48 protein-coding genes, 4 tRNA genes and 1 pseudogene are annotated in these 50,839 nt (G+C 41.0%); 8 read left to right on the forward strand and 45 right to left on the reverse strand.

The window, feature by feature from the left end; genetic code table 11:
* Window positions 1-637: 637 nt before the first annotated feature.
* Window positions 638-1,459: a bifunctional DNA-formamidopyrimidine glycosylase/DNA-(apurinic or apyrimidinic site) lyase gene (mutM, locus tag M8E35_RS23210; protein WP_252473061.1), complete on the reverse strand. Its 822-nt coding sequence runs from the start codon at window positions 1,457-1,459 to the stop codon at window positions 638-640.
* 211 nt (window positions 1,460-1,670) lie between these two features.
* Between mutM and M8E35_RS23215 the strand changes: the two genes are divergently transcribed.
* Window positions 1,671-2,015 carry a FlxA-like family protein gene (locus M8E35_RS23215; protein WP_252473063.1) on the forward strand — a complete coding sequence of 115 codons (345 nt, stop codon included), beginning with the start codon at window positions 1,671-1,673 and terminating at the stop codon, window positions 2,013-2,015.
* Between the two features lie 161 nt (window positions 2,016-2,176).
* Here the strand turns inward: M8E35_RS23215 and polA are convergent, their stop codons facing one another.
* Entirely contained in the window at window positions 2,177-4,798 is a 2,622-nt protein-coding gene (gene polA, locus M8E35_RS23220; protein ID WP_252473065.1) for a DNA polymerase I, read from the reverse strand.
* Between the two features lie 377 nt (window positions 4,799-5,175).
* Between polA and M8E35_RS23225 the strand changes: the two genes are divergently transcribed.
* On the forward strand, window positions 5,176-6,102 hold the full coding sequence (locus M8E35_RS23225) for a DMT family transporter (protein ID WP_252473067.1): 927 nt from the start codon (window positions 5,176-5,178) through the stop codon (window positions 6,100-6,102).
* 243 nt (window positions 6,103-6,345) lie between these two features.
* On the opposite strand, the gene M8E35_RS23230 is transcribed toward M8E35_RS23225, so the two are convergent.
* Entirely contained in the window at window positions 6,346-6,855 is a 510-nt protein-coding gene (locus M8E35_RS23230) for a PepSY-associated TM helix domain-containing protein (RefSeq protein WP_252473069.1), read from the reverse strand.
* Between the two features lie 442 nt (window positions 6,856-7,297).
* Here M8E35_RS23230 and galE point away from each other — a divergent pair, with 442 nt between their 5' ends.
* Complete coding sequence (gene galE, locus M8E35_RS23235; RefSeq protein WP_252473082.1) at window positions 7,298-8,290, forward strand: UDP-glucose 4-epimerase GalE; 993 nt, start codon at window positions 7,298-7,300, stop codon at window positions 8,288-8,290.
* A 187-nt stretch (window positions 8,291-8,477) separates the two neighbouring features.
* On the opposite strand, the gene M8E35_RS23240 is transcribed toward galE, so the two are convergent.
* From M8E35_RS23240 to M8E35_RS23355, 24 genes are all read right to left on the reverse strand, one after another.
* Window positions 8,478-9,980 carry a sensor histidine kinase gene (locus M8E35_RS23240; RefSeq protein WP_252473084.1) on the reverse strand — a complete coding sequence of 501 codons (1,503 nt, stop codon included), beginning with the start codon at window positions 9,978-9,980 and terminating at the stop codon, window positions 8,478-8,480.
* Window positions 9,980-10,660 (reverse strand): response regulator transcription factor, encoded by a 681-nt coding sequence (locus tag M8E35_RS23245; RefSeq protein WP_252473087.1) that lies wholly within the window; start codon window positions 10,658-10,660, stop codon window positions 9,980-9,982. The genes M8E35_RS23240 and M8E35_RS23245 overlap by 1 nt, the downstream gene beginning before the upstream one ends.
* Before the next feature lie 303 nt (window positions 10,661-10,963).
* Entirely contained in the window at window positions 10,964-12,511 is a 1,548-nt protein-coding gene (locus M8E35_RS23250) for a DUF4179 domain-containing protein (protein WP_252473089.1), read from the reverse strand.
* Window positions 12,504-13,052, reverse strand: coding sequence for a sigma-70 family RNA polymerase sigma factor (locus M8E35_RS23255; RefSeq protein WP_252473091.1), 549 nt, complete (start codon window positions 13,050-13,052; stop codon window positions 12,504-12,506). The genes M8E35_RS23250 and M8E35_RS23255 overlap by 8 nt, the downstream gene beginning before the upstream one ends.
* A 274-nt stretch (window positions 13,053-13,326) precedes the next feature.
* Window positions 13,327-14,850 carry a DUF4153 domain-containing protein gene (locus tag M8E35_RS23260; RefSeq protein WP_252473093.1) on the reverse strand — a complete coding sequence of 508 codons (1,524 nt, stop codon included), beginning with the start codon at window positions 14,848-14,850 and terminating at the stop codon, window positions 13,327-13,329.
* A 30-nt stretch (window positions 14,851-14,880) separates the two neighbouring features.
* Window positions 14,881-15,096, reverse strand: a complete 216-nt coding sequence (locus M8E35_RS23265; protein WP_252473096.1) for a helix-turn-helix domain-containing protein — start codon at window positions 15,094-15,096, stop codon at window positions 14,881-14,883.
* 13 nt (window positions 15,097-15,109) lie between these two features.
* Window positions 15,110-15,571 (reverse strand): DUF2975 domain-containing protein, encoded by a 462-nt coding sequence (locus M8E35_RS23270; RefSeq protein ID WP_252473098.1) that lies wholly within the window; start codon window positions 15,569-15,571, stop codon window positions 15,110-15,112.
* Between the two features lie 258 nt (window positions 15,572-15,829).
* Window positions 15,830-16,027: a DUF1858 domain-containing protein gene (locus M8E35_RS23275; RefSeq protein ID WP_073031784.1), complete on the reverse strand. Its 198-nt coding sequence runs from the start codon at window positions 16,025-16,027 to the stop codon at window positions 15,830-15,832.
* Window positions 16,028-16,247: 220 nt separating this feature from the next.
* The gene (locus M8E35_RS23280; RefSeq protein WP_252473101.1) at window positions 16,248-16,742 is read right to left on the reverse strand and encodes an HAD family hydrolase; all 495 of its coding nucleotides are present in this window, start codon (window positions 16,740-16,742) and stop codon (window positions 16,248-16,250) included.
* A gap of 316 nt (window positions 16,743-17,058) precedes the next feature.
* Window positions 17,059-17,144 (reverse strand) — tRNA-Leu (locus M8E35_RS23285).
* Window positions 17,145-17,203: 59 nt separating this feature from the next.
* On the reverse strand, window positions 17,204-18,190 hold the full coding sequence (locus tag M8E35_RS23290) for an acetyl-CoA carboxylase carboxyltransferase subunit alpha (protein WP_252473103.1): 987 nt from the start codon (window positions 18,188-18,190) through the stop codon (window positions 17,204-17,206).
* Window positions 18,174-19,094 carry an acetyl-CoA carboxylase, carboxyltransferase subunit beta gene (accD, locus tag M8E35_RS23295; RefSeq protein ID WP_252473106.1) on the reverse strand — a complete coding sequence of 307 codons (921 nt, stop codon included), beginning with the start codon at window positions 19,092-19,094 and terminating at the stop codon, window positions 18,174-18,176. The genes M8E35_RS23290 and accD overlap by 17 nt, the downstream gene beginning before the upstream one ends.
* Window positions 19,095-19,097: 3 nt before the next feature.
* A complete protein-coding gene (locus tag M8E35_RS23300; RefSeq protein WP_007784763.1) occupies window positions 19,098-19,298 on the reverse strand; it encodes a putative signal transducing protein in 201 nt (66 codons plus the stop codon).
* Window positions 19,299-19,369: 71 nt separating this feature from the next.
* On the reverse strand, window positions 19,370-19,876 hold the full coding sequence (gene coaD / locus M8E35_RS23305) for a pantetheine-phosphate adenylyltransferase (RefSeq protein ID WP_252473108.1): 507 nt from the start codon (window positions 19,874-19,876) through the stop codon (window positions 19,370-19,372).
* A 76-nt stretch (window positions 19,877-19,952) separates the two neighbouring features.
* Window positions 19,953-23,492 (reverse strand): DNA polymerase III subunit alpha, encoded by a 3,540-nt coding sequence (locus M8E35_RS23310; RefSeq protein ID WP_252473111.1) that lies wholly within the window; start codon window positions 23,490-23,492, stop codon window positions 19,953-19,955.
* Between the two features lie 59 nt (window positions 23,493-23,551).
* Window positions 23,552-24,874, reverse strand: coding sequence for a DRTGG domain-containing protein (locus M8E35_RS23315; RefSeq protein WP_252473114.1), 1,323 nt, complete (start codon window positions 24,872-24,874; stop codon window positions 23,552-23,554).
* Window positions 24,875-24,956: 82 nt separating this feature from the next.
* Window positions 24,957-25,136: an alpha/beta-type small acid-soluble spore protein gene (locus M8E35_RS23320; RefSeq protein WP_252473117.1), complete on the reverse strand. Its 180-nt coding sequence runs from the start codon at window positions 25,134-25,136 to the stop codon at window positions 24,957-24,959.
* Between the two features lie 2 nt (window positions 25,137-25,138).
* Window positions 25,139-25,279: a cleavage protein gene (locus M8E35_RS23325; RefSeq protein ID WP_229250793.1), complete on the reverse strand. Its 141-nt coding sequence runs from the start codon at window positions 25,277-25,279 to the stop codon at window positions 25,139-25,141.
* Between the two features lie 115 nt (window positions 25,280-25,394).
* Window positions 25,395-26,093: a metal-dependent hydrolase gene (locus tag M8E35_RS23330; protein WP_252473120.1), complete on the reverse strand. Its 699-nt coding sequence runs from the start codon at window positions 26,091-26,093 to the stop codon at window positions 25,395-25,397.
* Window positions 26,094-26,115: 22 nt separating this feature from the next.
* Window positions 26,116-27,072 (reverse strand): glycosyl hydrolase family 18 protein, encoded by a 957-nt coding sequence (locus tag M8E35_RS23335; RefSeq protein ID WP_252473123.1) that lies wholly within the window; start codon window positions 27,070-27,072, stop codon window positions 26,116-26,118.
* 98 nt (window positions 27,073-27,170) lie between these two features.
* Window positions 27,171-28,223, reverse strand: coding sequence for a glycosyltransferase family 4 protein (locus M8E35_RS23340; RefSeq protein WP_252473126.1), 1,053 nt, complete (start codon window positions 28,221-28,223; stop codon window positions 27,171-27,173).
* A 56-nt stretch (window positions 28,224-28,279) separates the two neighbouring features.
* A complete protein-coding gene (locus M8E35_RS23345; RefSeq protein WP_143187671.1) occupies window positions 28,280-28,750 on the reverse strand; it encodes a tRNA (cytidine(34)-2'-O)-methyltransferase in 471 nt (156 codons plus the stop codon).
* A 16-nt stretch (window positions 28,751-28,766) separates the two neighbouring features.
* Complete coding sequence (locus M8E35_RS23350; RefSeq protein ID WP_252473129.1) at window positions 28,767-28,982, reverse strand: FmdB family zinc ribbon protein; 216 nt, start codon at window positions 28,980-28,982, stop codon at window positions 28,767-28,769.
* Window positions 28,983-29,120: 138 nt separating this feature from the next.
* Window positions 29,121-29,390 carry a hypothetical protein gene (locus tag M8E35_RS23355; RefSeq protein WP_252473132.1) on the reverse strand — a complete coding sequence of 90 codons (270 nt, stop codon included), beginning with the start codon at window positions 29,388-29,390 and terminating at the stop codon, window positions 29,121-29,123.
* A gap of 282 nt (window positions 29,391-29,672) precedes the next feature.
* Here M8E35_RS23355 and M8E35_RS23360 point away from each other — a divergent pair, with 282 nt between their 5' ends.
* The 3 genes from M8E35_RS23360 (at window position 29,673) to M8E35_RS23370 (ending at window position 32,159) form a co-directional block, all read left to right on the forward strand.
* Window positions 29,673-30,170 carry an Lrp/AsnC family transcriptional regulator gene (locus tag M8E35_RS23360; protein WP_252473135.1) on the forward strand — a complete coding sequence of 166 codons (498 nt, stop codon included), beginning with the start codon at window positions 29,673-29,675 and terminating at the stop codon, window positions 30,168-30,170.
* Window positions 30,167-31,336, forward strand: a complete 1,170-nt coding sequence (locus tag M8E35_RS23365) for an aminotransferase class I/II-fold pyridoxal phosphate-dependent enzyme (RefSeq protein ID WP_252473137.1) — start codon at window positions 30,167-30,169, stop codon at window positions 31,334-31,336. The genes M8E35_RS23360 and M8E35_RS23365 overlap by 4 nt, the downstream gene beginning before the upstream one ends.
* 346 nt (window positions 31,337-31,682) lie before the next feature.
* Window positions 31,683-32,159, forward strand: coding sequence for a flavodoxin domain-containing protein (locus M8E35_RS23370; RefSeq protein ID WP_252473140.1), 477 nt, complete (start codon window positions 31,683-31,685; stop codon window positions 32,157-32,159).
* 789 nt (window positions 32,160-32,948) lie between these two features.
* On the opposite strand, the gene queG is transcribed toward M8E35_RS23370, so the two are convergent.
* The 5 genes from queG to M8E35_RS23395 all read right to left on the reverse strand — a co-directional run bounded on the left by queG (window position 32,949) and on the right by M8E35_RS23395 (window position 39,125).
* Window positions 32,949-34,001 carry a tRNA epoxyqueuosine(34) reductase QueG gene (gene queG, locus M8E35_RS23375; protein ID WP_252473143.1) on the reverse strand — a complete coding sequence of 351 codons (1,053 nt, stop codon included), beginning with the start codon at window positions 33,999-34,001 and terminating at the stop codon, window positions 32,949-32,951.
* A 412-nt stretch (window positions 34,002-34,413) separates the two neighbouring features.
* Window positions 34,414-35,055 (reverse strand): flavin reductase, encoded by a 642-nt coding sequence (locus tag M8E35_RS23380; protein WP_252473146.1) that lies wholly within the window; start codon window positions 35,053-35,055, stop codon window positions 34,414-34,416.
* Between the two features lie 202 nt (window positions 35,056-35,257).
* Window positions 35,258-36,859 carry a tRNA nucleotidyltransferase/poly(A) polymerase-related protein gene (locus M8E35_RS23385; RefSeq protein WP_252473161.1) on the reverse strand — a complete coding sequence of 534 codons (1,602 nt, stop codon included), beginning with the start codon at window positions 36,857-36,859 and terminating at the stop codon, window positions 35,258-35,260.
* A gap of 153 nt (window positions 36,860-37,012) precedes the next feature.
* Window positions 37,013-37,894 carry a diacylglycerol/lipid kinase family protein gene (locus M8E35_RS23390; RefSeq protein WP_252473163.1) on the reverse strand — a complete coding sequence of 294 codons (882 nt, stop codon included), beginning with the start codon at window positions 37,892-37,894 and terminating at the stop codon, window positions 37,013-37,015.
* Between the two features lie 112 nt (window positions 37,895-38,006).
* The gene (locus tag M8E35_RS23395) at window positions 38,007-39,125 is read right to left on the reverse strand and encodes an aminopeptidase (RefSeq protein WP_252473165.1); all 1,119 of its coding nucleotides are present in this window, start codon (window positions 39,123-39,125) and stop codon (window positions 38,007-38,009) included.
* 153 nt (window positions 39,126-39,278) lie between these two features.
* On the opposite strand from M8E35_RS23395, the gene M8E35_RS23400 reads away from it, so the two are divergent.
* Window positions 39,279-40,190 carry an RluA family pseudouridine synthase gene (locus M8E35_RS23400; RefSeq protein WP_252473168.1) on the forward strand — a complete coding sequence of 304 codons (912 nt, stop codon included), beginning with the start codon at window positions 39,279-39,281 and terminating at the stop codon, window positions 40,188-40,190.
* On the opposite strand, the gene M8E35_RS23405 is transcribed toward M8E35_RS23400, so the two are convergent.
* The 8 genes from M8E35_RS23405 to M8E35_RS23440 all read right to left on the reverse strand — a co-directional run bounded on the left by M8E35_RS23405 (window position 40,187) and on the right by M8E35_RS23440 (window position 48,521).
* Window positions 40,187-40,381, reverse strand: a complete 195-nt coding sequence (locus M8E35_RS23405) for a YwbE family protein (protein WP_252473184.1) — start codon at window positions 40,379-40,381, stop codon at window positions 40,187-40,189. The two genes, M8E35_RS23400 and M8E35_RS23405, sit on opposite strands and share 4 nt — an antisense overlap.
* Window positions 40,382-40,574: 193 nt before the next feature.
* Window positions 40,575-40,964 carry a large-conductance mechanosensitive channel protein MscL gene (gene mscL / locus M8E35_RS23410; protein ID WP_252473186.1) on the reverse strand — a complete coding sequence of 130 codons (390 nt, stop codon included), beginning with the start codon at window positions 40,962-40,964 and terminating at the stop codon, window positions 40,575-40,577.
* Between the two features lie 230 nt (window positions 40,965-41,194).
* The gene (gene map / locus M8E35_RS23415; protein WP_252473189.1) at window positions 41,195-41,956 is read right to left on the reverse strand and encodes a type I methionyl aminopeptidase; all 762 of its coding nucleotides are present in this window, start codon (window positions 41,954-41,956) and stop codon (window positions 41,195-41,197) included.
* Between the two features lie 187 nt (window positions 41,957-42,143).
* Window positions 42,144-44,819, reverse strand: a complete 2,676-nt coding sequence (locus tag M8E35_RS23420) for a calcium-translocating P-type ATPase, PMCA-type (RefSeq protein ID WP_252473198.1) — start codon at window positions 44,817-44,819, stop codon at window positions 42,144-42,146.
* Window positions 44,820-45,296: 477 nt separating this feature from the next.
* Window positions 45,297-45,989, reverse strand: a complete 693-nt coding sequence (locus tag M8E35_RS23425) for an N-formylglutamate amidohydrolase (RefSeq protein ID WP_252473200.1) — start codon at window positions 45,987-45,989, stop codon at window positions 45,297-45,299.
* An 80-nt stretch (window positions 45,990-46,069) separates the two neighbouring features.
* Window positions 46,070-46,468: a PaaI family thioesterase gene (locus tag M8E35_RS23430; protein WP_252473203.1), complete on the reverse strand. Its 399-nt coding sequence runs from the start codon at window positions 46,466-46,468 to the stop codon at window positions 46,070-46,072.
* A 552-nt stretch (window positions 46,469-47,020) separates the two neighbouring features.
* Entirely contained in the window at window positions 47,021-47,614 is a 594-nt protein-coding gene (gene rbr, locus M8E35_RS23435; protein ID WP_252473206.1) for a rubrerythrin, read from the reverse strand.
* A gap of 211 nt (window positions 47,615-47,825) precedes the next feature.
* Window positions 47,826-48,521: a Crp/Fnr family transcriptional regulator gene (locus M8E35_RS23440; RefSeq protein WP_252473212.1), complete on the reverse strand. Its 696-nt coding sequence runs from the start codon at window positions 48,519-48,521 to the stop codon at window positions 47,826-47,828.
* A 101-nt stretch (window positions 48,522-48,622) separates the two neighbouring features.
* Here M8E35_RS23440 and M8E35_RS23445 point away from each other — a divergent pair, with 101 nt between their 5' ends.
* A complete protein-coding gene (locus M8E35_RS23445) occupies window positions 48,623-49,354 on the forward strand; it encodes an ATP-binding protein (protein WP_252473208.1) in 732 nt (243 codons plus the stop codon).
* A gap of 68 nt (window positions 49,355-49,422) precedes the next feature.
* On the opposite strand, the pseudogene dmpI reads toward M8E35_RS23445, so the two are convergent.
* From dmpI to M8E35_RS23470, 5 genes and pseudogenes are all read right to left on the reverse strand, one after another.
* Window positions 49,423-49,616, reverse strand: a pseudogene (gene dmpI, locus M8E35_RS23450) (4-oxalocrotonate tautomerase DmpI).
* 199 nt (window positions 49,617-49,815) lie between these two features.
* On the reverse strand, window positions 49,816-50,271 hold the full coding sequence (locus M8E35_RS23455; RefSeq protein WP_252473210.1) for a (4Fe-4S)-binding protein: 456 nt from the start codon (window positions 50,269-50,271) through the stop codon (window positions 49,816-49,818).
* A 335-nt stretch (window positions 50,272-50,606) separates the two neighbouring features.
* Window positions 50,607-50,680, reverse strand: a tRNA-Gly gene (locus M8E35_RS23460).
* 5 nt (window positions 50,681-50,685) lie between these two features.
* Window positions 50,686-50,762 (reverse strand) — tRNA-Met (locus M8E35_RS23465).
* 1 nt (window position 50,763) lies between these two features.
* A tRNA-Asn gene (locus M8E35_RS23470) sits at window positions 50,764-50,838 on the reverse strand.
* Between the last annotated feature and the right edge of the window lies 1 nt (window position 50,839).

Raw genomic sequence — 50,839 nt, forward strand, 5'->3', positions numbered from 1 at the left:
TTGCTTACCTTTAAGCTATTGATGTTGATCAATGGCTTTTTCTCTTTTAAGGAACCTCATAAATCTCTAGAAGTTATGTAAAGTATCCGAGCATGCATACTACCATATTCTACCTTCTTGTCATACCTCCTTCTTTGTCTGATAAAAAAATGGACCCCCTATTTCTACAATCATTTATTTAAACAAAAAGAAATCTATAAACTAGTTATAGAAAGTCTTGTAAATCAAGGGGTACTTGAAATTAAAGATTCAGAGGCCGCCACAGATGGCGGCCTCTTGAGCGTACACAAAACCAAGACAATATTTATAGTGGAAAAAATATGCATTCGACAATCCTATGCAAATATTAATCTACCTCTTGGTTTTGGTACCGACCTTCCTATTGATTTTGCTGTTTCGATCAACAAGATTTCGTAGTTTTTCGATCTGATACACTACAGGCCAGGGAGAGCTTTCCTGCCCTTCAATGATTTTTGCTAGATCAATGTTTTTGAGATAAATTAATTGTGAGCAATTAAACCGATCAAGGATTTTTCGACCAAAGTTTTAAATTTTCGCGAAACCACTTCCAATAAATATCTATCCAGGGGCATTATCAGGATTCTCTAAGTATCTTATTTGTCTCATCCCAACAAATCTACTTCTGACACCTAGAACAATACACCGTGGTCCTCCCAGCGAGACGGATCCTTTCTAACACTTGTCCACAGAGTTTACAGGGTTCCCCGCCCCGTCCGTAAACTTGTAATTCCCGTTCAAAGGAGCCCTTTTCCCCGTTGGCATCTCTGTAATCTCGAAAGGATGTTCCCTGAGCATCAATACCCGCTTGGAGGACGTTTTGAATGGCTTGATGGAGTTTTGAGATTTCCTCATCGGATAGAGTATCTACCCTGCGTTCGGGAGATATCCCTGCTTGAAAAAGGGATTCATCCACATAAATGTTCCCCAAGCCTGCTAGGACATGCTGATCTAGCAGGGCTGCTTTTACAGAAATCTTTTTCTTCCTCAAACGCTCCTTCAAGACATGTGGTGTGAAATCCAGTTCCAAGGGCTCCGGTCCGAGCTTAGACAGGGAAGAGTTGCTAAAGCACAGTGAGGTGGGTATAGCTTGAATACGCCCAAATTTCCGCACATCTGTAAAATGCACTTCCCCTTGTTCCAAACCAAAGACTACATGAGTATGCTTCTCAGGTTCTCGTTTTTCAGTATAGTAATTTAAGCGCCCGGTCATTCTCATATGTGCGATTAATGTCAAATCTTCATCCAACCTAATTAAAAGGTATTTGCCACGACGGTCGATTGTTTGAATTCTTCGGCCAGTGACTAAATCCTCAAAGGATTGATCTTCCCAACTGCAGACTGCAGAAGACCATATAAGTCTAACTTCTTTGATTTCTAGATTAATAACATGCTCTGCTAATGTTCGTCGAATAGTCTCAACTTCAGGGAGTTCTGGCATATTCTTTCCTCATTCCTTAATCCATTGTCTCTTTTAGAGTAAAAGCAGTGACCAATTGAGGCTACATACCTATCCACCTACTACAATTAAGAAATAATTAACCGGACAATAAATAAATTTTCAGCAAACCTTCAGTTTAGTTTCAGCCTCGTTTCAGTTTAGTATTGTAAAGTATCATTAACTTATTCTGATTTGGGAGGCTTACATATTAATGAATGTATCTTCAGTTTCTTCAACATCTAGTAACTCTTATACCTCCGGAAATGATAGTGATGTAAAACAACTACTAAATCGAATCAAACAACTTGAAAGCCAAATTGAAACTGAAACTCAGAGTAAGGATGATGATAAAACAAAACAGGAAAAAATCCAATTATTACGAGTTCAGATAACTCAAATTCAAAACCAAATACAAGCAAAACAATCCACCCAAACTAGTAATAGTGTACAAGAAGCTAACACTAACACTAACACTAACACTAACACTAACACTAACACTAACACTAACACTAACACTATTATTTTAAGCGATAACAAAATTGATATACAAGCTTAACGTATAAGTTAATACAATGTCCCATTGTCAATCACCATTCAGGCCTAAAACCAACCACTTCATAGATCTTGCAGTCCCCTTAACCCACATAACACTACAGTGCCCTCCCATGGTAGAAAAATCATCTGCCATGGGAGGGCAATTTTTTGTACAATCTCTAATTAATTCGTGTGAAAAGGTTGCATATCATACCAATTCGGTCCGACTTTACATTCCACCGTCATCGGAACCGAAAGTGGATAAGCAGTTTCCATTTTTTCCTTTAGCATGTGGGCAACACTCTCTAGGTCCTCTGGAGCTACTTGGAGCAAAAGCTCGTCATGTACTTGGAGAAGCATAGTCGCCCGAAAGGGTTTCAATCCTTCTGCTACTTTAAGCATGGCTAATTTCATAATATCTGCTGCCGTACCCTGCACCGGTGTGTTCATTGCAATCCGTTCTCCAAACTGACGTTGAACTCGGTTAGCATGAAGCAACTCCGGGATACGCCGCAAGCGATTTAAGAGGGTACGAACTTGGCCGTCTTTTTTAGCCTGTGTAACGACATCCTCCAGATAACGTTTCACTCCACTATAACGTTTGAAATATTGCTCAATATAAAACTTTGATTCTTTGCGCGGAATTCCTAAATCTCTTGAAAGGCCAAACTCCGTTAACCCATAGACCAACCCAAAATTGACGGCTTTAGCACTTCGACGCATGTTCGGTGTCACTTCATCGAGAGAAATTCCAAAGACTTCTGCTGCGGTTCGAGTATGGACATCCTGTCCCAGGGCAAACGATTCACAAAGCAGGGGATCTTGCGAATAGTGAGCTAAAATTCGAAGCTCAATCTGAGAATAATCAGCGGATAGTAACACCCATCCAGGTTCTGTAGGATGAAAGACTTTTCTTAGCAGTCGTCCTTGTTCCAGTCGAATTGGGATATTCTGTAGATTAGGTTCTGTACTCGATAATCGACCGGTTGTCGTCACGGTTTGTTGAAAGGTGGTATGAATCTTGCCATTCTTCGCTTGAGCAAGTAGCCCATTTACATAGGTAGACATCAATTTATTCAACTGCCGATAGTCAAGAATTTTCTCTACGACGGGGTGGGCTAAGCGAAGTTCTTCCAATGTCTCCGCATCTGTGGAATAACCCGTCTTTGTTTTCTTAGCCGTAGGCAGGCCTAATTTCTCAAACAGTATTGCTCCCAACTGTTTTGGAGAATTAATATTAAAGGTTTCCTCAGCTAAAGCATAAATATCTTGCTCTAACTGTCTTAAGGTCAAACTTATTCCTTCCCCAAAAACCGTCAATTGCTCGGAGTCCACGGCGATTCCATGATGTTCGACTTGAGCGAGCACCATGCATAGAGGTTCTTCAATTTCATGGAGCAGGTGTGCCAGTCCCAGGGATTGAATTTCCTCTTCAAACTTCGGAGCAACTTGAGCTAAGGCTGCCGCTTCTTCCCCAACGTTCACGAAAGCGGCTTGATTAGGCACATATTCTTTGACCAAATCCAGGGGGGCAAATTTTGGGCGTGAGGATTTAATTAGATAGGATGCCAAGCTTAGATCCAGCGTTAGACCCTTCAAGGATAAGCCTTCGTTAGTGAGTAGTAAGGCCACAGTTTTACTGTCTGCCAAGATTTTAGTGACCTGATCACTCCCCATCAATTTCAGCCACGCCTCGCAGACCTTTTCGGATGCCGCTTCACGGGTCAGCGTGAACGTCTCTCCTTGGGCAGCTACTCCCCATTCCAACCAGCGCCCTCCTTGTAAGCCCGTTCCCTCATATCTACAGGCTAACGTGAGTGAGATGTTTTTAGATTGCCACTCTTCAATCTGAGCAAGCCATCCCTCTTCTGTCAAGGTACGTTCAGGCCAATTTTCCAACGACTCTTCCTGGCTTTCACTAAGGGGGCCTTCATCGTCCTTATGACGTTCATGCCATAACCGAGTCACATTCCTGAGATCATATTTTTCCAAGACGGGGAGCACTTTGGCCGCTTGGGAACGGCGATAAACGAAATCCTCGCTCGAAAACGCCAGCGGGACCTCCGTCAACATCGTCGCAAGCGTTTTGCTGAGGATCGCCTGATCTGCATACTCCTTCAAATTACCCTGTACTTTTTTTCCAGATACTTTATCAGCGTTTGCCAAAACACCCTCAACCGTTTCAAATTCCCAGAGTAATTTCAGCGCGGTCTTCTCTCCGATTCCTGGAACCCCAGGGATATTGTCCGAAGTGTCACCCATTAAACCCTTAAGATCAATGATTTGGTGGGGCCGCAGTTGGTAACGTTCCCATAAGGTCGTTTCATCATAACGTTCAACTTCACTGATTCCTTTTTTGGTCAGGAAAATGTTCGTCCTAGGGGAAATGAGTTGCAGGGCATCTTTATCCCCTGTATAAATCTGAATCTCCATCCCCTGTGCTTCTGCTTGTTTGGTTATTGCGGCAATCAGATCATCTGCTTCATAGCCTGCCAGCTCGAGCATAGGTACGTCCATTTCAGTTAAGATTTCTTTGAGGTAATCAAATTGTGGGCGCAGTCCTTCCGGGGTTTCTTTGCGTTGCGCTTTATACCCGGCGTACTGTTCAATCCGAACTGTTGCCTTAGTTTTATCGAAAGCCACCACCCAATAATCTGGATGTTGCTCTTGTTCTAATCTAAAGAGCATAGTCAGAAAACCATGCAGGACATTCGTTGGTCGTCCATCGGCCGTTGTAAGCGGCGGCAGAGCATAAAAAGCACGATTTGCCAGACTGTTTCCGTCTAAAATAACCATCCGCGGCATCCTGAAAACCCCCATTCTTTATCAGTTTACTATATCACACCCTCTAATTTCTAACAAACGATAGCAGTACTTTTAGGACAATGTTTATAGTCCGAGATCTATGAGTTAAAAGCTCGTATTGGTTGTTTTTGCCCTTGCCGAAGTTATGAATGTGAGGTGTCTTGTTTAGATTGATTTTCAAATCAAAGTTTTTTGGGATTGACTCTCAGAGCATAGATTGATAGGATTTGTTAGTTGCTATTATATAATCTTAAGAAATAAACCTACTCCTTAACTCCTTAACTTCTTAAAAATAATTCCTATCAAAGTTTTGTCATGGACTTATGTGCAGGTTCATGTTTCATTCGTTGTTAACATAGAAGGAGGGGGACACTTTAATGTCCGATAAACAGGTTCGTATGCTCATGGTGCTAACCAGTCTTCTTTGGTCCGGCGCATTTATTACCGGAAAATTCTCCGTACAGGAGTTTCCACCCTTTGCCTTGACCTTCTTTCGCTTTCTCTTTGCCTTGCCCTTTATTTTTACTATCTTGTACCTCAAAGAGCCGAAAAACCTTTTCCCGCATGGTAAACAATGGCCGGCACTTCTCCTACTTGGATTCATTGGCACATTTTGTTATCATGTCTTGTTCTTTACGTCTTTAAACTATACCACGGCGATCAATTCATCTTTGATCGGCGCCATCAATCCAATGCTCACGACCCTTTTGGCGGCCATGTTTTTTGGCGAGAAATTAACTCCTTTAAGGATAGTTGGGATTTTCCTCTCATTTAGTGGGGTCTTTCTCTTCATTACCAATGGAGATTTGCAGTTGATCTCCCAATTCCAAGTGAATCATGGTGATTTTTTGATGCTGATTGGGGTCCTTTGCTTTTCGGTTTATTCCCTCCTTAGTCGACGTTTCATGAAGCAATATGAACTGACTCCTTTCATGATCACTGCCTATACGTTCTTGATCTGTGTTGTTATTTCCGGACCTTTCGTTTTGTGGGAAAACCCATCCACCTACCTATCCGCAACGACAGCGAGGGGATGGCTCTCCATCTTGTATATGAGCGTATTTGCTTCCGTATTGGGCTACCTTTTCCAAGCCATCGCTATTCAACGTATTGGCGCTCCTCGTACCGCCGTTTTTATTAATCTGGTACCTATCTTTACGATTATCCAGTCTATAACAATCTTAGGTGAATCGATTACATTGATTAAAATAGTATGTGCTGCCATTGTAATTATTGGAGTTTATTTTGCAACGCGGCCAGAATCGAAAATTTATTCTATGAAAGCTCCTACGCAGTTTAATTAGTCTGTTCCGAAAAGGCCGTAACGGTACCTTTCAATAACTTATTACTCTCGCATCTCACTCTAACATACATATTTTAGAGCCTTTTCTCATGAATCAAGTGAGAAAAGGCTCTTGTTGAGGTTAAGTATGATAATTCACCTATGTTTGAAATCCTTGACTAGAATCCTTATTTGTTATGTTAAAGAATCTAAGACCTGCTTGAATATGTCTTGGGGTTGCTGCTATGTAGTAGTTGATTCTTTGTTAATCTGATTTCCTTTGCCCCCTCAAAATTCTAATGGAAAGATACATCCCCGAAATGGTCAGGACGATCATACTAATTGCCGCTAGATCTATCACCCACGTGATGTTGAGATTACCAAGTTTACCTTCATGCAACCCTTTCACGAGGCCCATTAGACCATTATCTGCTTCATTTCTTGAACCTCCGCGTCTCGGAGCAATCGCTTCGGATTGAGTTTTCCCTTCCAGACTAGAACTTGGAGTATTAGAAACCGCAGAATTCTGACTTGATGAACTTTGATTTGTCGTTGATGTGCTCTGATTTGCTGTAGTCGGACCTTGATCTGAAGTTGGTATACTTTCATTACCTGAAGAAGTGGTCCTAGAATTCCCTTCGATAATTGGGGCTCTTGATTCCATTCCCATCAGTGAAGGATGTGCCAGCATTAATCCGGTTACAGCCTCCATGAGAATAATGATTGAAGTGATTAATCCGATCCATAAGTGTAAATTGCGCATTTTACGAAACATTATTGCTTCCCCTCATTTCATTAAACTTTTAAACAAAAATTAATAAGCGACTACCCGGTATTACTATAAATCCCGCTCCTGAATCATACCTAAATGCCACCTGAATGTTGATTGAGTGTTTCCTGAAAATCAGCTGAAATGGCTCATTCAATCCATAACATTTAGATTTGCTTTGGTTCCTAGATTTCTTGCGAAGTGCTATAATGTTCATAATCATTCAGCAATACTTCAGGTACAGATTAATCTTGATCCAATCGTGAGACTCCCATTTCTACAAATGGGCGTGGGACACCATGCTCAGCTTGGGTGGGGGTAGAGTCCCCCACCCAAGTCCCGATGTTTAACTTTAGTTGAACGAGTTCACTCAACTTTGGTATTGTTCTAATCAGTAAAATATTAGTTTGCATTACTAAGAAAGCTAGTTATGAAAAGAGGGGTTTTTATGGAGTCCATTCTGGTATCCGGCGGGGCTGGGTATATCGGCAGCCATACTGTTAAGACATTGTTAGAACAGGGTTACAAACCCGTTGTTCTTGATAATTTAGTGACAGGGCATCGGCAATCGGTTGCAAGCAATGTTCTCTTTTTCCAGGGAGACATCGCAGATTCACTTCTAGTTCGAAGAATAGTAGAACAAGAGCACGTCAGTGCTGTTATTCATTTTGCTGCTCGGAGTTTGGTTGGGGAATCCGCAGAAAAACCTGACCTTTATTTTGAAGAAAATACTGCCAAGACCAACCGCTTTGTAAGCACACTCCTTGAATCCGGAGTGAAACGACTGATATTCTCGTCTACGGCGGCAACGTATGGGATTCCTGAAGAAATTCCAATTCCAGAAAGTGCACCTACTATACCGATTAACCCTTACGGCTTTTCTAAACTCATGATTGAACAGTCTTTTTCTTGGTTAGAGAAAGCCTATGGTCTTGAGTGGATTGCTCTGCGCTATTTTAATGCTGCCGGTGCAGCTTTAGACGGTTCTCTAGGAGAAGACCATATGCCTGAAACTCATCTTATTCCTTTAATCTTAAAGGCGGCTCTGGGGCAACGACCGGGAATAAACATCTTTGGTACAGACTATTCTACTCCCGATGGGACGTGTATCAGAGATTATATTCACGTCCTCGATTTAGCAAAGGCTCATATACTAGCGCTAGAAGCGCTGGGAAAAGGGACTCAAAGCGGCGTTTATAATGTTGGAACCGGTTCAGGGTTTAGTGTTAGAGAGGTCATAGAAACTGCCCGCCAAGTCACAGCCCGAACGATTCCGGTGGTCGAATCCCCTCGCCGTCCGGGAGACCCTGATAGGCTTGTAGCAAAAGTCGATAAAATTAATACCCTTTTAGGCTGGAGCCCACAACACAGTTCCCTGGAACAAATCTTAGAGAGTGCCTGGGCTTGGCACCTGAGCCATCCCAATGGATATGAAAAATAGTTCTATGAAAACTTGCCTGACGCAAAGCTAAAGGCACCGACTATATCTCTAACCAGGACGTTCGAGATATAGTCGGTGCCATGATTTAATCAAGGCTGGTTAAGATTAGAACAGAGTAACCCACAAAAGGTAGCTATGCAATTTGCACGGCTACCTTTTGTGGGTTCTTGACTAAGTATCAAGGACGTTATTCTGGACAAGGCTGTGGAAACCATACATAAAATGCGGTTCCACCCTCCGCAAAACTTTCCACTCGAATCGCGCCTCCATGAAGCTCCACAAGTGATTTAGTAATAGCAAGCCCTAATCCAGCTCCTCCATATTTGCGAGTCCTAGAAGAATCACTTCGATAAAAACGGTCAAATAATTTAGGCAAATGCTCCGAGGGTATGCCTGAACCGTTATCTCTTACACTTAGCTCCACGCCGCCCGAAGCATTCTCCAAAGTAACTTGGATATCTCCTTGTTCAGGATCAGTATGCTGTACGGCATTATGAAAAAGATTCAAGATAACTTGTTTCATTTTATCTTCATCAAAGCGACATCTCAAATTTGAAGTAAGTTTTAGACTGACTTTGCGATCCCCCGCTAATAACCTTAATTGCGGTGCCATGCCCTTAATGATCTCGTCCAGTTCTCCCTCAATAAGTTGGACGTTTGGTGAGCGATCTAACTTAGCAAGCTGAAGCAAATCTTGAATTAACTTTTTCATCCGTTCAGATTCTGTATACATGCTTGTCAGAGATCTGTTCAATTTATCTGGCTGGTTCATAGCCCCACGAAGCAACACCTCTAAAAATCCGTGAATCGAGGTCAAAGGAGTACGAAGCTCATGAGAAGCATCGGCAACAAACTGCCGCATCCGTTCTTTTGCCTCTTTTTCGGCTTCAAAAGACGTTTCGAGTCTTTCAAGCATTCCATTAAACGAGTCTGCCAATCTGTCAATTTCTTCTTGCCCTTGATCACTCGGTAAACGTATAGCAAGATTTCCGGCGTCGATTTGTTCCACAGTCTCCACCATTTTAGACAAAGGAACCAACGTTTTTCTAAGTACAGAAATAAATGCTAACATACCTCCTATTAGAGCAAGCAAGGAGATCAATAAAAACGTTAATAATTGCCGAGTTAAAATATCCCTTAAAGGTTTTGTCTCTAAACTAACTTGAACTACTCCAAGCAATTGATCTCTAATCTTAATTGGCTGAAGTACGATCAATTGCTCGTTTGACGTGGCTTGTTCCATGACTTTATATGTCACTTCACGTTTGGAACCCAGGGCAGCTTGATAATCTTTTTCATCAAGCGTAGGAGGGGCTTGACCATCTATAGAAGCATTCGAAAGGACTGATAAGGTTCCGGACGTATCATAAAAGGCAATTATGGAGTCTTGCAAGAAGAAAATGGGAGTACGACTGCGACCATGGCTGTCACCAAATTGTCTGTCACCCCAAGCATCTCCTGTTGCATTACCAGTCATTTTATCGGGACCCTCATCTTTAATGTCCCACGCTGATCTCTCCCAGGCGTCGGGAGGAATCGCCAGAATCTGACTTTGTATACTCGATGCTGTATTTTTATATAAAAATCCGCGCATGAAGACATATTGGAATAAGCCGATAATCACCAGTAACCCAGCCATAAGCAATAACGAACGAGCTAAGAGCTGAAAGCGAAGTGAGTTTGTTTTCATTACAGGTCAACCCGATATCCCGCTCCGCGCAAGGTACGAATTAAACGGTGTTCTTTATCATTTAATTTTTCCCTGAGCGACCGAATATACACCTCTACAATATTTTCATCCCCGCCAAAGTCATAGCCCCATACCTTATCTAAAATTTTGGCTTTGCTTAAAACCAAGCCATGATTAAGCACTAAAAATTTAAGCAACTCATACTCAGTGGTTGAGAGTTCTAAAACCCTTTGCTCATAAAGGATTTCCTTGCGCCGATCGTCAATTCGGAAAGCTCCTAGTTCGACCTCTCCTATTAGATTGGGAAACTGGTTCCGTATTCTAGCCTGAATACGTGCCAGCAATTCCTCAAAGCTAAAGGGTTTCATCATATAGTCATCAGCACCGATCGTTAGTCCTTTCACTCGGTCATCAACTTCGTCTTTAGCTGTCAACATAATAATAGCCACATTCTCAGTTTTCTTGAGCATTCGGCATACTTCAAATCCGTCCATGCCTGGCATCATGACATCCAGAATAATTAGATGGGGCTGAAATTGCTTAGCCAGTGTTACCGCTGTCATTCCATCCTGAGCTGTTTGTACCTCAAACCCTTCCTCTTGAAGACCCATTTCTAGGAATTGCAAAATATTCGGCTCATCATCGACTAGCAATAGTTTAATTCCCTTTAATTTCTGCATATCATAAAGGCTCCTTTACATTTGTGAAAAACTAACACTATCATTATGCAATATCAGGTTGAATTCAAACTGAAGAAAAGCTGAAAGTTTCCTGAATCATAAACCTTCAATCCGCATATCTAAGACTGCCCAAAGATTCCTATAATTAAGTTACTGAAATAGTTATTTTGTATATTAGTATATACAAAGTAAGTTTGCAAATATATTCTTATTGGCTAGTAGTAATAAACTGAGCATTTCTAGCAAGATTTTGCGTGTTCTCAATCACAATTCATCAGAAATTAAGAAAAAACTTCCGCAATGCTATTTAATTCTAATATCAAACTCACCCGTAATCCGACTTGGATAATCCTGAATTTGGAATGTGATCGGAGATTGGTAAGATTGGTTATCCGGGAGAGTTAGCCATAAGGTTTTATCATACCCTGGTTTGTCAGAGTGGGTTGCTGTACTTTGCCCTTTAATCTCGAATGAATTCCCTCGCGCATCGATGAATTCGAAGGGAAATACACAAAATCCACGTTTTTCATCGTACAAAGGATTAGTTTTCAGGGAGAAGATTAGCTCCTTTTCCTTTTCTGAGGAATTCTTAATTACATTGTCAAGCACAAGGTTTGGCGGGCCAACAAGGATTCTTTCTTGTTCAAGATCCAGAGTAATCCTTAAACTCTCCTTATCCATAGCGCGGAGACTTTTTCCTTGTAAAAAGAGTTTTCTGGATTGGGTAAAATAGGTGCTCTGGAAGAAAAGAATCACGCGGTTCTCATCTGGATAGCTGCCACTCACTCCGTTTATGATACTACCCCACTCTTCCCCTTCTTCATTGACGAGAGTTAGATCATCAAAGGCAAAGATCTTTTTGCTATTCGCTGGATCATAGGATACATTCAGGGCCATGCGCGTCGGGTAAACAGTAACCTTTTCAAATGTAATTCTTTGCCCTTCAATAACTACACTCTGGTTGACTTCATAGACCGTCTTCATCCCAACAAACTTATCTTTGTCCACAGGAATTGTGATTTCCCAAGTTGAAGGAAGTTGAGAGGAAGGATCGAAGGGAACATCTTGGAATATTTCACGAAGCTTCACTTTTAAGGACAGTCGATTTGGAATCACAGTATTGTCATAAAAGTTGACATTAATTCGAGACTGAATCTTGCCATCGCCATCCTCATCAGGCTCACCAGAGCTACTGTGACCGATAGAAATCTCCTTCAGAGGCTCACCCATTTCATCAAAGAGCCTAACTTCGGAAAAATCAAAGGTGCCTTCTCCCCTTTTGTTTTCCACCGTGTAGAATATGACTAGGCTTGCCTCATCCATAATGATTCCATCGACGGTAAACACGATATTCTCATGTTCTTCTGAGACCCCTAGGGGTAGGATAAAATCATTCTCCACTGCGGATTGAAGTCCTTTATCATAGTTTATAAGTTCAACGATATAACCCAGACCTGGTATTTGATGCAATACAGCCGCAACAGCTGGAGAAACCCGAGCAGTCGTAATGAAGGCGACCATCAGAAAACATGCCACGAGAGTAGTCCATTTGCGGAAATGCCATACCTTTTGGGCTTTTATTCCCTTAGTTAAACCTTTTTGAATATGATCATCGAGTTCAGTGGGGATAGGCATGTCAGCAACCCGAGGCGTAGCTTGAATCAGTTGATCATGAACTTGATTGACTCCATCTTCAAGTTCATGAAAAGCATTAAACTCATTCATTAATTTTTCCAAGTCGTCCATTGTATCCGACTCATCCATCTTAACAGATTCATCCATCGTTTCTGAGTTGCTTAAAATCCTCTTTTTCCCCTCATGGCTCTCATCAAGTTCTTTTCGATCAAACATGACTGTCCCCCCTCTCTTGAAGATATTCTTTAAGCAGTTTAAATGACTGGAATAACCAGGTTTTGATCGTCCCTTCAGGTCGTTCTAAAACCACAGCAATTTGTTGAATCGTTAAATCCTCAAAGTACTTCAGTTCAATAACCTGACGATATCTGAGATCGAGACGATCGAGGGCCTCTAGAATATCCAGACGTTGCAAATCTGCCCTTCCCCCCGGTTCAGTTGAGTCATCTAAGGCTGTCAATTTATACTGAATAACCTCACCAGTCAAAGGGAGTTGGACTCTAAGCCGTTTTAACTCGTCGTTACAGGCATTAATTAGGATGCGAATAAGCCAGGTCTGAAAGTATTTAGGTTCCTTAAGTTTATGTATGCTGCGGTAAGCACGATAGGTCATTTCTTGAATAGCCTCGAGTGCATCCTGTTCACTCTTCAAATACCGAAAAGCAATCCGATATAGCTGATGCTTATGAAGATTTATAAGCTCGTAAAAAGCCTCAGCATCTCCTCTTATTGCTGCGACAATGGTTTGCGCTTCCATTGCTCACCTCTCTGTCTGGATTCCTCATTTTCTCGAGTTTAGACTTCACTTATTAGACTTCACTGAGCCCTAAAAAGTTTTAAATCAAAGAAATAATCTTACTATAACCGCTATGCCCTACACCTAGCTGATCCGGTGTAGGGCATAGCGGTTATTTATCAATCCCCAGTCCTTTAACTGTTAGAAACCATGACGCCCCATTCAAGAACCATCTTATTAAAAACAATAGTGTACTAGTGTAATTCTTGAAAGGCATTGGCACAATTTTTTGCATCTAGTTATCATAGTTATCTTGAGTAAGCGCTTTTTTTGCTTTATGCTGGGACAAATTAAATGACTGCCACTCTTGATCTTTAGTTAACTCAATTTGCTGTTCCAATAAATATTGTTTAAGATCAAAAGGAGTACTTTCCTCATCAAGGAGCTTAACTAACACCGGTATGCTGTCATACGACAAGTTCCTCAAATAGTGAGTATCCAGCTTACCCGTTTCAATATACCTTTCAATATTATTTTTCGCTATCAACACATCAATGTTCGCAAAATTAAGGATCAAATACGCCATTAAAGTAATCACAATATAGGGCTTGAGGAGAGAAACATGTTCGTTCCATATTTTGTAAAGGGCTATCACGAACAGTATAAATAGGAAAATCATGAAACTATGAGTTAAAACTCTTAAATATGTATACCCATATGCCGCCTCATAGAGTGACATTCTCAAAAATGCCGATGAAAGTATGACCATGGTACAGAGAACAAGCAAAGAGTGCAAAATACGTACAGTCCTAGCTACTAATTTCCCATCTGTTTTGGTGAATTTAAGACTGCTCAGCAAAAGTGTAAAGTTGATCAAGGTAACCATTAATAACTCGAAAAAACCTCTTCTGGCATACTCTGCATACGTAAAATCCGGTGGCAAAGCATTATTGATTGCTCCAAACATATAGGCAAACTGAATAAGTATAAATACTAAGTAAACACAATTTATAAGACTTAATATCGTTATAGAGATTATGGGATCCCAAATATTTCTGTTGTTTTCTAGTGCCCCTTGTTGTATCTGCGTTTGTATACTGTCATTGGATTTTAAAAAGCTCCATGTATAGCTAAATACAATGATACTAATTAGTAGCACTAGTAATCCCTGTAATGGAAAATCACTCAAGTTTATACTGCCAAAGGAACTTAATACCTCATCGATGAGATGCTTGAAAACTTGGTCCGCTGCAGTAAGGAGAGAAATGACGATCATTAGAAGCGGAATAGAAATCGCTAAACCGATCAGGACCTTCTTTACAACATCATGCTTTTCATTACTCTTTCTAATACGCATAGAACTTAATCCCACTATAAATGGTTTCGCAGTGTTGCCAAAGGCCCGATTAAAAATTCCATAAAGGATATCCCTAAGAAACCTTGTATCAAACCATTTGTATTTGTTCTCCCCATTTATCAATATCGTTTGCGCGATTATTAGAATCGGAATTATTAAGAAGTTAAACACTGCAAATATCTGATTAGAAAAGAGAAAATAGGCTGACGACAATGCCATAATAGGAATACTCAAAAACCAACCAAAATCGTATCTAAAGGTTATCTTCCGACGTAGATTTCCTAAAAAAACTAGGTAAAAAGCAATAACAAAAAGCGGGTATGAAATCCCTAGCGGTTTTTTATAAAACAAAATGTCAAAAATCACGCCTAATAAGACCGAAGAAGCTAGGAGGTATAGATCTTCCTTTTTTACTTTAGTTTTGCTAGACTCCTCGTTTTGGACTATCATTAAATCCTCCATGATTTAACCCCCTTTAAAAAATCCATTAATTTATACAGTATCATCATCTTCATAGGCCAAAATATCTCCTGGTTGGCAATGTAATGCTTTACAGATTGCCTCAAGGGTAGAGAAGCGAATTGCCTTTGCCTTATTATTTTTTAGAATTGATAAATTTGCTTGAGTAAGGTCTATTTTCGACGCCAGTTCAGATGAGCTAATTTTTCGTTTTGCCATCATTACGTCCAAGTTTACGATAATTGACATATCTTAGCCTCCATTATATTGTCAAATCATTCTCTTCTTTCACAACAACGGCCTGTCGAAAAACTTCCGCTAAGATAATCGAAAAAAATCCTGTGATAATAAAAACCATAGTTACAATGATAGTTAGAAATGAATTATAGAAAATTATTTTAATAACATAACAAGCTGCGATTAATAAACATGAGACAGCAATTCGATTGAGACTTTGAACATTATTTATAATAAAGGGATTTCTCTTATTTAAGTTCTTTAAAAGTTTTCTTATTTCATTGACGACCACCAAAGCCAAAATACCTGTTATGAAGAGAAAACCTAATAAGAAATTATAATTTTCACTCGTTCGAGTATACATTAGTCCTAAATACCATTTCAAAGCAAATGGCAAGCTTAAGAAAATACCAATTCCGCCTAAAAAAATCAGGTCCAAGATATGTTTAACTATGCCTGAAAAACCTTTCTGATCTAAAATAACCATGCTTCCAAATCCCCCCATAAAACAATTTTACATCTAAGTATAAACAATTATATTCTATTAATCAATATTTTTTTATTGTTTATCAATATAATTTTATTGATAAACACGAACGTCCTATCCACTTTCACATTATTAGTTTATATTAACTTCGCTGAATGAGTTGAATTGGTTGAGTTGAGGAAAAAATAAAAAAAAGTCTGATTGCAATTGACAGACCGTCAATTACAATCAGACATAAGGGCACGAGTTTCACTATTTTTAGTGATTATTAACCGTTTTATTCAGATCCTCAATTAGGCTTGCAACATCGATTCCATGAGCCAAAGCTCCTTGTTCAACATTTTCAAATCGGGCCGCCATGCAACCAAAACAATGCATTCCATATTTCTCAAAGACCTGGACAGTTTGTGGGTATTTCTCTACAACGTCAGTAATCGATTCAGATCCTGTAATCATAGATGTTAACATCTCCTTTTCCATATAATCATGTTCAATGATAAGAGATTACAGCAGATAGATAAGTATCTCTTCTTTAATGTAACCGTAACTCAAAATTTAACTAACATCTGATCAGCCAGTTTTTACCTAAAGTTCACTAAACAAGCTAAATAATATAGGATTTATGCTGGGCGTGGCCACAAAAGATACTTATACAATCATTCTTCCTCGAAACTAACTAATTGTCTAAATCCTTAAGACATTGAAACAACTCATACATTGATTGAATAGTTGCATCTGCCAAAGAAGGTCTTGAGGACAAGTTCTTTTGATACAGTATCGTCTTCATCCCAGTCATTTTCGCTGGTATAATATCCTTTTCATAATCATTTCCGACCATTACACATTGTTCCGGTCTAACTGCAATTCTATCAACAATTTCTTGAAAAAACTTTGGACTTGGTTTAGCAGAACCGAGTTCCTTAGAAGTGTATAGAAAATCAAAATATCTCCTAATTTCAACCCTTTCAAGTGCTTGAGCCATAAGCATTGCGTCTGAATCCCCTGCATTTGAAGCAATACATATGGAAAAGAGTCTATGAATTTCTGGCAGCGATTCCGCAAGACCTTCCGTGACTTCAACTTGAGGCCAAAATACCATTGGTCCCCTGAATTGAGAAAAATCACGCATCACAGTGTCACCCCAATCAAAAATCACAACCCGTTTATGCATGGATTAACAATCCCTCCAAATATACTTTCAATCGTTCTCCCTCCGCATTGTACTGTAATCATCTCATAACTTTCTCGCGAAATAAAGAGAAACTTGTCAAGGAAACAAAAAGCCACCTTTCTGGTTCGTGGTCTATCGCAGTTATGCAGATCTTGAGTTACTACATGTCTCGTAGTATGAAAACATGAAAAAGCGTGAAATAAATCACGCTTTTTTACATATCTGGCTATTTTTAAGGTCATGGCCATTTTAATGGTTTTTAAATTCACATGTATTTTAGGCATAAAGAAAAGGCCCGAAGGCCTTGATTTTACTGTGGTGGGCGAGGGGGGACTTGAACCCCCACATACTCACATATATCGGATTTTGAGACCGACGCGTCTGCCATTCCGCCACTCGCCCATATATAATTCCGTCAGATGAATCATGACGGCCTAGTTATAATAACATTAATCCCAAGACTAAGTCAAGTCTTTTGTTAAATTTATATCAGCTGTTTCATGAAAAAATCCGATGGTCCGCAACTTCTCATATCGTTTCTCGCGAAGCACCTCTGGACTTTCCGAACGCAGTCGAACCAAATACTTTGATATGACCTGCGATAATTCATCAGCAGTTTGGTTCAGATTATTGTGAGCTCCACCTTGAGGCTCCCGTACCAATTCGTCCGCTACCCCAAGCCTTAATAAATCTTGAGCTGTAAATTTCAAAGCGGCTGCCGCTTCTTTCGCCTTTGTTGTATCCTTCCAGAGAATTGAAGCGCAACTTTCTGGAGCAATTACGGAGTAAAAAGAATTCTCGAGCATTAATAGTACATTGCCCGCCCCAAGAGCGAGTGCACCGCCGCTTCCGCCTTCTCCAATCACCGTACTGATCACAGGAACATGATAGCCTGACATTGCAAGCAGGCATCGAGCAATTGCTTCACCCTGGCCTCGTTCCTCGGCTCCTAGGTCACAGGCAGCCCCAGGAGTATCAATAAACGTAAGGATCGGACGTCCAAACTTTTCTGCTTGATCCATCAATCGTACCGCTTTGCGATAGCCTTCCGGATGTGGCATGCCAAAATTACGTTTAATATTTTCCTTCGTATCCTTACCCTTAACCTGGGCAATTACGGTCACAACAATTCCGTGGTAAAGTGCTATTCCACCAGCAACAGAGCGATCATCCGCAAAAAGCCGATCCCCTTTAAGTTCTATGAAGTCTTCAAACAACAGGGGAGCATAATCATAAAAGTTAGGTCGCTCTGAGTGACGAGCAATTTGAACTTTCTGCCAGGGCTCAAGATTTCCATAAATCTCCTTCTTCAAGAGTGCCACTTTTTTTTCAAGGGTGGCTACTTCTTGAGAAAGGTCAATCCCCTTATCCGCGGAAAACTTCTGGATTTCTGCAATTCTAACTACTAGTTCCGCAATTGGTTTTTCAAATTCAAACAGTTGCGCCATACTTAGCCCCTTCCTGATGGTACCGTAGTAAACGTGCTAAAACGGACCGCATCTGAGTACGCGCCACGATCAGATCAATCAAGCCGTGTTCCTGGTTAAACTCAGCCGTTTGTGCTCCCTTAGGGAGTTCTTGCCTCATCGTTTGTTTGATGACACGCGGTCCTGTAAACCCAATTAAAGCATTAGGTTCAGAAATCATAATGTCTCCCAGTGAAGCATAGCTGGCTGTCACCCCACCGAAGGTGGGATCTGTAAGCACGGAAATATATAATAGGCGGTTCTCTGATAATTTTCCTAAAGCCGCACTCGTTTTGGCCATTTGGTAAAGAGAAAGAATCCCTTCTTGCATCCTGGCGCCTCCGGAAGTAGAAAAAATAACCACCGGCAACCTTAACTCAATCGCCCGTTCAATCGCCCGGGCAATTTTTTCTCCCACGACAGAACCCATACTGCCCATCATAAAACTCGCTTCACTAATAGCAACTACAAAGGGAATATCCTCAATTCTGGCACGACCCGTGAGTATTCCTTCTGTCATGCCTGATTTTTCGTGGGCTTCAATGAGCTTTTCTTCATAGCCGGGAAATTCCAAAGAATCTAAAGTTGTTAATTCAGCATCCCACTCTTCAAAACTGTTTTCATCCACCAGTAACGCAAGGCGCGCACTGGCAGAAATTCTAAAATGATGCTCACAGGTAGTACAAACTCGCGCGTTTTCCTCGATATCTTTATTGAAGAGAACTTCCCCACATTTTGGGCATTTAACCCAAAGACCATCAGGCAGTTCTTTTTTACTTACACCAACAGCTTCTTCTTGCATAGAAACCTCAGATGGAGTGCGATTCTGCATCTGACCAGATTTTATGGTAACATACTTTGTCTTTCTGAATATATCCTTAAACATAGCCTAGCTCCCCATAGCGCCAGTGATAATTTCATGCGCCTCTTCAGCTTCAGATTCTGGCACAAGAATTTCGACTGAAGCATGTTCACCAAGATGCGCCGAGCCAATCGGACGAAGCTGGACAAGCATCCCTTCATCCGTAAGGATTTTCTTATACTTCTCTGCGATTAATTTATTGGGAGCAATATAAATGACCGTCCACATTTTTGAAAATCCCCCTTTTTAAATCGATTTATGATACCATAGCCCTTCTAATTGTGCAACAAAGGGGTATTCTAATCCTCCATATTAGAGTCTGAACGAAGACTAGAATACTTTGCGATAAGCGCCTTTTCTACATGTACGGGTACAAAATCAGAGACCCCGGCATGTAAACTGGAAGCCCATTTAATGGCACTTGAACTGATAAAGGAGTATTCGCTTTGGGTCATAAGGAAAATTGTTTCCACATCGGGGGCAATCTTTTTGTTCATTAAGGCCAATTGGAATTCATATTCAAAATCAGATAAGGCTCGGAGCCCTCGAATTATGGCGATGGCCCTGCATTGGCGAGCAAACTCGACTGTCAGCCCTTCAAAAACACGAACACTGACATTAGGCATGTCTTTGGTTGATTCCGTGAGAAGTTCCATTCTCTCACCCAATGTAAACAATGGAGTCTTATTACTATCGGCAGCAACGGCAATAATCAAGCCATCGAATAGCTCTTTAGCTCGAACTAATATATCAAGATGTCCCTTAGTTACTGGGTCGAATGTTCCTGGATATATTGCAATACGCACACTTTATCACCTTTTCATTTAGGATGTTTTGATGGTTTTCGCCTTAAAAGCTAAGATTCCTGCAAGGCAAGCCCCTTTAGGCAAAATATTTAGCTGGTCGCCAGACCACATTCTGTTGATCCATCACTTCCCAAAGTGCGCTTGTCAGTTCATCTCTATCATTAACCCAAAATTTCCGTTTTCCTTCCAGGGTTTTCTGACTATCCTCAAAGTAGAAATAAACCGGTTGGCTACCAGGAAAACGTTGTAAGATACTCAATACTGTTTGCATTAAATCACTTTCTTCGTTAGAGAATCTTAAAAAGAGTCGCTTAACTGCAACTTGTGACGAGTTGCTTCTCGTAATCGAGATTGGAACTTCTTCGGAAATTGCGGCTTGTCTAGTATGTTTATTATTTCCAGAAGGTTTTAAGTCCTCTAGCTTAGTAATTTTCTCGGCAAAGATCTTCTTTTCGTCGTCTCGAATGTTATATCGTCCTGACACAACAATCACATCGTCGTTAGCAAAAGTATTAGTCTGAGCATAAACACGGGGAAAGACCAACACCTCAATTCCGCTCGTTAAGTCTTCCAGAACGAAGCTGGCCATCATTTCCCCTTTTTTAGTAACATTCTGCCGAAAACCAGTCACTAATCCACCAAGCGCAACTTTCTTCTCTTCCTCCCCTTCCAGGCAAGTTAAGACATCTGAAGAAATATAATCCTTCAGTTGAGGTAAAACAGAAGAAAGCGGGTGTCCACTTAAGTAGAGTCCGAGATACTCCTTTTCCATGTCCAAGATCTCTCGTTCTTTAAAATCAGGAAGCTGGGGCAGAGTAATTCCTTCATCCATCTCTTTATCCAAATCGAAAAGAGAGAATTGCCCTGAAAGTCGATCTTTTTGCCGACGCCCAGTCGTCTCTAGTACTTGATCGATTACTGCCAGAGCTTGCGCTCTTGTGCAAATTGATCCAAAAGCACCAGAGCGCACTAAGCTTTCCAGAACACGACGATTCAAGACCTTTTGGTCGACACGCAGGCAAAAATCATCAAGAGATTTAAAAGGTCCATCCTTCCTAGCATCTAATATCTTCTCCACAACATTAACGCCGACGTTACGAATGGCACCAAAGCCAAAGCGGATCGCTTTCTCCTCAATAGAAAATCCGACTTGACTATATTGAACATCTGGAGGAAGCACCTGAATCCCACCAGTTCGAGCATCTTGAATATAAAACGATATTTTATCCGACGAACCCATCACTGTACTTAAAAGAGCTGCCATAAATTCTAATGGATAGTTTGCTTTTAAATAAGCCGTTTGATACGAAATCACGGCATAAGCTGTTGCATGCCCTTTATTAAAGCCATATTCCGCGAATTTAGCCATTAAGTCAAAGATTTCTTCTGCATCTTTGAGCGTCAAGCCAATGCGCAGTGCCCCTGGAATAATCCATTTTCCATCAGTATCTTGCAATCCATGAATGAAATTTTGCCGTTCCTCTGCCATGATTTCTTTCTTCTTTTTCCCCATCGCCCGGCGTAGCAAATCCGCTCGTCCCAGAGAGTAGCCCCCCAGATCCCGGGCAATCTGCATGACTTGTTCCTGATATACAATAATCCCGTAGGTCGATTTAAGGATTGGCTCTAACTTTGTATGCAGATAAGTAATGTTACCTCCGCGTTTTCGGCGGATAAATTCTGGGATTTGTTCCATTGGGCCAGGCCGGTATAAGGCTACGACAGCGATAATATCCTCGAAGCATGTTGGTTTAAGATCCTTTAGAATCGCGCGCATCCCGCCGCTTTCCAGCTGAAAAATCCCCGTACTGTTTCCTGACGCCAAAAGCTCATAGGTCTTTGGATCATCTAAGGTTAAAGTTGGTAAATCAAGCTTTAAACCATGGGTCTCTTCAATCCGCAGCACAGCCTCTTGTAAAATTGTCAGGTTTCTCAAACCCAGAAAATCCATTTTTAGGAGCCCAATTTCCTCAACTGCCTTCATCGGAAACTGAGTCATGACAAAGTCTTCTGACGTTCTCTGGAGTGGCAAATAATTCATAAGAGGATCTTTAGAGATCACGACCCCTGCAGCATGCGTAGATGCATGTCGGGTCATTCCTTCGAGTGACTTGGCCAAAGTATAAAGTCTTTTTATTTCTTCATCCTCTTCTACCATTCGGGCCAAATCAGGGGATACATCTAAAGCCTTCTCCAACGTCATTCCCAGATCCGAAGGAATAGCCTTGGCTACTTTATCGACTCGAAACAAGGGGATAGCCAACACTCTTCCCCCATCTCGGATAGCCGCTTTAGCCCCCATAGTTCCAAAAGTGATAATCTGACATACCTTATCAGCGCCATATTTTTGGGTAACATAACGGATGACACGTTCCCGGCCTTCCGGGTCAAAATCTATATCAATATCCGGCATTGAGATACGTTCAGGATTTAAAAAACGTTCAAACAGCAAATCAAAGCGCAACGGTTCAACCGATGTTATCCCTAGTAAGTATGCGACCATACTCGCAGCCGCAGATCCTCGTCCCGGGCCGACGACCACGCCATTATCCCTGGCAAAACGGCAAAAATCTGCCACGATCAAAAAATATCCAGAAAAGCCTGTTTGGAAAATGACTTGAAGTTCGTAATCTAATCGTTCACGTTCCCGCTCCGTCATTTGAGGATAGAAACGGGGAAAGGCCTTGCGGCATTCTGCCTCTAGATAGTCATCCAAGGTATATCCTGGGGGAACCTCGAACACAGGTAAAAAATTATCCCCAAAATGAAAATCCATGTGACAACGTTCCGCGATCAGGGACGTGTTCGTCAACACTTCCGGGTGTTCCCCAAAGAGCAGAGACATCTCCTGTTCAGATTTAAGGAAGAACTCCTGACTGGAAAAACGCATTCGTGCTGTATCATCTAAGGTCTTACCAGTTTGAATACAGAGCAGAGCATCTTGAACGAACGCGTCCTCACGCTTAACATAGTGCACATCATTTGTAGCCACCATTGGAATCCCCGTACGCTCGTGTATCTTCCACATTCCTATAATGACTTTGCGCTGTTCTTCTATCCCATGATCTTGGATTTCCAGAAAGAAATTCCCTTTACCGAAAATATCTTCATACTCAAGAGCGCTTTGAACAGCCATTTCCAATTGTTCCTGCACCAAGTGCTCAGCGACTTCTCCAGCCAAACAGGCACTTAGCGCAATGATCCCTTCCGAATGCTTGCGAAGAATTTCTTTATCTACTCGAGGTTTATAATAGAAACCTTCGATATGAGCCATAGAAACTAATTTGATCAAGTTGCGATACCCTTGCTCATTTTCAGCAAGTAAAACCAAGTGATAATTCGCGTCGTCTTTCCCTTGTATCTTATCAGTCCTCTTATTAGGGGCTACATAAACTTCACACCCTATAATCGGTTTGATTCCGGCTTGCTTACAGGCCTTATAGAAGTCGATAACCCCGTACATGACTCCATGATCCGTGATAGCCAAAGCCGACATTTCTAATTCCACTGCACGCTGGACTAAGTTTTTGATTCGTGCTGCTCCGTCAAGCAGACTAAATTCTGTATGATTATGCAAGTGAACAAAGCCACACGTATTCTGAGACTTTTGAGTCATTATAAGGATTCACCTGCCTTCCTTAGAAAGCCCCCTCATGAATGAGGGGGCTTTGCAAATTAATGGACTGTTTCGCTAACCAATTTCTTATCCCCTATCCTGGCAGTCATTAAACCTTTGGCAACCATAGCATTATTAGTCGTCACTTCTACCTCAATATTGCAATGTTTCTTGGCAACTAATAATAGCCTTGCTGTGACCTTAATTTCAGTTCCGACTGCAATCGGCTGCAACTGGTACAGGGTAAAATTTTCGGTAATCGCATTAAGTCGATACTTCTTGCGCAGTCCAATATAGCCCGCCATATTCATAACCGTCACGATAACCCCACAACTGGCAGAACCGTAGTCATCACTCATGGCATTGGTAATTTCCCCTTCAATAGTGAGATGCTCTGCATCATCGACAAATCGGAATCCGCTTAGCACAAGATTATCGACTGTTTCTCCAAACTGTGGTTGTTTCTGAACTTGCTGGTAAGCTTCAATGACATCTTGTAAGCTAATAATGCCGATTAATTTTCCCTGATCTGCAACGACAGCTATTTCCCACCCCTCCCAAACCATGATTCGGGAGATATGGGTTACAGGATCATCTCGACCGACAAGAAAAGGATTAGAATTCATAACCTCTTTGATAGGTGTCTTAACCTCAGCTCCGGCGACATCCACAGCGGTAACGATTCCAACCAGATTCATTTCCTCATCAACAACAGGAAAACGACTGTGGTCCGTATTTTGAGATAGTTTTCTCCAATCGTCGACCGTAGCATCTGCAGTTAGATAACTCACATCTTTAACCATAATATCTTCAACTAAAATGAGTTCTTTCTGAATCAATCGATCATAGAGAGCACGGTTAATCATTGAAGTCACCGCAAATGTGTCATAAGGAGACTGAATAATCACTAATTCATTATTTCGTGCTAAAGCTACAACCTCTTCATCAGGTTCAAATCCTCCGGTAATTAACAGTGATGTATGATGATTTAAAGCAACAATCTGGGCGTCGCGACGGTTTCCGACAATACACAATGCACCCTCTTCTAAGTAGCGTACCATGGTATTTAACTCCATTGCGGCAATAACGAACTTATTAGGGGAGCGATCGAGATGTGCAAAGCCGCAAATAACAACACCTTCGGCAATCTGTGAAACTTCACGCAATGTCAAATCCTCGATTTGCCTCTCTTTGACTCCTTCAATTCGAATCGTTCCAACCTTAGGAATCGAACGGACAAATCCTTTGGACTCTGCCTCTTTAATAGCCCGATAAGCCGTTCCTTCACTGACGTCCAGCTCTTTAGCAATGAACCGGACTGAAACCTTACTGCCAATTGCCAGATCTTCAATAAAGGTTAAAATTTGCTGATGCTTTGTCAACTATATACGCTCCCCACTAATTACTATATCGGACTATTATTATATCACATGAATTAATATTCAACTATGTCTTCGTAATCTTCTAACCATCTTTTCGTCGCCTTTGAGTCATAAGCCCTCCGATTCTCCCCGCTTCCTTAGCACTTAAAGAATGCCATCCGTTACTGTGTATCTGTTCGAGCAATCCCAACTCCGCCGCGATCTCCATTTTCAGAGGTTCTAAAGGATCTATTCGCCTTACCTTTGGTCTTTGCTGCTTCATTCTTAGATCCTCCCCCTGCTCATGAGGTTAAAGCCTTCTTCATAATGAGGGCAATTTGGTCCGCGTTCACCTATAATATGTTCCAAACGACAACGACCTTCAATCCCATAAAGACAATGCATCGCACATAATTTTCTTGTCATTTAAATTCATCTCCTAAACTAATAATGATCTCTCCTCACGTTTTAAGTCTGACCATTTTTGCATAAAAATATCCCACTTGAGCATCAAGTGGGATTGATTGATTTCAACTATGTTTTAAACTTCGTATGATTCACCCGGACTTAGTGCCTTGCCTCGGCTTTCTGGCACTCTGCGTTGCAGGAGATGTAAGAACTCTCCAACATCTTGGACAATCACTGGGAATGTATTATAGTGCATGGGAATAACCACTTTAGGGCGCAATAATTGGGACGCATGAACCGCTTCTTCGACTCCCATGACGAAATTATCACCGATTGGGAGCATAGCAACCTCGATAGGATAACGACGGCCGATAAGTTCCATGTCCCCGAACAATCCTGTATCCCCTGCATGATAAAGCCATTTTCCCTCCATCTGAAGCAAAAATCCGCAGGCTAAACCCCCATAGATCATATGCTCTTCGTTGGGACTTTGTATCCCAGATCCATGTAATGCAAGAGTAAGTTTAATCAATCCAAAGGGAAACAGATGCTTTCCTCCAATATGCATAGCGTGCGTCTTAGCCCCCTGGCTCTGACAATAACTCGCCAACTCAAAAACAGCAATAATCGGAGCTCCGGTCTGCTTAGACAAATGTATTGCATCACCTAAATGATCACTATGCCCATGGGTGACAAGAATCGCATCAAGATGAGTAAAATCTGAAGGCCTAGCCGTTGCGCTTGGATTACCTGTTAAAAAAGGATCTATAAGGATTCTTCCCGCTTCCCCTACAATTTCAAAGCAAGCATGTCCATGGAAATGAATACGCATACATGAGAAACCTCCTATTTTTTTAACGTTTGATGTACGTTTGCAGTACTTCCCAAAATTGAGGATAACTAAGGTTCATTTCCCAAAGTGCAACACCGCGTATGCCTTTCTGCGTTGCAAGCTCCAGTTTCTCTCTTAAGCTCCTTGGATCTTCAAAATATACTGTGTGACGAACTCCTCTAGTCTCGTATCGGAAATACGTGCTGCGTTGCCTTGCATCCCATTGTAACGGAGCACCGTATCGACGTGCAAGCTCTGTAGCCCGTTGATAACCGATAACTTTCCCTGTACCGTTCTCTGGCCAATCATACCCATACATTGGAATTCCCATATAGATTTTGTCACGCGGAATATTGGCTATGGCATAATCTAATACTTGAGTAACCCAAGGAATTGAGGCTACCGATCCTGGTTCGCTTTCCGACCAATGTTCTTCGTAAGTCATCAGAATTACTTCATCCACAGCTCGCCCAATTGGTCTATAATCAAATGACCCCCTCCAAGCGTTCAGAGGGTCATCAGAAGTTTTAGCTGGAACATCTATTGATACTACTAAATTTTCTTCTTTAAACATGGCGGACCAAGTTTGAATTAATTGACTAAAAAGCGGACGATCTGCAGGAGCCGCTTTTTCTAAATCAAGATTTACTCCATCCATTCGATACTCAACTAAAACATTACGTATGTTTCTCCAAACGAGGTTCGCTAATTCTTGTTCTCGTACTAAACGTCCTATCAAAGCTGTAGAAAACTGACCCTGCCTCGTTAAATTGCTAATGACTAAATATACCTTCATCCCCATGGTATGGGCCTCTTCAATAAGTTGCCGACTTGGACGCCCAAGGATTGCTCCATTACTCTGAATAGACACCTCAAAAATCGCTAGTTCCTGTATGCTGTTCCCGTAACGTTTTAAATAAGGATAACCCTTCGTTTGCTCCGTTAAGCCATTATAAAAGGCAAATACATTTAATGGCATACTTATACCCCCTTTCCGACCATCATATGCATAGAGGGAAAAAGAAGTGTAGCAGGCGCCTAATGGCAAAGGCAATATTTTAGTGTTCTAGATGGAACTTACTTTGATTGACGACGAGCGAATACAGCAAGCTTTTCAGTTCGGCGCATTAGAATAGTGATCAGTATCGCAAAAACTACAAAGAGAACTACAAGGGCACTAATCCATTGTCCCTTTGCTCCAAGTACGGCAGCAACCCCAAAGCAAGCACTAATTCCATACATTAAAAATACAGCTTGCCTTTGAGTGAACCCAGCATCGAGTAAACGATGGTGCAGATGCCCTCGATCAGCCATGGCAATAGATTGCCCGCGCAGTTTTCGCCGTATAATGGCAAAAGTTAGGTCTGTGACCGGCATGCCCAAAACTAGGAGCGGGAAAACCAAACCAAGAATTGTTGCAGTTTTAAGGAGGCCCATGATGGAAATCCCTCCAATAATATAACCTAGAAACATACTTCCGGAATCCCCCATGAAAACACGCGCTGGGGGGAAATTGAAAAACAGAAAACCGAGAAGCGCTCCGGCTAAAGCTAAGGTAAGATGAGCAGCTGGAAATTGATTAATCCCGTCCGCCGACCAAAACAGCAGAATAGCGACGATAAAACATATGCCGGCAGCCAGTCCATCCAATCCATCAGAAACATTCACTGTATTCACCAATCCGACTACCCAAAATAGCATGAGTATAATGCCAACAGCACTTAGTCCATGATATGCAAAATTTAGAGGTTTGTCGAAGAACGGGAGGGAAATGAAATTCATAGAAAAATCAAAGAAGATCAGCACTGCCGCCGCCGCGATTTGCCAATACAGCTTATATAAAGGGCGAATTTCACGGATATCATCCCATATACCTACCGCTACAATGATGGTACTTCCAATAAATAAGCCCCAGATATTTTCACTCCAAGCTTGTGTCACCAAAGCAGTAATCCAAAAAGCCACATACAGTGCCAACCCGCCAAGACGTGGAATTGGTCGTCTGTGAATATGTCGCCCGCCCGGATAGGCAATTGCCCCCCACCGTTTTGCCAGTTTCATAGAAAATGGCGTAGCAATTACAGCAATCACTAAGGCCATTAAAAATGTCAACCAATATCCATTCATCATGATTGTTCTTCAACCGCCTTTGCATTGCGTTTTGTTAACATGTGCTTTGCCCCTTTCTAGACAAGGTCCGGAAAATCCCATTGGCGTAACACTTCGTAAACGATAACAGCCACAGAATTTGATAGATTTAAGGAACGAGCATCCGCACGCATCGGCAATCGCAGTGCCGTTTCTGGATAGCGCGCAATAATTTCAGGAGCCAGTCCTTTGGTTTCCTTCCCAAATAGAAGGTATCCTCCTAATTCATAGGAAATGTCCGTATAAGATCGCCCACCTTTAGTGGTTGCTAAATAACGAGGACCAACAGGGTTCTTTTCTTCAAACTCCGCAAAATTTTCATAAATATAAATATCTAAAAGATGCCAGTAGTCTAGACCAGCACGTTTTAGTTGTTTGTCATCAATGCTAAAACCTAATGGTTTAACTAGATGGAGTGCAGCTCCCGTCGCTGCACAAAGCCGTGCCACATTTCCTGTATTCGGTGGAATTTCTGGTTCAACTAAGACAATATTCAGTCGCTTCTTCAAGAATATGGGTCCCCTTTCAATGACATCCTGCACAATTCCCACTACACCCTGGCGAACAGTTGCCGCTCCCGGCCCCTCCGCGTACTCCCAGACTTGCAAATCCTGAGATGTGTTTTATAAGCCCTGTGTTTCCACATTCCTCACACCTGAGTTGCGCCCCTTTTTCTCCTATTTTACATAATTCCGTGGTGACACCCCCACAGCTCGGACATCCAAATTCATAGATTGGCATATAATGACTCCCTCCGCCATGAACAATAAATTGATTAAGTAAGGTTTTTATCCTATCCAAACTATTATAACCTGAAATTCTGACAAACCCAACCTAATATTATCGAAACTTGTCACTCAAGCAATATCCTTAAATTACTTAGCCAAATATTAGGATTAAGCCTACAAGTATAAGTAACAAACCTGCAGCAGCTCCCCCTTCTCCTAGAACATCTATGCTAAACATTAACATCTTAACCCAAGATTTTTTGAGCCCATACCCTTTTATATCTTTAACCGTATACCCTATGAATCCTATCCCTATGCAAATCAGAATTATCCCACCGATTGCCTTCATGCTACACACCGCCACTTTGCAGAGATTTTGATAAATCAGACAGACTTTCCCTAATGTGCTTAGTCTACTCATTATCTTGCCCCTGATTCAATTACGGGACCTCTATCAGCTTCAGCATGAGAACATATTATTTAAAATATGTGGACGGGAAAATAGAAACAGATAATACAGACAATTAAGAAAGATATTTTGTATACATACAGGAAAAGCCTAGATGTTTCGTCTCGTTTTTGGTAAAGTTAATACCAACCTAAAAAAGGATTACCATGGCACGAAATCGTCCTCCTAATTTTGATCTTTTATAAGAATAAAATGCGTGTTATGATGTGTTATATAGTAAGAGGAGTGGATTTAATGCTCAGTGAAAAGGATCGCAGACTGCTCAAACTCATTTCCGAAGATTGTAGACTTAAGCCTGAAGAGCTTTCTGTTCAAACCGGATTGTCACCAGAATACATCACGAAACGTATTAAGGATTGGGAAAACGAAAAAGTAATCGTCGGCTATCAACCCATGATCAACTGGGACCGGACCGGCGATGAAAAGGTATCTGCTCTGATTGAAGTGAAAGTCTTGCCCCAACGGGGCTATGGCTTTGATAAGATCGCCAAACGTTTGCAGAAATATCCTGAGATCAAAGCGCTTTTTTTGATGTCCGGAGGATATGACTTATCCCTGCTTATCGAAGGTAAAACCATGCAAGATGTCGCCCTTTTTGTGGCTGAAAAGTTGGCCCCTCTTGAACATGTTCAGAGTACAGCGACCCACTTTGTGCTTCGCCGCTATAAGCAAGACGGAATAGAGCTTATGGGTGAAGAAGAGACGCTCCAACGTCTGGTGGTGTCACCATGAATAATTATTTGGCCACCCATGTTGCAACCCTTCCCCCCTCGGGAATCCGAAAGTTCTTTGACCTTGTCGCGACTATGAAAGATGTCATTTCATTAGGGGTTGGAGAACCAGACTTTGTCACTCCCTGGACAGTCAGAGAAAGTGGCATCTTTTCTCTGGAAGAAGGACAGACCATGTATACCAGTAACGCAGGTCTTTTTGAGTTGCGTGATGAGCTGTCCCACCATCTGAATAAAACCTTAAATCTTTCCTACGACCCACATCATGAGATTCTAATCACCTCTGGAGCGAGCGAGGCCGTCGACCTCGTGATGCGAGCTGTACTGGGACCAGGAGATGTTGTCTTAGTTCCCGATCCATCCTACGTATCCTATGCTCCGTGTGCCATATTGGCAGGGGCAAGTGTCAACTACGTTCCAACTTATGCCAAAGAAAATTTCCGCTTGCGCGTAGAAGACTTAGCAAGAGCCTATACTCCTAAAGCTAAGCTCTTAGTACTCTCCTATCCGAATAACCCTACAGGAGCGATTATGAATCGCGAGGATTTGCTTCCCATTGCCGATTTCGTGAATGAGCACGATCTTCTTGTCCTTGCCGATGATATCTATTCCGACCTCACCTATGACGAGACACATGTCTCTTTTGCCAGCTTACCCGGAATGCGGGACCGCACTCTCTTTGTGAGTGGATTCTCAAAGTCATACGCCATGACCGGTTGGAGAATTGGATACGTTGCCGGTCATGCTGATCTGGTTCAAGGAATGACTAAAATTCATCAATACACAATGCTTTGCGCACCCATCATGGGGCAATTTGCCGCCATAGAAGCATTGCGGTCTGCCAATGAAGCAAAAAACGATATGGTCACAGCCTATGACAGGCGACGACGTCTTATGGTTCACGGCTTTCGACAGATGGGCCTCGATTGTTTCGAACCCTTAGGTGCCTTTTATGTTTTCCCAGATATCTCCAAAACAAAATTATCTTCAGAAGAATTCGCTGAACAGCTCTTAATAGAAGAGCAAGTAGCTGTCGTTCCGGGAACTGCATTTGGCCCTTCCGGAGAAGGCCATATTCGCTGTTCTTACGCATATTCCATGGAGCAACTTCAGGAAGCCCTTAAACGCATTTCCCATTTTGTGGAGCGGAGATTAACCAATCTATAAGAATTTGAGGGTCTGAATATAATTCTGAATATAATTAAGGCATACTGTCCTTTAACTAAAATGGGTCCTATGTCAAGGACAATATTAAAACGTCTAAATAAGAATACCCTCATACCCTCATGTCATAATTATGATATGAGGGTATTCTCTATATCTTCACTGGATAAACCTGGTTTTTCAAGTAAAGAGCATTATTGATTTGGTTCATATTCTTCAATATCTAATTCAATCATTCACTTAATCGCACGATTAAGTGATGAACTCTCAATCTTGCTAGTAAATGAATCTAAGACCGTTATATAATGGTAAATAATATGCCTTTATTTATACAAAGGAGAGATTGTCTTTGAGAACACTAATTATCTTTTCATCCTCTCATGGAACAACAGAAAAAGCAGCTCAATTACTTAAGAAACAACTTAACGGAGAGGTCGAATTAATAAACTTAAAGAAGTTATCAAACCCTCCTCTTACCGACTATGATTCTGTAATACTCGGAAGTTCTATCTATGCGGGTTCTGTCAAATCAAAAGTAAAACAATTTATTAAACAGAATCAAAAAAGTTTAATGACCAAACATCTTGGGCTCTTTCTTTGTTGCATGTTTGAGGGAGAAAAGGCCGAGCAACAATTTGAAACAACTTATCCAAAAGAATTACGAGAACATTCTAAGGCGAACGGGTTGTTTGGTGGAGAATTTATGGTGTCCAAAATGAACTTCATAGAGCGTCAAATTGTAAAAAAGGTTGCTGGGGTTACCAGCGATGTTTCTAAAATCAATGTTGAGGAAATAGAACGATTTGCGAAAAAGTTGAATGCGTGAATGACTCACCATCCATCCGTTAATCTTCTATCTATCGATTCAGCCTCTAACTTAAGGTCTGAAAACCTCCAAAACGATTTTAGCTGTTGTTCTATTTTTCTTATTAACAGGCAGCTCAAGATATTTTTAGAAATCTACGAGATGAGATTGGCATGAAGCTGGAAATCAAAGAGAAGTAATAGGGTGAGTCTTGTCGCAAAAAGGACCCCGCTACGGAGAACAGCCTGTCCCAAATACGAAAACGTTGTCGTATTTGGGACAGGCTGTTTTATGCGATCTAGCACACTCGCGAGCCTGACCCCCTATTCTGTAACTAAAGGGTAAGCGATAGAACAAATAGCTTGGTACAAAAAATTCGCCCAGGGCATGCAACTGTCCCAATAGTTCCGGCTTGTTATGAAAATCCAGATTGGGCAGATCTCTGAATATGTGAACTAGATATGCCTAAGAATCCTAACCATTAGCTTTAGCCGTTTCTATGATGCTGAATACAAGTACACTGGCTAAGGTAACCAAAAACTTCAGTTATTGAATTAAAAAGACCGAAGAATTATTATGTAGAGGGGAGTTAAATGCTACTCCCCTCTACGATGTCTAGCGCCTGATAAATTCCGAATCAGAATTTGATAAACTAATTACAATATCTCTCATTAATCGCCATGGACATCACTGACCATCAAACATCCGGTAATGCAAAATAACAAGCTGACTAAAAGGAAAGTTGCCTCCTCCTATTCCACGTAAAAAGAGAAAACTAAAGTACATTCCTCAACTACTTCAACTTCAGGTTTACTCACATCTTTCAGAACTATCCTGAAGGTATGGCAAAATCATCGGCGGAACCGATCTATCCTTTTCGCGATCTTTCAACCATTGATCGCTTCTATTTACCTGACCATTACCCAAGGCTAAAAAGGCATTTCTCTGAAGAACGCCCTTACCACGCCATCCTGCTGCGGTCACTTTATAACGTTTTATAAACTCGCCTTTGGTTAAATTAAGAGTTTCGAGTAGATTAACCCCTCGACTGTGTGGAATCGGGGCTTTAGATAGACTGGCAGTTAGATCTGTAGACAAGTGTTCCTTCCTCAGCCAGTTTTGATTGTGCGGGCACACCTCTTGACAAGTATCGCAACCAAAAATTCGCAACCCAAAGAGGTGCTGCTCTTCAGGAGTGAGCACCTCTTTGCTCTGAGTCAGATAAGAAACACATTTTTTGGCTGCAAAGGGTTCTTTGCCTAGAATCTGGGCCGGACATGCCTGAACACATTTTTGGCAACTTCCGCATTGTCCGGGGGGTAAAGGCTCATCAGGTATAATCTCTTGATCTAAAAGAAGCAGGGCAAGGACCACAAAAGAACCCTGCCCTGGAATTATCAGTTGCTGGTTCCGGCCAATCCAGCCAATCCCGGCACGTGTCGCAAAGGCACGCTCAACTAAAGGTCCTGTATCCACTTGTGATTGAGTTGATCCCAGCCAACCATTCTTAACCATAGTATCAATTAGCTGATTGATTTTCCGAAAAACAACTCGGTGATAGTCCTCCCCCACTGCCGAGCGTGCTATTACACCCTCTCCTTCCTGAGGGGGAACCGTTAAAGGAAGCGGAAAGACTAAGGCAACGACCGTCCGACAATCTTGCCAGACTGCCTGAGGATCAATCCGTTGTTGAATTTCTTTGCTTTCAAAAGGTGTCACCAAACCCTGATCAATTCGCACTTGTAACAAGTGAGCCAGTCTATCAATGGGCTCAGACGTGGTAAACCCAACTGAGACAAACCCCAATTCGTTTGCCCATTTTTTTATGTTCATTTTCCACATTGTCTGTTCAAGTATGTCCATGGGCTTTCCTTCCCGAGTAAGTTTCTCATTGCGCTCTAAGTCACTTCTGTCTAGAATAAACATTTTCTCGTTTATGTTTAATGCTTAGTTCATCCAGAGCGGTTTGCGACCAATAGACGAGAGACGTTATAGGCTTTGTCCATGCTCAAATTCCTCAACCTATTTTCTCAAATACTATAGCCCTACTTCTTTTGCGTAAACACGTACGTTTTCTTGATCTTCACGGCTTTTTGGGATTTGACGAATAAGTTCCTTATTCCATTATACCATACCTTAGATTTGGGAAACCATAAATTAACAATCACCATCTGGTTTTTACACATCTGACACAAAAGCATAAAACCATCGCTAACTACAATGGTTTTATGCTTTAAAGAAAATCCCGTATTCATCTTAAAGTAAGCCAGATAGTTTACTTAGACGCCCTAAAAAAGGCATAGGTCATTGGATCCCCTTCTTGCAGGATTTCCCCTGCCGTAACATCCCCAAGAAATAACGTATGGGTTCCGGAATCTAACTGCCCTGTAACCGTTGCCTCCATGGTTACAAGCACATCGTCAAGTAAGAGAATTCCCGACTTTCCGCGATGAACTGCAACACCCTCAAACTTATTGACATCCCGACCTGATCGGTAACCAAACCCACGGGCATAGTCATGACCCGTTTGACTTAATACTGAAACCCCAAACTTGCCACTCTTCTGAATTAACTCATGAGTATAGTTTTGTTTATTAATCCCAATAGCTACTTTTGCGGGGTCAGATGTAATTTGAAAACAGGTGTTTGCACATTGCCCGTTATCCTTACCTTCAGCGTGAGCCGTAATAATATAGAGACCATAGGAAATTCGATAAAGTGCTTGACGAATTGCAGCTGCTTTATCTGGCTGAACGGTTACCGGCTTAGGAACTGATTTCACTTCGGCACTAGCTTCCTTCTCATCCGTAACTAGTTCAAAGTAACTCGCATCATAACCGCAAATTGGACAGGTTTCTGGCGGATTCTCCCCAGTATGTATATACCCGCATATGGTACAACGCCAACGTTTTTCCATTAATTAACACCGTCCTTCGTTGAAATTATTGTAACTTAATAATTCATTTAGGTCAAGATATTTATAAGCTACAATCAATCGTTTTAATATTAATGATGATCCCACTCCTGCTTCTTGGAAGACTTGACTGGTTCCAAACTTCCGCCGAAGGCCATGACTCGAAAAGGACGTAGATAAAGCATCGCCCTGGGATGACAAGGTATCAGTGGTGCCACCTAGCGGTATAAGGAGTCTGACCAGAGCAAAAAAACTTGTATTCCTTTTCCAGAAATTGCGGATCATTCAAGACATATTTAGTATCCATCATAATCTTATTGCGAACTTGTTCTTTAAAATGACCAAACCGCTCCCCTTCAAGCCCTTTTTCACGGGCAAATTCCTCGAAAAATCCCCATTCAAGACGACGGGCTCGCTCAGCCAAGAAAATACAGGCATTTCGGATTTCACCCTGAATCCCGTCAAGCCGGCTTAAATTCTTTTCGGCATCCTGCTTACCCCCAAGAAAGTCTGCCTTCCATAAGTCGAGTAAATTCTCCACCCTTTGCGAGTTAAAGTTCTGCCCATTCCACCCGACATCCCAGGCAAAGCGACGAGCTTTCAGATGAATTTTAGTATTATGCATTTCTCCTTTTAATTCACTCATAAAGGTTAATGTCCCTAACATATGATGTCCTACTAAAAAGTGAAGTTCTCGTTCTCCTTTACTCCCACCTGGAAGAACGATCGTCCAGCGAAAACGAGACAAGAATTCCTTAACCAAACGGGCACTTTCCTTTTCGTGCTGTAAAAAGTGCCGTTTCCCTTCTGGAACCATTTCAAATTGTTTCTTATGCGCAGCTCGCACGAGTTTAATGCGTTTTACGACAATAGTATCCTGGTAATTATCTAATCTTCCCCCGTGTACTTCTACTTCTCTATCTATCCATTTCTCCAAGTTTTTCCCAACCAACTTAAATTCGTTAACCATATAGCCTTGAGTTGTCGATTTAATTGTTCCCCACGCATAACATTCCCGACTGGCTGTTTCCCATTTCCCCATATCATGTAATAAGGCCGCTAAACGCAAGAGTACTCGATCGGGTGTATTTTTCACGACATGCCGGGTATGTTCCCATGCATCTTTAGTATGATATCGATTTTGAACAAGTCCTTTTAGTCTAGCCAGCTCAGGGATATACATTTTAAAATATCCCAAATCATCGAGGAAACCTAAAGCCTTGTCGATCTCTTCAAGAATAAGAATTTTACCTAATTCCTCTGTAACTCGTTCCACTGAGACATCTTGGATTAAGGAGATGTTGTTGTATGCTGCCTGCCAAGTTTCTGGCTCAATTACACAATCATAACGGACAGCTAAACGAATAAGACGCAAAATCCTAATCGCATCTTCTTGGAAACGGGCCTCTGCCCGTCCGCATGCTTCTATTCTTCTATCCCTCAAGGCTTTAAGGCCATTTAAGGGGTCTTTTAACTCTCCAGTTTGAATATCTTGATAAATTGCATTCAGGGTAAAATCTCTGCGCAGGGCGTCTGTTTCAACGTCTCCTGAAAACACCGATATATCTACTCGGTCTTTTTCTTGAAATAGGCTAACCGTCGGCTGATGAGCCCCAATAATGTGGGGAGTGTATCCCCAATCAGACAGCTTATTCTCAATCTGCTCAAGGGAAAGTGTCGTAACCGCATCCACATCTTTTGAGGGAATTCCTAACTGCGCATCGCGAACTGCGCCGCCCACAATATAGACAGGGCTAAGATCACTGAGTCTTCTCAAGACCTCCTGTTGAAATGGTGTTCCGATCATGAAATCCCTCCGATCATAATCCCTAACTGCTTTATCTTAAAAATTCACTTGCTTAAAATCATAGATATTTTCCCCATCAGAGTAATTTTCTACTCCTAAATATAACATCGTTCAATAAGTAACAAAGGCGAGCCCTTGAAGGACTGCGCCCAGTTAACAAAGCACTGAAATTTTCGGTCCAATCTTGATATGCCATGAGCTTTCTGGACCATATTCTCCATCTAGATCAGATTTTATGGGGCGATCGGTTAGTATCATAAGTTCTGTGGTTTGGAATTCTTTAATTTTTTCAGCACTTACTTTTTCTCCACGCAAAACATTTAAGAGCAGTCTGATTGTTTCAGGCCAACCTGCTGCTGGTACAATTAAAACTTCCAGTAATCCGTCAGTAAGAGAAGCTTTTGGCACAAGCTTTCTAAGCCCTCCCACCGAGTGGCCATTTACTGCTAAAAATAAGACGACATCGTCTGAATATTGTTGTCCATCTTTCTCATACTCAATGCGAAAGGGTCGAAAAGAAGGAAGTGTTTCAATGCCTTTAAGAATATAAGCTAGTTGTCCGAGGGTATTTTTAACACGAGTATCCACTTTTTGAGATACATCCGTTAATAGCCCCGCGCTGGCTACATTAACGAAATAGCGATCATTGACCTGACCTGTGTCCATTCTAAACACATTTCCCTTAGCAATAACCTTGCACGCTTCAGGAATGCTTTTAGGCAAATGCAACGCGTAGGCTAAATCATTTGCGGTTCCAACAGGTAAAATCCCAAGTGCAGGACGTTGATCTTCTGGAATCTTTAATAGACCGTTGACCGCTTGATGAATACTGCCATCCCCTCCTGCAATAACGAAACGATCGACATCACTGCTACGGGACGCGATTTGTTCCATATCTTCTGGGGAACATGCTCGATGTACACACACCTCATTGCCACTTTCTTGAAAAATGCGAATGACAGTATCCAGTTGCACAGTTAGTTTTCGTCTTCCTGCGTAGGGGTTATAGACTAATCGTAATCGTTGACCCTTCATGAAATTAATAATCGACTCCTTATCCAGATTTATAGATAGCTAAGTGCCACTAATCTTCCAAATTCTATCCGGTTGAGTGGCACTCATTCTGTTATTAATGCTCCCGATAGCCTTAAGACTTTAAATTTTCCGGGTTCAAATCCTCAAGTTCCGGCAAGACAAAGCGCCCATCTTTTCGAACTAACGTATCGTCAAAGTAAATCTCACCACCGCCATAATCCGGTCTCTGAATACATACTAAATCCCAGTGAATAGCAGATTTATTTCCATTATTACACTCATCATAACAGGATCCCGGGGTAAAGTGGAAGCTTCCATCAATTTTTTCATCAAAAAGAGTGTCTTTCATAGGAGTACTAATAAATGGATTGACTCCGATGGCAAACTCTCCAATAAATCTTGCTCCCTCGTCAGTGTTAAAAACAGACTCTATTCGTTCAGTGTCATTGGCAGTTGCTTTAATAATCTTTCCGTTTTCAAAGTCTAAAACAATGTTATTGTAAGTGAACCCTTGATAAAGTGATGGTGTATTATAACTAATCCGTCCATTCACGGAATCTTTTAGAGGAGCACTGAATATTTCCCCATCCGGAATGTTAAGGTGTCCATCGCACTTTATGGCTGGCATTCCTTTAATAGAGAACTCCAAATCTGTTCCGGGACCAACAATACGCACTCGGTCTGTCTTCTCCATTAACTCTTTCAACGGATCCATTGCCTTTGACATTTTCGAGTAATCCAAATTACACACCTTAAAGTAAAAGTCCTCAAAGCCTTCAATGCTCGAATTTGCCAGCTGAGCCATTGCAGCATTTGGATATCTCAACACACACCACCGTGTATGTGGCACTCTTTGCTCTGTATGTACGGGTTTTTGGTAGTTAGATGAATACGTTTTCATGCATTCACCGGGAAGGTCAGCCCATTCATTGACATTATCTCCCCCCCTGATTCCGATATAAGCTTGCATTTCCTTCATGCGCGCCAAATCCCAACGAGTCATTGCTTGGGCTTGTTCTAAAGAGAATTCTTTTAATAGTTCTCGTAGTAGGGTATGATTAATAGTAGATACAAACGGCACTCCACCTGCCTTATAAGCATAACGAACCAAGGCTTGGGCGAGAGGAATATCCGGACCAATTACTTCTATGAGGATTTTTTCGCCTGGCTGAAGTCCAATTGAGTATGTTATTAAGGAATCCGCAAGTTCTTCTATACGGGGATCTTTCACTTTAGGTCCTCCTTACAAGCGCTTTATTAATAGACTTTTATTAGTATTCTGCACCCTGATTGATTTTCCTTTTGATCATATTAAAAGTATGTTCCACTCAACTAGTTTTTACTCCTTGAATTCAATGAATTGCAAAAACCGCTAGGAGGAAATATGAATACACCACCTACTCTTTGGGAATATCGTCTGCAACCAGAAGACTCCGGTCATAAATATCTGTCTATTCTGCTCCACAAATTTCACTTTTCGGCAAAATTACTCCAGCGCTTGAAACAAGGCGAACGGGTTTGGGTTAATGGGAAGTTTTCCTATTTAACTGCTCGAGGGAAAGAAGGAGATATGTTATCCCTTCAGCTTTTTTCCGAAGAAGAAGCCAGCATTCCTGGTGAAGACTTAGCCCTGGATATTCTTTATGAAGATGACTACCTGTTAGCTGTTAATAAACCTGTGGGTCAGGTGGTGCATCCAAACCGACGTTACCCCACCAACACCTTAGGTAATGCTGTCATCGGCCATTGGGAGCGCAAGGGGGAAAATCGCCTGTATCGTCCAATCCACAGGATAGATCGAAATACCTCAGGAGTCGTCGTCATTGCTAAAAATCAATTCGCCCATCAACAATTGGCTTGGCAACTGGAGCGAGGACATATCCACAAACGATACCATGGGTTTGTTGAGGGAGTTGTCCAGGAAAATCAAGGAGCTATCGACGATTCCATCGGTTTTGCCCCTAATAGCTTTATCAAACGCCAGATCAATCCCGATGGTATGTCGGCTCGGACACTTTTCCGTGTCCTCCATCGCTATACTAGCGCTACTTTTCTTGAATTCATCTTAGAAACTGGACGTACCCATCAAATCCGTGTACATTGTGAAGGTTTTGGGCATCCATTAATCGGGGATGACCTGTACGGTGGAACAAAGACTTTGTTTGACCGTCATGCTTTACACTCTTCAATGTACGCCTTTCTGCACCCTGCGACTGGCCTTCCCATCGTAATTCGCGCTCCCTTTCCCAAGGATCTTCGCGGGTTAATAATTAAGTTGCGAGATTTCAAAATCTAATTAATAATTTCTTGAACTCTCCCAATTTGCCCATCAACAAGTCTGACTTTAATGCCTCTCGTGTGAATCTGAGATTTTGTCAATATATCTTTGACGACTCCACGTGTCAGTTTCCCTGTTCTTTGATCTGTTTTTAAAATGATATCAACGGTTGCTCCCGCGTAAATATCTTTTCTGCTCTGCCCGTTCATATGATACTCCTTTACGTTATTGAACGATATATTCAAGAATTGAAGGTGACCTATAACTGAACTGTCATATTTATCTAATTTCTTAATTATATACTATAATCGACTAATACCATACTGATATCTGCATTAAGAGCTTCTACCCTAAAGTAAAACTTTAATGGGCAGAAGCTCAATGCTTTATATAACATAAATTTTATGGCTGTTTTTTCAACAAATCCCTAATCTCTGTAAGAAGCTGAACTTCAACACTAGGGGTTGATGGAGAAACTGCTTCATCTTTAATCTTTTTCCTTTTTAAAGAATTCATCAGCTTAATAATGAAAAAAATCGCGCCGGCAACAATGATAAAGTCAAATGTTGTTTGAATAAAGTTGCCAATATTTAAGGTAACATCATCTTTAAGCCCTATTTTTAGATCCGTAAATTTTATGCCTCCTATTATAAGCCCAATCGGAGGCATAATAATATCTGCAACAAGAGACGATACAATTTTTCCGAAAGCACCCCCGATAATGATCCCTACCGCTAGATCTACCACATTGCCTCTAGTAGCAAACTCCTTAAATTCCTTAATAAAGCTCATGAAACTACTCCCTTCTTAAAGTCCGCGTTCCCGCACGTGGAACTCCGAATTTTACTAACATTAAAATTATATGCCTGACTTGTTTTTAATAATTTGGGGAAACTAAATTATAACTTTATAAAAAGGAGGCTGTTTAGAATGGGTTTGTTTTCAAAAATGCTATGGCAAATTACTAAAGTTAGAAATTGGTTTATGTTGAGGTTCATAATTATTCGCAAACGATGGAAAGTTTAAACCTTCCTCGTCCTTTGCTCGGTCAAAACTAAGGGACTATTCTTTGTAATAGCAATAGTATGTTCATATTGAGCTGAAAGACTGCCATCAGTTGTTCTGGCCGTCCACTTATTAGGATCTATCTTAAGATGATACGAACCTATATTGATCATGGGTTCAATCGTAAAGACCATACCCTCGCGAAGTCTCTCCCCTCTGTGCGGTCTACCATAATGTGGAACCTGCAAATCTTCGTGCATGATTTGCCCAATACCATGACCCATAAAGTCTCGCACTACGGAAAAACCTTGCCCTTCGGCATGACTTTGTATGGCATGGGAAATATCACCGATTCTATTACCAATAATTGAGGCTTCTATGCCAAGGTAGAGACATTCCTTTGTAACCTTAATCAGCCTTTCAGCTTCCTTGGATATTTGACCTACTGGATAAGTCCAAGCCGAATCTGCTAGCCACCCCTGAAGATTTACAACCATATCAATTTTTACAATATCCCCGTCTTTCAGAGAATCTTTAGTCGGAAATCCATGACATATTTCATCGTTAACCGAAGCACAAGTAGCAAAAGGATACCCTTTGTATCCTTTTTGCTCGGGAGTCGCCCCATGTGACCGGATAAACTCCTCCGCAAACTGATCAATTTCCAAGGTTGTTATTCCTGGACGAATTAGGTCTCGAATCTCTCGGTGGCAGGCTGTTAAGATCTTTCCGGCTTCTTCCATATATCCGATTTCTTTAGCAGTTTTTATAATTACCACTTTTTTATTTCCTCCTCAAATCAAGCTTTTAAAAACAGTCTCTGTCCTCAGTTAAGACTGCTTTATAGTGTATTATAATTAGCTTCCTATCAATTATTGTTATCCCCAAATACTGATTATAATACTTTATCGAGAAAAGTCCACAATCCCTTAACAGGACTGTGGACTTTTCATTGCATTTTAAAGTTTACCCCTTATTGGAACCCCCTTGAAAGACTCTCATCACTAGTTTTAGCAGTTCACTAAAAATAACAATGCTAAATGTGAAACCAATGATTTTGAACCATATAGTCAGGTCAAGCGGAACTGTTTTAAACACATTTCCACCGAATTGAGTCACCAAGACCTGAACGAGGAAGGTTAAGAACACAACCCCAACCATCATTTTGTTTTTAAGAAGATTAGGAAAAATGCTCCTAACTCCGAATTCCCGGCTGTTAAAGGCATTCCATAGCTGGAACAATACAAACGAAGTAAATACGATAGTCGATTGTTGTGCTGCGGTACCGCCGAGCAGCTGGGTGTCCATGAGCATTATCAAGGCTGCTACAATAAATAACCCGTTTGAAACGATTTTCAACAACATATCCTTAGTAACAATCGATGCGTTTCTCTTAATTGGCTGTTTTTCAAGTAAATGCTCTCTTGGCGGTTCTAATCCTAACGTTAAGGCCGGAGGACCATCCATGATAATGTTTACCCATAATAATTGTAAGGTTGTAAAGGGCATTGCATATCCTAGGACTTCTGCTAAAATTACCGTTACAAATGCGACAACATTAACTGTAAGTTGGAACTGAATAAAACGTTGGAAGTTTTCGTAAATTCCACGCCCCCACTTAATAGCCTTAACTATTGTGGAGAAAGAATCGTCTAATAAAACGATATCCGATGCTTCCTTAGATACTTCCGTTCCTGCTATTCCCATTGCAACTCCAACATCAGCCGATTTTAAGGCAGGTGCGTCATTGATACCATCACCAGTTACGACAACCGAAGAATTGAGCTCCTGTAAGAGCTTGACAACTCTCATTTTAGCTGTTGGATTTGACCGAGCAATTACCACAATGTTGGGAAGTTTACTCTTCAATTCTTGATCACTCATGGCGTCAATATCGGTAACCTCTAATACCAATGAGTCATTTTTGACGATTCCTAACTGAGTAGCAATTGCTCTCGCCGTATTAATATTGTCTCCCGTCAAAATTTTCACCGTTATGCCTGCTTGACGGCAATGGCTAATTGCTTCTTTGACATCTGAACGCAAGGGATCTTCAATTCCCACAAAACCTGTAAAGACTAGATCCTTTTCTACATTATAGATGTCTTCCCATTGTGGTTCTTGACTAAAATCATTAAAAGCAAACGCTAAAACTCTTCTTGCATTATCCTGAAGCTTCTTTATCTTAGCTTCAATTTCATTGATATGCTCTTGAGTCATTGGGATAACATCACCATTATAAAGAATCCTATTACAAATGCTTAACACCTTTTCAGGTGAACCCTTCGTATAGAGTCTGTAGCCTTTTTCCATTTGATAAGCTGTCGACATCATCTTTCTGGCAGAAGTAAAATTGTATTCACTAACGGGCTCACTATGCTCTTTTCGATAATGGAGATAGTTGATATTATTCTTATCTGCACAGACAAGCAACGAACACTCCGTAGGATTTCCCAAAAATTCATATTTTCCATCTTTATTCGAAATATCCGCGGTCGAGTTTAGACAGAAATTCTGAAGCATTTCATCATTGCCCAGCTGATCAACTGGAACATCTTTACCGTCGGCCCATACTTCAACCACCGTCATCTTATTTTCCGTCAATGTCCCAGTCTTATCTGAACAGATGACATTTACAGACCCAATTGTTTCGCAGGCAATAAGCTTCCGAACCAGGGCGTTATTCTTAGCCATCTTTTGCATATTGAAGGCCAGGGTAATAGCAACCATGGTTGGCAATCCTTCAGGGACTGCCGCAACGATTAGGGCTACAGAAGTTACAAATGCATCTTTGATGCCTGGCAAAGCGGCTCCTAAATTATCAAACACCAGGATCCCTTGGTTATACATCTTGAAGACTTCGAAAAGAAAGATTCCTGCTGCCACAATCGACCCAATAATAGATATTCTCTTTCCGAGATCTGCTAGTTTTTGTTGAAGTGGGGTTTCGGAATTTAATTCTCCCTTTAATTCGTCCGCAATCTTACCCATCTCGGTCCCATCGCCAATGGATATTACGATGGCAATGGCCCTTCCCTCAATAACCATAGTACCTGAATATAACATATTTTTGCGTTCTGCAAGGGGGCAATTCTCTCGTTCGATTTTCAAAGAATTCTTGGAAGACGCTTCGGCTTCACCTGTAAGCATAGATTCGTCAATTCCAAGACTTGATGCATGAATTATTCGAGCATCAGCAGGAACTTTATCCCCCGTTTCCAGATGGATAATATCGCCAATCGTAAGGTCGCTTTGTGAAAGTAACACAATTTCTCCGTCTCGAACTACTTTCACATGAACATCTTCACTTAACTTCGACAGGGCTTCAAAGGCTTTATCTGATTTACCTTCTTGAATAATGGAGATTGATGTAGCGATCAGGACGGCAACAAAAATCCCTAAACCATCCGCGATATGACCCATCGCTAAGGATATTAACCCGGAAATTAAAAGAATAAGAATAAGAGGTTCTTTCAAACTATCAATTATTTTTACAAAGATACTTTCCTTCTCTTTTGGAGTAAAAACATTTTTTCCGTAACGTTGGATTCTCGTCTCAGCTTCAACTGCTGATAGTCCTGTCTCTTCATTACTCTTTAATTCAGAGATGACTTCTTCGACTTCCTTTTGGAAAAAGTCCACAACATGATCCTCCTTGTTTTTTATTTTGGTAGCTTATTGTTTACCTATAGTATTTACGAAATAACCACTCCTTACTTTTTGTTCTTGCAACTTATTTCAAGTAACAAAAAAGACTTTTAACACAGCCATAATGGCCATGTTAAAAGTCTCGTTACCTCAAACGGTTTACAAAAACAGGTAAGTCACCTTACCGGGTATGTTGCTTTTGTAATTCAACTACTCCCTCTTAACAAAGATAAGTGTACCCCAAATATTTTTGCTTGTCAAATATGATACGATATTCATTCTGCCTAATCTTTGAGTACTTGATAAAGCCTTTCTTCGTTTTTCTTGCATTTCATTCAATAAAGTAAATAATAGCTCTTCACACTTTCGGCTCTTGGATGAGGAGTGATGCCCTCAATGTTGCGAATTTTTGAATACGTCTTCTGTCTTTATCCTAAATGGATAAACAAACTGATAGATTCTATGTGTAACTCAAGTTAACTCTTTAATGCTTTTCACTAAAGCCCCTAAGAGACGATGAAAACCTTGAGGATTTTGGGCAGGCACCCTATATTGTTTGTTAATCTCTAACTGCACAGCTGGAATTCCCAGTTCTCGCGCAACATAATTAGTGACAGTGTTGGGTCCGGAAGCCGGAAAGTAATCGTGAGAAGTTCTGGATAATCCAAAGTCCTTAAAGTTTTGTTCTAATATTTCCGGTACCCTTGCCTTACCTAAGAGATTTTTTCCGCTATTTGTACCTAAATCTACATCAAATAGCCTTTCACGAGCAGCACCATGGATGTCAATCACGAACTTCACTTTTTTTATATTACAAAAATCAGAGATTTTCTCTTTATAGATACAAGGATCATCAACGTTAGGATCCCCTCCATAAAGCTTTGTTGTTGCTATTGCATGACATCCGGTAAGCTTATTTAGAAGGTATACGATGGAGCCTGTAAATTGATCTGACATTTTAATCTTCTTTTGCCTGTAATGTCTAACCGCATGTGGTGCAGAAACTAAAATAGGCAGTTCCCCAACTGACAACCAAAAGGGGTCCTCTTGCTTAGGATTAACTCGTCTGTCTGTTTTGTAAAAATGGACTTTCTCGGCGTTTACAGCTTCCTCATTTAGGCGCGCACGGCTAAACTCTTTTAGAACTTCTTCGTGTTTATCCATAATCGACCCCCCGGTTCTTATTTTACAGATAGTCGGTCCGCGCCATCGTTTCTGTCTTCTGTCAGGTTCCTTGCGAAGTGCTAATCGGCTTTTTCATTTTTCTTATAGCCTGTAACAGTTAATTGCGCTATTAAGTCCCTATGTTCATTAAATACATCAACTCTATAATTAGCAATTTTATGAGAACCCGATACTTCTCTGGCCTCCGCTGTTAATGATCCCCCTTTGAGAGCTTTGAAATAGGATATATTGGCATTGATTGCAACTGTTATTTGCCCATAAGCATTAGACGCGGCGGCAAAAGCAAAGTCCGCCAAGGTAAAAATCGCTCCCCCTTGAATGATATCAACTCCATTTAAATGCTTCTCAGTGATATCCATTTTAGCCACAGCGTATCCAGGCTGAACTTCAAGCAGATCTATACCAACAAAAGTTGCAAACCTGTCATTTTCCATAAGTTTTGTCAGATTATTATTCATGACCATCTCTCCTCTAACCTTTAACTATCTTTAGTTCAAACTAGCCTGTATTTTAAATTGTCCTTCTATCCACATACCTTAAATCTTACTTTTTTTGAAGAAAATAATTCCTGTCTCGAACACGACTATCGAACATCTAAAATGAGTTCATCTACCAGTATAGATTTTTTTCACAGTTACAGCAACGTATCTTTGACGTATATTGTCACTGCGAATAGGACCTTGAGCCTAGACTCCTAGGGCTTTATGTCTATACTATTTACGTCTAGTCAATGATACTATGTACTAAGATTTGATGAATTACGGAGGGATCCTTTTGCTGTGGCACAAAATTAATACAAAGAAACAAAATCTCATCATTATCGGTGGAACGATTATTTTATCTATTATCATCGTTGGAATTACAAACTTTATCGTTCACTTTGAATAATAAAAACGGTCTATAAGTATAAACCAACCCCCTTAAGAAGAAGGCTCAGACCGCCATTTTTCTTAGGGGGGTTTTGTAATGTCAGTTTTCAATTTGATCAAGGCCGAAGGATTGTGTAAAAATTAATAAGTCTCTTCAAAAACCTCGAAATGTGCCTGCGGATGGATACAAGCCGGACATTCATCCGGTGCACTGGTTCCTTCATGAACATAACCACAGTTTCCACACTTCCAAAGTTTGGTTTCTTCCTTTTTAAATACCTTACCATTCTTTATATTTTCAGCAAGTTTATTATATCTTTTTTCATGCCATTTTTCAGCAGCGGCAATCATCTTGAATGCGGTTGCAATTTCGGGAAAGCCTTCTTCTTCAGCAACCTTTGCGAATGCAGGGTATAATTCATTCCATTCCTCATTTTCTCCACCAGCTGCGGCAACTAAATTTTCAAGAGTCGTACCCTGCGCAACAGGAAAGGAAGCACTGATTTCTATTACGGCCGGAAGCTCGCTCTCTAGACCCGCCAGTAAAAATTTAAAGAATCTCTTGGCATGCTCTTTTTCATTTTCAGCCGTCTCAATAAAGATATTTTTAATTTGCTTATAACCTTCTTTGTCAGCTACTGATGCATAATAAGTATAACGGTTGCGTGCTTGAGATTCTCCGGCAAACGCCTTTAATAGATTTTCTGCTGTTTTTGTCCCTTTTAAATTACTCATTCTTAAAACTCCTTCAACTTACTTTCTTTTAAGGTTAATTCTTGGCATTATTATATAAACACCATCGAATAACTTTCTTGCCGAACAATACCTTGAATGACTTTGAAATAATTATAAACATATTATATTTCTAAACAGTCCCTCCGTCAATATCCAATCTTTCTATTCGTATAGTAAAATTATTTATCCTTATATTATTTATGGGAGCCTATTATTCACTCATATTATTCTTAAGAGCTTGAAAATCTAGAATTTCAACTGCAGTTAAGTGGAAATCAATAACCCCCTCATCCCTTAGTTTACCCATTTCCCTTGACATAGAAGGACGAGAAACATTAAGAAAGTCTGCTAGCTCATTTCGATTTAACGGTAAAACTATCTTTTTGCTTCCAATCTTCTTAGATTGTTCCAGTAAATAAGCACAGATTTTTGCGCGAATGCTTTTGATAGTCAAGTATTCAACCTTCTTGTTTAACAAGATTGCTCTTTCAGAAATTATTCGCAAAAAGTTTTGTATGAAAATTCGGTGCCAGCTGCACATTCTTTCACAATCGCCGATAATTTTACCTCTCGGTAGGAAGAGAACTTCACAAGCTTCTTGTGCTTGAACAGTTGCAGGCCATGTCATTACACTTGAAAATGCAACTATTTCTCCGAAAATATCCCCTTGTTTTAAAAGTGTCATTACACTTCTATTCCCCGCCGCATTTTCTTTACTCACCGTCGCAGAACCCTTGAGAACTATTCCAATGCTTTCATATTTGTCCCCACCATTAACAATATAATCACTTCTTTTATAATGGCCTACTATAGGCTTTAAACAATTTAGCATGGCTTCTATATCTACTCTTTCTATTCCTTGAAATAAGCTCACTTCTGAGATTTCTTCCAAATATTTTTCATACATCTCTTTTACCGCCATATTCTGTATCCTCAGATACCGACTTAGTTCCTTCATTGTAATATAATGAACCTGTCAAAACAAATTATTAGTAGGAGGTTATAACAATGCTAAGAAAGATTATAAAAATAGATGAAGAAAAGTGTAATGGCTGTGGTCTTTGTGTCACCGCTTGCCATGAAGGTGCTTTAAAGCTGATTGATGGCAAAGCCCGCCTGGTTTCGGAAAGTTACTGTGACGGTCTTGGAGACTGTCTGCCTGAGTGCCCAACCAAGGCCATAGTCCTTGAGGAGAGAGAAACAGTTGAATATGACGAAGAAGCAGTCAAGAAGCATATGGACAAGAACCACTTGGAGAAAAATAAGCCCCAGCCCGAGGCTGCTATTCCCTGCGGTTGCCCAGGTACTCATGCGAAACTACTTACCAAAAAACAGCCGGAAGCAGCACCTGATCTCTCAACAGAAAACTCACAATCTCAGCTTGGTCAATGGCCATGCCAGTTAAAATTAGTTCCAGTGTCCGCACCCTATCTGGATAATGCACATTTACTAATAGCTGCCGACTGCACTGCTTTTGCTTATCCAAATATTCACCAAAAGTTTATGCGCAATAAGATCACTTTAATTGCCTGTCCCAAACTGGATGATACGGATTATTCGGAAAAGCTAACAGCGATTTTAAAACAACATGAAATCAAAAGTGTCTCAATTTTAAGAATGGAAGTACCTTGCTGTGGTGGTATTGTTCAAGCTGCGAAAAAAGCCCTTTTAAACAGCGGAAAAATGATACCCTGGAGTGTCGTCACAATTTCAACAGACGGAAGAATTATCGAAGATTGATCTTCAAATATCAAGTTTCAAAAACCCACCGCAAATAAACCTGCTGTGGGTTTCGTTTTCGCCGATTATCACTTTTTGCCATACTTATCAGACAAAAGCCGACTGCCATTACCAATGTTATCCATATCATTTTCCCTAATAATCGTGACAAACGCTTCCACTGGTATGTTGAGTGTTTCGCTTGCCTTTGAAGCTAATTCTTTAACTAATTTGCCTTCTGTTCCTTTGACATTTTTCCTGCATCAATAGTAATTACGGGCATTATAATCTTACTCCCTTCTCCTTGAACCCAAGACATCTCTTTTCCCGATATATTCTTGTTCTTACAACTTTATAAATATTACCCGACTTTTTTATTCCTCAATCCAAATTATCTCCATTATGCTACATAATATCACATCATAATTTACTTTCATCAAACAGAAGGGGATCATCACTGTAACTTTAGTGCGACATCATGCCTAATCAGGCTTCCATCCTTTTTTTCTATGAACTCCATCACAGAAGGGACGGTTTTCAGAAAGTCCACAACGACACAAAGCAATCCTGCTACCTTCCTTTAAGGGCTTTCCATCAAGGCCAATTACAACTGTAGGGCCTTCAATAAGTAATGGTCCATTGGCACTCACCTTTATTTTCACTGCAGATGGGTATGATTTTTCAAAGTCAATACTGCCTACCCCATTAGCGATTTGTGCATCGACCTTAGAACCTTCAGGAAGAGAATATCTTAAGGCACCTGATGGACATTTATCGATAGCCCTTATTATTTCCTCCGGTTCCGCTCCCTCAACATTAACCCAGGGGCGTTGATCCAAATTGAACACTTTCGGTAAAAGCCTCAAGCATGTCCCTGGATGAGCACACAATTCAGGAAACCAATGTACAATAACATGTTCATTCCTATATTCCTTCATTAAAACCACTCCCTTCGTGAATCTTTAATATGATTTTCATTTATTCTATCATATAACATACTTTATTTGACAAATTAATTTACATTAATTAGATTAGTCGGTATTAATTGTATTGATTCAGCGATCAATTTCTATCCATTTAAACATAGTAAAATAATATCACTAATAATATTTCTAATTAATATTCCTTCGAGGTTAAGAGAAGACGTACAGGAAATAAAGATCGACAGGCGATTATAGCTAAATGCCTGTCGATTTCTATTATCATAACGATATTTATCATTTTTAAACTCTAAATAAAAAACCGCACCTAATGGTACGGCTGATTGTTTTCATGGAGCGGGTGAAGAGAATCGAACTCTCGTAACTAGCTTGGAAGGCTAGCGCTCTACCATTGAGCTACACCCGCAGGTGTGGTAGCAGGGGGGGGATTTGAACCCTCGAATGAGCGGGTATGAACCACTTGCCTTAGACCACTTGGCTACCCTGCCATGGCTCCCCGAGTAGGACTCGAACCTACAACCTACCGGTTAACAGCCGGTTGCTCCACCATTGAGCTATCGAGGAA

This window comes from Desulfosporosinus nitroreducens (genome assembly GCF_023897015.1).
Lineage (GTDB): Bacteria > Bacillota > Desulfitobacteriia > Desulfitobacteriales > Desulfitobacteriaceae > Desulfosporosinus > Desulfosporosinus nitroreducens.

Excerpts from the sequence above, each read along its gene's own strand:
- mutM (WP_252473061.1), bottom strand. The coding sequence starts at position 1,459 with ATGCCAGAACTCCCTGAAGTTGAGACTATTCGACGAACATTAGCAGAG.
- M8E35_RS23215 (WP_252473063.1), top strand. The coding sequence starts at position 1,671 with ATGAATGTATCTTCAGTTTCTTCAACATCTAGTAACTCTTATACCTCC.
- polA (WP_252473065.1), bottom strand. The coding sequence starts at position 4,798 with ATGCCGCGGATGGTTATTTTAGACGGAAACAGTCTGGCAAATCGTGCT.
- M8E35_RS23225 (WP_252473067.1), top strand. The coding sequence starts at position 5,176 with ATGTCCGATAAACAGGTTCGTATGCTCATGGTGCTAACCAGTCTTCTT.
- M8E35_RS23230 (WP_252473069.1), bottom strand. The coding sequence starts at position 6,855 with ATGTTTCGTAAAATGCGCAATTTACACTTATGGATCGGATTAATCACT.
- galE (WP_252473082.1), top strand. The coding sequence starts at position 7,298 with ATGGAGTCCATTCTGGTATCCGGCGGGGCTGGGTATATCGGCAGCCAT.
- M8E35_RS23240 (WP_252473084.1), bottom strand. The coding sequence starts at position 9,980 with ATGAAAACAAACTCACTTCGCTTTCAGCTCTTAGCTCGTTCGTTATTG.
- M8E35_RS23245 (WP_252473087.1), bottom strand. The coding sequence starts at position 10,660 with ATGCAGAAATTAAAGGGAATTAAACTATTGCTAGTCGATGATGAGCCG.
- M8E35_RS23250 (WP_252473089.1), bottom strand. The coding sequence starts at position 12,511 with ATGTTTGATCGAAAAGAACTTGATGAGAGCCATGAGGGGAAAAAGAGG.
- M8E35_RS23255 (WP_252473091.1), bottom strand. The coding sequence starts at position 13,052 with ATGGAAGCGCAAACCATTGTCGCAGCAATAAGAGGAGATGCTGAGGCT.
- M8E35_RS23260 (WP_252473093.1), bottom strand. The coding sequence starts at position 14,850 with ATGGAGGATTTAATGATAGTCCAAAACGAGGAGTCTAGCAAAACTAAA.
- M8E35_RS23265 (WP_252473096.1), bottom strand. The coding sequence starts at position 15,096 with ATGTCAATTATCGTAAACTTGGACGTAATGATGGCAAAACGAAAAATT.
- M8E35_RS23270 (WP_252473098.1), bottom strand. The coding sequence starts at position 15,571 with ATGGTTATTTTAGATCAGAAAGGTTTTTCAGGCATAGTTAAACATATC.
- M8E35_RS23275 (WP_073031784.1), bottom strand. The coding sequence starts at position 16,027 with ATGATTACAGGATCTGAATCGATTACTGACGTTGTAGAGAAATACCCA.
- M8E35_RS23280 (WP_252473101.1), bottom strand. The coding sequence starts at position 16,742 with ATGCATAAACGGGTTGTGATTTTTGATTGGGGTGACACTGTGATGCGT.
- M8E35_RS23290 (WP_252473103.1), bottom strand. The coding sequence starts at position 18,190 with ATGGCGCAACTGTTTGAATTTGAAAAACCAATTGCGGAACTAGTAGTT.
- accD (WP_252473106.1), bottom strand. The coding sequence starts at position 19,094 with ATGTTTAAGGATATATTCAGAAAGACAAAGTATGTTACCATAAAATCT.
- M8E35_RS23300 (WP_007784763.1), bottom strand. The coding sequence starts at position 19,298 with ATGTGGACGGTCATTTATATTGCTCCCAATAAATTAATCGCAGAGAAG.
- M8E35_RS23310 (WP_252473111.1), bottom strand. The coding sequence starts at position 23,492 with ATGACTCAAAAGTCTCAGAATACGTGTGGCTTTGTTCACTTGCATAAT.
- M8E35_RS23320 (WP_252473117.1), bottom strand. The coding sequence starts at position 25,136 with ATGAAGCAGCAAAGACCAAAGGTAAGGCGAATAGATCCTTTAGAACCT.
- M8E35_RS23325 (WP_229250793.1), bottom strand. The coding sequence starts at position 25,279 with ATGACAAGAAAATTATGTGCGATGCATTGTCTTTATGGGATTGAAGGT.
- M8E35_RS23330 (WP_252473120.1), bottom strand. The coding sequence starts at position 26,093 with ATGCGTATTCATTTCCATGGACATGCTTGCTTTGAAATTGTAGGGGAA.
- M8E35_RS23335 (WP_252473123.1), bottom strand. The coding sequence starts at position 27,072 with ATGCCATTAAATGTATTTGCCTTTTATAATGGCTTAACGGAGCAAACG.
- M8E35_RS23340 (WP_252473126.1), bottom strand. The coding sequence starts at position 28,223 with ATGATGAATGGATATTGGTTGACATTTTTAATGGCCTTAGTGATTGCT.
- M8E35_RS23350 (WP_252473129.1), bottom strand. The coding sequence starts at position 28,982 with ATGCCAATCTATGAATTTGGATGTCCGAGCTGTGGGGGTGTCACCACG.
- M8E35_RS23355 (WP_252473132.1), bottom strand. The coding sequence starts at position 29,390 with ATGAGTAGACTAAGCACATTAGGGAAAGTCTGTCTGATTTATCAAAAT.
- M8E35_RS23360 (WP_252473135.1), top strand. The coding sequence starts at position 29,673 with ATGCTCAGTGAAAAGGATCGCAGACTGCTCAAACTCATTTCCGAAGAT.
- M8E35_RS23365 (WP_252473137.1), top strand. The coding sequence starts at position 30,167 with ATGAATAATTATTTGGCCACCCATGTTGCAACCCTTCCCCCCTCGGGA.
- queG (WP_252473143.1), bottom strand. The coding sequence starts at position 34,001 with ATGGACATACTTGAACAGACAATGTGGAAAATGAACATAAAAAAATGG.
- M8E35_RS23380 (WP_252473146.1), bottom strand. The coding sequence starts at position 35,055 with ATGGAAAAACGTTGGCGTTGTACCATATGCGGGTATATACATACTGGG.
- M8E35_RS23385 (WP_252473161.1), bottom strand. The coding sequence starts at position 36,859 with ATGATCGGAACACCATTTCAACAGGAGGTCTTGAGAAGACTCAGTGAT.
- M8E35_RS23390 (WP_252473163.1), bottom strand. The coding sequence starts at position 37,894 with ATGAAGGGTCAACGATTACGATTAGTCTATAACCCCTACGCAGGAAGA.
- M8E35_RS23400 (WP_252473168.1), top strand. The coding sequence starts at position 39,279 with ATGAATACACCACCTACTCTTTGGGAATATCGTCTGCAACCAGAAGAC.
- M8E35_RS23405 (WP_252473184.1), bottom strand. The coding sequence starts at position 40,381 with ATGAACGGGCAGAGCAGAAAAGATATTTACGCGGGAGCAACCGTTGAT.
- mscL (WP_252473186.1), bottom strand. The coding sequence starts at position 40,964 with ATGAGCTTTATTAAGGAATTTAAGGAGTTTGCTACTAGAGGCAATGTG.
- M8E35_RS23425 (WP_252473200.1), bottom strand. The coding sequence starts at position 45,989 with ATGGATAAACACGAAGAAGTTCTAAAAGAGTTTAGCCGTGCGCGCCTA.
- M8E35_RS23430 (WP_252473203.1), bottom strand. The coding sequence starts at position 46,468 with ATGAATAATAATCTGACAAAACTTATGGAAAATGACAGGTTTGCAACT.
- rbr (WP_252473206.1), bottom strand. The coding sequence starts at position 47,614 with ATGAGTAATTTAAAAGGGACAAAAACAGCAGAAAATCTATTAAAGGCG.
- M8E35_RS23440 (WP_252473212.1), bottom strand. The coding sequence starts at position 48,521 with ATGTATGAAAAATATTTGGAAGAAATCTCAGAAGTGAGCTTATTTCAA.
- M8E35_RS23445 (WP_252473208.1), top strand. The coding sequence starts at position 48,623 with ATGCTAAGAAAGATTATAAAAATAGATGAAGAAAAGTGTAATGGCTGT.
- M8E35_RS23455 (WP_252473210.1), bottom strand. The coding sequence starts at position 50,271 with ATGAAGGAATATAGGAATGAACATGTTATTGTACATTGGTTTCCTGAA.